This is a genomic window from Streptomyces sp. MAI_2237 (assembly GCF_054189285.1).
Window position 1 is genome coordinate 339767 of sequence record NZ_JAJPGQ010000002.1, and the last position, 55079, is coordinate 394845.

54 protein-coding genes and 1 tRNA gene are annotated in these 55079 nt (G+C 71.5%); 28 read left to right on the plus strand and 27 right to left on the minus strand.

The window, feature by feature from the left end; genetic code table 11:
* The first annotated feature begins 378 nt into the window (after positions 1–378).
* From LN251_RS06375 to LN251_RS06390, 4 genes are all read left to right on the plus strand, one after another.
* A complete protein-coding gene (locus LN251_RS06375; protein WP_058925564.1) occupies positions 379–1023 on the plus strand; it encodes an HNH endonuclease family protein in 645 nt (214 codons plus the stop codon).
* Positions 1024–1120: 97 nt separating this feature from the next.
* Entirely contained in the window at positions 1121–2749 is a 1629-nt protein-coding gene (locus LN251_RS06380; RefSeq protein WP_458243518.1) for an alkaline phosphatase D family protein, read from the plus strand.
* A gap of 267 nt (positions 2750–3016) precedes the next feature.
* Complete coding sequence (locus LN251_RS06385; RefSeq protein ID WP_058925562.1) at positions 3017–3469, plus strand: DoxX family protein; 453 nt, start codon at positions 3017–3019, stop codon at positions 3467–3469.
* A gap of 175 nt (positions 3470–3644) precedes the next feature.
* The gene (locus tag LN251_RS06390; protein ID WP_458243519.1) at positions 3645–4256 is read left to right on the plus strand and encodes a DedA family protein; all 612 of its coding nucleotides are present in this window, start codon (positions 3645–3647) and stop codon (positions 4254–4256) included.
* Positions 4257–4277: 21 nt separating this feature from the next.
* Here the strand turns inward: LN251_RS06390 and LN251_RS06395 are convergent, their stop codons facing one another.
* Positions 4278–4502 (minus strand): DUF2277 domain-containing protein, encoded by a 225-nt coding sequence (locus LN251_RS06395; protein ID WP_458243520.1) that lies wholly within the window; start codon positions 4500–4502, stop codon positions 4278–4280.
* Positions 4503–4596: 94 nt separating this feature from the next.
* Between LN251_RS06395 and LN251_RS06400 the strand changes: the two genes are divergently transcribed.
* On the plus strand, positions 4597–5499 hold the full coding sequence (locus LN251_RS06400) for a ketopantoate reductase family protein (protein WP_458243521.1): 903 nt from the start codon (positions 4597–4599) through the stop codon (positions 5497–5499).
* Between the two features lie 10 nt (positions 5500–5509).
* Here the strand turns inward: LN251_RS06400 and LN251_RS06405 are convergent, their stop codons facing one another.
* A complete protein-coding gene (locus tag LN251_RS06405; protein ID WP_458243522.1) occupies positions 5510–5983 on the minus strand; it encodes a carboxymuconolactone decarboxylase family protein in 474 nt (157 codons plus the stop codon).
* A gap of 87 nt (positions 5984–6070) precedes the next feature.
* The gene (locus tag LN251_RS06410) at positions 6071–6985 is read right to left on the minus strand and encodes a phosphotransferase (protein ID WP_458243523.1); all 915 of its coding nucleotides are present in this window, start codon (positions 6983–6985) and stop codon (positions 6071–6073) included.
* Between the two features lie 125 nt (positions 6986–7110).
* Here LN251_RS06410 and LN251_RS06415 point away from each other — a divergent pair, with 125 nt between their 5' ends.
* A complete protein-coding gene (locus LN251_RS06415; protein ID WP_458243524.1) occupies positions 7111–7437 on the plus strand; it encodes a hypothetical protein in 327 nt (108 codons plus the stop codon).
* Between the two features lie 42 nt (positions 7438–7479).
* Here the strand turns inward: LN251_RS06415 and LN251_RS06420 are convergent.
* A tRNA-Val gene (locus tag LN251_RS06420) sits at positions 7480–7551 on the minus strand.
* A gap of 69 nt (positions 7552–7620) precedes the next feature.
* Entirely contained in the window at positions 7621–9213 is a 1593-nt protein-coding gene (locus LN251_RS06425) for an IS200/IS605 family accessory protein TnpB-related protein (protein WP_458243525.1), read from the minus strand.
* Positions 9214–9473: 260 nt separating this feature from the next.
* Here LN251_RS06425 and LN251_RS06430 point away from each other — a divergent pair, with 260 nt between their 5' ends.
* Complete coding sequence (locus tag LN251_RS06430; RefSeq protein WP_458243526.1) at positions 9474–10244, plus strand: DUF4097 family beta strand repeat-containing protein; 771 nt, start codon at positions 9474–9476, stop codon at positions 10242–10244.
* Between the two features lie 81 nt (positions 10245–10325).
* Positions 10326–11705 carry a hypothetical protein gene (locus LN251_RS06435; RefSeq protein WP_458243527.1) on the plus strand — a complete coding sequence of 460 codons (1380 nt, stop codon included), beginning with the start codon at positions 10326–10328 and terminating at the stop codon, positions 11703–11705.
* 42 nt (positions 11706–11747) lie between these two features.
* Here the strand turns inward: LN251_RS06435 and LN251_RS06440 are convergent, their stop codons facing one another.
* Both LN251_RS06440 and LN251_RS06445 read right to left on the minus strand, forming a co-directional pair.
* Positions 11748–13040, minus strand: coding sequence for a hypothetical protein (locus LN251_RS06440; protein WP_458243528.1), 1293 nt, complete (start codon positions 13038–13040; stop codon positions 11748–11750).
* Positions 13041–13087: 47 nt separating this feature from the next.
* Positions 13088–15139 (minus strand): transglycosylase domain-containing protein, encoded by a 2052-nt coding sequence (locus tag LN251_RS06445; protein WP_458243529.1) that lies wholly within the window; start codon positions 15137–15139, stop codon positions 13088–13090.
* Positions 15140–15279: 140 nt separating this feature from the next.
* Here LN251_RS06445 and LN251_RS06450 point away from each other — a divergent pair, with 140 nt between their 5' ends.
* Complete coding sequence (locus LN251_RS06450) at positions 15280–15495, plus strand: FmdB family zinc ribbon protein (protein ID WP_058925552.1); 216 nt, start codon at positions 15280–15282, stop codon at positions 15493–15495.
* A 25-nt stretch (positions 15496–15520) separates the two neighbouring features.
* On the opposite strand, the gene LN251_RS06455 is transcribed toward LN251_RS06450, so the two are convergent.
* The 3 genes from LN251_RS06455 to LN251_RS06465 are packed head-to-tail and all read right to left on the minus strand — an operon-like array spanning position 15521 to position 20132.
* Positions 15521–16336: an HAD family hydrolase gene (locus LN251_RS06455; RefSeq protein WP_458243530.1), complete on the minus strand. Its 816-nt coding sequence runs from the start codon at positions 16334–16336 to the stop codon at positions 15521–15523.
* Positions 16336–18939: a phosphoribosyltransferase domain-containing protein gene (locus LN251_RS06460; protein ID WP_458243531.1), complete on the minus strand. Its 2604-nt coding sequence runs from the start codon at positions 18937–18939 to the stop codon at positions 16336–16338. Before LN251_RS06460 ends, LN251_RS06455 begins: the two co-directional genes overlap by 1 nt.
* Positions 18940–18959: 20 nt before the next feature.
* Positions 18960–20132 carry an HpcH/HpaI aldolase/citrate lyase family protein gene (locus LN251_RS06465; protein ID WP_458243532.1) on the minus strand — a complete coding sequence of 391 codons (1173 nt, stop codon included), beginning with the start codon at positions 20130–20132 and terminating at the stop codon, positions 18960–18962.
* Between the two features lie 210 nt (positions 20133–20342).
* Between LN251_RS06465 and LN251_RS06470 the strand changes: the two genes are divergently transcribed.
* Positions 20343–21149 (plus strand): TerD family protein, encoded by an 807-nt coding sequence (locus LN251_RS06470; protein WP_458243533.1) that lies wholly within the window; start codon positions 20343–20345, stop codon positions 21147–21149.
* Between the two features lie 21 nt (positions 21150–21170).
* Here LN251_RS06470 and LN251_RS06475 read toward each other — a convergent pair whose 3' ends face one another.
* From LN251_RS06475 to LN251_RS06500, 6 genes are all read right to left on the minus strand, one after another.
* The gene (locus LN251_RS06475; protein ID WP_142151698.1) at positions 21171–21908 is read right to left on the minus strand and encodes a TerD family protein; all 738 of its coding nucleotides are present in this window, start codon (positions 21906–21908) and stop codon (positions 21171–21173) included.
* 115 nt (positions 21909–22023) lie between these two features.
* A complete protein-coding gene (locus tag LN251_RS06480; protein ID WP_458243534.1) occupies positions 22024–23166 on the minus strand; it encodes a DUF475 domain-containing protein in 1143 nt (380 codons plus the stop codon).
* A gap of 127 nt (positions 23167–23293) precedes the next feature.
* Entirely contained in the window at positions 23294–23869 is a 576-nt protein-coding gene (locus tag LN251_RS06485; protein ID WP_058925545.1) for a TerD family protein, read from the minus strand.
* A 119-nt stretch (positions 23870–23988) separates the two neighbouring features.
* A complete protein-coding gene (locus LN251_RS06490) occupies positions 23989–24564 on the minus strand; it encodes a TerD family protein (RefSeq protein WP_383678931.1) in 576 nt (191 codons plus the stop codon).
* A gap of 113 nt (positions 24565–24677) precedes the next feature.
* Positions 24678–25136, minus strand: coding sequence for a peroxiredoxin (locus tag LN251_RS06495; protein ID WP_458243535.1), 459 nt, complete (start codon positions 25134–25136; stop codon positions 24678–24680).
* A 117-nt stretch (positions 25137–25253) separates the two neighbouring features.
* Positions 25254–25685, minus strand: coding sequence for a DUF3052 domain-containing protein (locus LN251_RS06500; RefSeq protein ID WP_058925542.1), 432 nt, complete (start codon positions 25683–25685; stop codon positions 25254–25256).
* 370 nt (positions 25686–26055) lie between these two features.
* On the opposite strand from LN251_RS06500, the gene aceE reads away from it, so the two are divergent.
* Positions 26056–28803, plus strand: coding sequence for a pyruvate dehydrogenase (acetyl-transferring), homodimeric type (aceE, locus tag LN251_RS06505; protein ID WP_458243536.1), 2748 nt, complete (start codon positions 26056–26058; stop codon positions 28801–28803).
* A 76-nt stretch (positions 28804–28879) separates the two neighbouring features.
* A complete protein-coding gene (locus LN251_RS06510) occupies positions 28880–29617 on the plus strand; it encodes an ion channel (RefSeq protein WP_458243537.1) in 738 nt (245 codons plus the stop codon).
* Between the two features lie 65 nt (positions 29618–29682).
* Here LN251_RS06510 and LN251_RS06515 read toward each other — a convergent pair whose 3' ends face one another.
* Complete coding sequence (locus LN251_RS06515; protein WP_458244142.1) at positions 29683–29991, minus strand: small hydrophobic protein; 309 nt, start codon at positions 29989–29991, stop codon at positions 29683–29685.
* Positions 29992–30210: 219 nt separating this feature from the next.
* On the minus strand, positions 30211–31830 hold the full coding sequence (locus tag LN251_RS06520) for an MFS transporter (RefSeq protein ID WP_458243538.1): 1620 nt from the start codon (positions 31828–31830) through the stop codon (positions 30211–30213).
* A gap of 66 nt (positions 31831–31896) precedes the next feature.
* Between LN251_RS06520 and LN251_RS06525 the strand changes: the two genes are divergently transcribed.
* The 3 genes from LN251_RS06525 (at position 31897) to LN251_RS06535 (ending at position 34748) form a co-directional block, all read left to right on the plus strand.
* On the plus strand, positions 31897–32523 hold the full coding sequence (locus LN251_RS06525; RefSeq protein WP_058925537.1) for a TetR family transcriptional regulator: 627 nt from the start codon (positions 31897–31899) through the stop codon (positions 32521–32523).
* Between the two features lie 92 nt (positions 32524–32615).
* Positions 32616–33833 carry an alpha/beta hydrolase gene (locus LN251_RS06530; protein WP_458243539.1) on the plus strand — a complete coding sequence of 406 codons (1218 nt, stop codon included), beginning with the start codon at positions 32616–32618 and terminating at the stop codon, positions 33831–33833.
* A gap of 57 nt (positions 33834–33890) precedes the next feature.
* On the plus strand, positions 33891–34748 hold the full coding sequence (locus LN251_RS06535) for a DUF4429 domain-containing protein (RefSeq protein ID WP_458243540.1): 858 nt from the start codon (positions 33891–33893) through the stop codon (positions 34746–34748).
* Between the two features lie 48 nt (positions 34749–34796).
* On the opposite strand, the gene LN251_RS06540 is transcribed toward LN251_RS06535, so the two are convergent.
* The gene (locus tag LN251_RS06540; RefSeq protein WP_458243541.1) at positions 34797–35267 is read right to left on the minus strand and encodes a MerR family transcriptional regulator; all 471 of its coding nucleotides are present in this window, start codon (positions 35265–35267) and stop codon (positions 34797–34799) included.
* Between the two features lie 96 nt (positions 35268–35363).
* Here LN251_RS06540 and LN251_RS06545 point away from each other — a divergent pair, with 96 nt between their 5' ends.
* Both LN251_RS06545 and LN251_RS06550 read left to right on the plus strand, forming a co-directional pair.
* A complete protein-coding gene (locus LN251_RS06545) occupies positions 35364–35834 on the plus strand; it encodes a GNAT family N-acetyltransferase (protein ID WP_458243542.1) in 471 nt (156 codons plus the stop codon).
* Positions 35835–35853: 19 nt separating this feature from the next.
* Positions 35854–36681 (plus strand): serine hydrolase domain-containing protein, encoded by an 828-nt coding sequence (locus LN251_RS06550; RefSeq protein ID WP_458243543.1) that lies wholly within the window; start codon positions 35854–35856, stop codon positions 36679–36681.
* Here the strand turns inward: LN251_RS06550 and LN251_RS06555 are convergent.
* Complete coding sequence (locus LN251_RS06555; RefSeq protein ID WP_458244143.1) at positions 36678–37334, minus strand: pirin family protein; 657 nt, start codon at positions 37332–37334, stop codon at positions 36678–36680. The two genes, LN251_RS06550 and LN251_RS06555, sit on opposite strands and share 4 nt — an antisense overlap.
* Positions 37335–37430: 96 nt before the next feature.
* Between LN251_RS06555 and fasR the strand changes: the two genes are divergently transcribed.
* The 5 genes from fasR (at position 37431) to fabF (ending at position 42375) form a co-directional block, all read left to right on the plus strand.
* On the plus strand, positions 37431–38636 hold the full coding sequence (gene fasR / locus LN251_RS06560; protein ID WP_458243544.1) for a fatty acid biosynthesis transcriptional regulator FasR: 1206 nt from the start codon (positions 37431–37433) through the stop codon (positions 38634–38636).
* A gap of 89 nt (positions 38637–38725) precedes the next feature.
* Positions 38726–39643, plus strand: a complete 918-nt coding sequence (locus LN251_RS06565) for an ACP S-malonyltransferase (RefSeq protein WP_458243545.1) — start codon at positions 38726–38728, stop codon at positions 39641–39643.
* 22 nt (positions 39644–39665) lie between these two features.
* Entirely contained in the window at positions 39666–40667 is a 1002-nt protein-coding gene (locus tag LN251_RS06570; protein ID WP_458243546.1) for a beta-ketoacyl-ACP synthase 3, read from the plus strand.
* Between the two features lie 104 nt (positions 40668–40771).
* Positions 40772–41020: an acyl carrier protein gene (locus LN251_RS06575; protein WP_015660680.1), complete on the plus strand. Its 249-nt coding sequence runs from the start codon at positions 40772–40774 to the stop codon at positions 41018–41020.
* A gap of 83 nt (positions 41021–41103) precedes the next feature.
* On the plus strand, positions 41104–42375 hold the full coding sequence (gene fabF / locus LN251_RS06580; RefSeq protein ID WP_458243547.1) for a beta-ketoacyl-ACP synthase II: 1272 nt from the start codon (positions 41104–41106) through the stop codon (positions 42373–42375).
* Between the two features lie 144 nt (positions 42376–42519).
* Here fabF and LN251_RS06585 read toward each other — a convergent pair whose 3' ends face one another.
* Positions 42520–43014 (minus strand): DUF3145 domain-containing protein, encoded by a 495-nt coding sequence (locus LN251_RS06585; protein WP_058925526.1) that lies wholly within the window; start codon positions 43012–43014, stop codon positions 42520–42522.
* Between the two features lie 260 nt (positions 43015–43274).
* Here LN251_RS06585 and LN251_RS06590 point away from each other — a divergent pair, with 260 nt between their 5' ends.
* A complete protein-coding gene (locus LN251_RS06590) occupies positions 43275–44150 on the plus strand; it encodes an SGNH/GDSL hydrolase family protein (RefSeq protein WP_458243548.1) in 876 nt (291 codons plus the stop codon).
* Between the two features lie 26 nt (positions 44151–44176).
* On the plus strand, positions 44177–45148 hold the full coding sequence (locus tag LN251_RS06595; protein WP_458243549.1) for an aldose epimerase family protein: 972 nt from the start codon (positions 44177–44179) through the stop codon (positions 45146–45148).
* Between the two features lie 78 nt (positions 45149–45226).
* Here the strand turns inward: LN251_RS06595 and LN251_RS06600 are convergent, their stop codons facing one another.
* On the minus strand, positions 45227–47668 hold the full coding sequence (locus LN251_RS06600; RefSeq protein ID WP_458243550.1) for a beta-glucosidase: 2442 nt from the start codon (positions 47666–47668) through the stop codon (positions 45227–45229).
* Between the two features lie 105 nt (positions 47669–47773).
* Between LN251_RS06600 and LN251_RS06605 the strand changes: the two genes are divergently transcribed.
* Positions 47774–48352, plus strand: coding sequence for a TetR/AcrR family transcriptional regulator (locus LN251_RS06605; protein WP_458243551.1), 579 nt, complete (start codon positions 47774–47776; stop codon positions 48350–48352).
* 9 nt (positions 48353–48361) lie between these two features.
* On the opposite strand, the gene LN251_RS06610 is transcribed toward LN251_RS06605, so the two are convergent.
* Complete coding sequence (locus tag LN251_RS06610) at positions 48362–48694, minus strand: YrdB family protein (protein WP_458243552.1); 333 nt, start codon at positions 48692–48694, stop codon at positions 48362–48364.
* Positions 48695–48705: 11 nt separating this feature from the next.
* Positions 48706–49095 (minus strand): RidA family protein, encoded by a 390-nt coding sequence (locus tag LN251_RS06615; RefSeq protein WP_458243553.1) that lies wholly within the window; start codon positions 49093–49095, stop codon positions 48706–48708.
* 50 nt (positions 49096–49145) lie between these two features.
* On the opposite strand from LN251_RS06615, the gene LN251_RS06620 reads away from it, so the two are divergent.
* A complete protein-coding gene (locus tag LN251_RS06620) occupies positions 49146–50090 on the plus strand; it encodes a LysR family transcriptional regulator (RefSeq protein ID WP_458243554.1) in 945 nt (314 codons plus the stop codon).
* 95 nt (positions 50091–50185) lie between these two features.
* The gene (locus tag LN251_RS06625) at positions 50186–51427 is read left to right on the plus strand and encodes a pyroglutamyl peptidase (RefSeq protein ID WP_458243555.1); all 1242 of its coding nucleotides are present in this window, start codon (positions 50186–50188) and stop codon (positions 51425–51427) included.
* On the opposite strand, the gene LN251_RS06630 is transcribed toward LN251_RS06625, so the two are convergent.
* Both LN251_RS06630 and LN251_RS06635 read right to left on the minus strand, forming a co-directional pair.
* A complete protein-coding gene (locus tag LN251_RS06630; protein ID WP_458243556.1) occupies positions 51417–52214 on the minus strand; it encodes an EI24 domain-containing protein in 798 nt (265 codons plus the stop codon). The genes LN251_RS06625 and LN251_RS06630 overlap by 11 nt on opposite strands.
* 64 nt (positions 52215–52278) lie before the next feature.
* Positions 52279–53142: a hypothetical protein gene (locus tag LN251_RS06635; protein WP_458243557.1), complete on the minus strand. Its 864-nt coding sequence runs from the start codon at positions 53140–53142 to the stop codon at positions 52279–52281.
* Between the two features lie 216 nt (positions 53143–53358).
* Between LN251_RS06635 and LN251_RS06640 the strand changes: the two genes are divergently transcribed.
* The gene (locus tag LN251_RS06640) at positions 53359–54510 is read left to right on the plus strand and encodes a serine hydrolase domain-containing protein (protein WP_458243558.1); all 1152 of its coding nucleotides are present in this window, start codon (positions 53359–53361) and stop codon (positions 54508–54510) included.
* 83 nt (positions 54511–54593) lie between these two features.
* On the opposite strand, the gene LN251_RS06645 is transcribed toward LN251_RS06640, so the two are convergent.
* Positions 54594–55013 carry an organic hydroperoxide resistance protein gene (locus LN251_RS06645; protein WP_458243559.1) on the minus strand — a complete coding sequence of 140 codons (420 nt, stop codon included), beginning with the start codon at positions 55011–55013 and terminating at the stop codon, positions 54594–54596.
* Positions 55014–55079 lie beyond the last annotated feature (66 nt).

The following is a 55079-nucleotide window of genomic DNA, read 5'->3' on the forward strand; positions in this document are numbered from 1 at the left end:
GTCGGGGCCACCCCACCGAGAGTGCTGAGCCTTCACGCACGACACCTCGGCACGGCAGCGCACACATGGCGCCCGTGCCGTGCGGCACGGGCGTGCACTGCTTTGCCGAAGGTCTCGCTGGCGGAGGTCCACGAGGGACCCGCCTCCGGGCGCCGGCTCAGACGAGCTGAGCAGTATGTCGACGGTCCGGCGAAGAGCTACTCCCCTTCTGCGCCGTCCATGGTACGCGACGAGCCGGTGGGTGAAAGTTCAGCCGTACACCTTGTCGTGTCATGTACGCGTCACTAGCTTCTTACCGAACGCACACCCGGACGCAACACGGCGCCGGGAGCATTCCCCTGCTCGCACCCAAAGCCCCCACACCCCAAGGGAGTTCGCATGCCGAAGTTCTACGCGCGTCGACGGCTCAGCATACTCGCGGCTCTTACCGGACTCATAGCCTCCGTCGGGCTCCTGAACGGCCCGAGCGCCTCCGCCGCCCTCCCGACCCCGGTCAGCGCGTCCACCGCGCGCAGCTACCTCGCCTCGCTCACCGTGGCGACCGAGAACCGCACCGGGTACAGCCGCGACCTCTTCCCGACCTGGATCACGATCAGCGGCACCTGCAACACCCGCGAGTACATCCTCAAGCGGGACGGCACGAACGTCGTCACCGACTCCGCGTGCGCCGCGACCAGCGGCAGCTGGTACTCCCCCTACGACGGCGCGACCTGGACCGCCGCCTCCGACCTGGACATCGACCACCTCGTGCCGCTCGCCGAGGCCTGGGACTCCGGCGCGAGCAAGTGGACCACCGCCCAGCGCCAGGCCTTCGCCAACGACATCACCCGCCCGCAGCTGCTGGCCGTCACCGACAACGTGAACCAGTCCAAGGGCGACCAGGACCCCGCCACCTGGGTGCCGTCCCGGTCCGCGTACGTGTGCACCTACGTCCGCGCCTGGGTCCAGGTGAAGTACTACTACGACCTCTCGGTCGACTCCGCCGAGAAGTCGGCGCTCACGAGCTACCTCTCCGGCTGCTGATCCGGCGATCGATCCGAGGACTGATCGTTACGCGCCGAACCTCCCCCCTCACCTCCGTCGTTCCGTACCGTACGGGGCGACGGAGGAGCGTGAGTACGTGGCCGAACTGCGCCTGGGTCCACTGCTGAGGTATGCCGACGGATCGTCCGCGACCGTGTGGGTCGAGACGAGCCGCCCCTGCACCGCCGAGGTGCGCTGCGCCGACGGCTCCGGCGGCGAGGCCCCCACCTTCCAGATCGCCGGCCACCACTACGCCCTGGTACCGGTCACCGGCCTCACCGCGGGCACGACGACGTCGTACGACGTCCACCTCGACGGCGCGCTCGTGTGGCCGCCGCCCGACTCCCGGTTCCCGCCCTCCGTGATCCGCGCCCCGCGCGAGGACGACGAGGTCAAGGTGGGCTTCGGCTCCTGCCGCTGGGCCGCCCCGCCCGCCGACGAGCCGGACCCCGTGGGCCCGGACGCCCTCGACACGCTCGCCCTGCGGATGGCGGCCGACCCCGAGGGCGAGCGCCCGGACGTGCTCCTGCTGCTGGGCGACCAGGTCTACGCCGACGAGACCTCCCCGGCGACGCAGCGCTGGCTCGCCGCCCGCCGCGACCTCGGCGACCCGCCCGGCAGCCAGGTCGCGGACTACGAGGAGTACACCCGCCTCTACTACGAGTCCTGGCTCGACCCCGAGGTGCGCTGGCTGCTGTCCACCGTGCCCACCTGCATGATCTTCGACGACCACGACGTCATCGACGACTGGAACACCTCCGCGGCCTGGGTGGAGGACATGCGGGCCACCCCGTGGTGGCGGGAGCGGCTGCTGAGCGGCCTGATGTCGTACTGGGTCCACCAGCACCTGGGCAACCTCTCGCCGGCCGAACTCGCCGCCGACCCGCTCTACGCGGCCGTACGCGAACTGCCCGACGGGACGGACGAGTTGCGCGCCTTCGCCTCCCGTGCCGACGTCGATCCCGCCTCGGTGCGCTGGAGCTACCGGCGCGACTTCGGCCGGGTCCGGCTGGTCATGGTGGACTCGCGGGCGGCCCGCGTCCTCGACGAGGAGCACCGGGCGATGCTCGATCCGGGCGAGGAACGGTGGCTGCGCGAGCAGGTGCTGGACCCCGGGGCGTACGACCACCTCCTGATCGGGACCTCGCTGCCCTGGCTGCTGCCGCACCTCGTGCACGACGCCGAGGCGTGGAGCGCCGCCCTGTGCCGGGGGGACCGGGGGGCGCGCTGGGCGCGGTTCGGGGAGAAGCTGCGGCGGGGGGCGGACCTGGAGCACTGGGCGGCCTTCCCGGCCTCCTTCGCCGGGCTGGCCGAGCTGATCGCGCAGGCCGGTTCGGGGGCGGGGGCGCCCTCGACGGTGCTCGTCCTGTCGGGCGACGTGCACCACGCGTACGTGGCGGAGGCCTCGTGGCCGGCGGGCGGTGGGCCGGACGCCCGGGTGCTGCAGCTGACCTGCTCACCCGTGCACAACGCGGTGCCGCGGGCGATCCGCGTCGCCTTCCGGTTCGGCTGGAGCGCGGCGGCGCGGGTGCTGGGCCGGCGGTTCCTGCGGCACGGCCGGTGTGCGCCGGTGCCCGTCAAGTGGCGCAAGACCGGCGGGCCCTGGTTCGGCAACCAGCTCATGACGCTGACGATGGAGGGCCGTTCGGCGCGGCTCCGGCTCGAACAGGCGCGGGAGAAAGGGGTGCTGGCGACGGTGGAGGAGTCCCGGCTCAGCCCCTCCTGACCGACGGGGCCCGAGCGTCCCGTCGGTGGTGGCGGGCCCGGAGGGAGCGGATTCGGACACACTTTCGGGGGTGCGCAATCAGGTGGGAGCGCTCCCACGTGCGTCGACGCCATGGACGGCGCGGGGAGCTGCGCGGAGTCGTTGGCCAATGTTGAACTTCCAACATCATCGGGGCTGACCTACCGTAAAAAGCTCGTTCGGTACCGCCGTCCCTCTGCCTGTCATGTCCCCGACAGGTCGCGACCACACCGAAGGAGCACCCCCCACATGTCCGCTCGTCTCGACGCAGCCCAGCCCTACGCCCTCGGCCTGTTCCGCATGGTCGTCGGACTGCTCTTCGCCTGCCACGGCGCCGCCTCGCTCTTCGGCGTCCTCGGCGGCGCGTTCGGAACCGGCGCCACCGTCCGGGCCGGCGCCTGGCCGTCCTGGTACGCGGCCGTCATCGAACTCGTCGGCGGCATCCTCGTCCTGCTCGGGCTCGCCACGCGCGCCGCGGCCTTCATCGCCTCCGGCTCGATGGCGTACGCCTACTTCAAGGTGCACCAGCCGCACGCCCTGTGGCCCATCGAGAACGGCGGCGAGCCCGCGGCGTTCTTCTGCTGGGCCTTCCTGCTGCTGGTCTTCACCGGCTCCGGCGCGTTCGGCCTGGACCGGCTGCTGGCCAGGCGCTCGACCGCGCAGCACGAACGGGCCGCGGAGCAGACGCCGGTGACCGCCTGACACACCGACGCGGGGCGGCAGCCGGGTGAACGTCCGGTGCCGATCCCACGTGCCCCCGATGAATCTCCCGTCGCACCACGGGCGTACGCTGTATGGCTGTTGATGGCCGCCCTGCCGCTCCCCTGCGTCGTCGCGGCACGGTGTGGTCCACGGGGGAGTTCACGGGGAGTCTGCGGTGCTGGAGAGTGTGGGGTCGTTGACCGGGACCCCTTGGATCTACGCCATGGTGGCGCTGTCGGTGCTGCTGGACGTGTTCCTGCCGGTACTGCCCAGCGGGGTGCTGGTCATCACGGCCGCCACCGCGGCGGCCGCGGGCTCGGCCACCGGCCGGGTACCGCACGAAGTCCCGGACATCCTCGCCCTGACCCTGTGCGCCGCCCTCGCCTCGCTCCTGGGTGACCTGGTCGCCTACCGGCTGGCCTGGCGGGGCGGCGAACGCCTGGACCGCGCCATCGCCCGCTCCCGCCGGCTGACCGCCGCGCAGGAACGTCTCGGCGTCGCGCTCGCCCGAGGCGGCGGCGCCCTGGTCATCCTCGCCCGCTTCGCCCCGGCCGGCCGCTCGGTCGTCTCCCTCGGCGCCGGCGCCGCCCACCGCCGCGCCCGCGACTTCCTGCCCTGGTCGGCCCTGGCGGGCCTGACCTGGGCCGCCTACAGCGTGGCCCTCGGCTACTACGGCGGTCAGTGGCTCGGCGCGACCTGGCTGGGAACGGGCGTCTCGGTCCTGGCGCTCTTCGCGGCGGGCTCGGGGGCGGCGTACGTCATGCGGCGGCCGGTGAAGGCGTCGTAGACCGGCCGCCCCCGCCGTCCCTCAGGCGCTCGCCCGCTGACCCCGCACTTCGAGGCCCTCCAGCAGCTCCGCCGTGGCCTGTGCGATCACGTCGACGGCGTGGTCGAACACCTCCCTGTTGTGTGCGGCGGGCGCCCGGAAGCCGGACACCTTCCGTACGAACTGCAGGGCCGCGGCCCTGATCTCCTCCTCCGTCGCCTCTTCGGGCAACGCGGGCGGACGAAGTGTCTTGATGCTCCGGCACATGGAAACAGTCTCGCCCAACCCCCGGGCTCCTGCGATGATCCGTTCCGAGGCGGCCACCGTCGTGGGGCCGACCGGCGAAGGGAACACAAGCATCATGGCGAACGACGCACTCACCGTGGCGGTGCTCGGCCCCGGCGGCATCGGCGGCCTGGTCGCCGGGCTGCTGGCACGCGCCGGCCACCCCGTGATCTGCCTGGCCGGCGAGGAGACGGTCCAGGTGCTGCGCAGAGATGGCATACGGGTGCGCAGCGGGAGGTTCGGCGACTTCACGGCCCGCGTCGAGGCCGACACCGTCCTGCGCGAGCCGGTCGACGCGTGCCTGGTCGCCGTCAAGCACACCGCCCTGGAGGCGGCCCTCGACCGGGTCCCGCCGCAGGCCCTCGGCGACGGCCTCCTCGTACCGTTCCTGAACGGCGTCGAACACCCCGCCGCCCTGCGCGCCCGGTACGGGCCCGGCCCGGTCGCCCCCGCCGTCATCCGCGTCGAGTCGACCCGGGTCGCGCCCGGCGTGATCGAACACGGCAGCCCCTTCGCCGAGATCGACCTGACCGGCGAGGGCGTGGACCGCGAGCGGCTCGGAGCCCTGGCCCTGGCCCTGGAGGCCGCCGGGCCGGTCACGCGCGTGCTGGACGACGAGACGGCCGCGCTGTGGGCGAAGATGTCGTTCCTGGCACCGTTCGCCCTGCTGACCACCCTGCACGCCGTCCCGCTGGGCGACGTACGCACCCGGCACCGGGACGAACTGACCGCCCTGGTGGAGGAGACGGCGGCCGTGAGCCGGGCCTGCGGCGGTCCGACGGACCCCGCGCAGGCGATGGCCCGCTACGACGCCTTCCCGCCGCAGACCAGGTCGTCGATGCAGCGCGACGCCGAGGCGGGCCGGCCCCTCGAACTCGACGCCATCGGCGGCGCGTTGCTGCGGGCGGCCGACCGGCACGGGGTGAGCGTGCCGGTGGCGGCGCGGGTGGTACGGGAGTTGACGCGGGCACACGCCTGACGGGAGGCGCTCAGCGGTACCGGCCGACCTGGTGGTCGCCCGCGGGCTGCCGCGTCATCACATTGCCGCGGTTGAAGGCGTTGATGAGGGCGATCTGCGCGACCAGGGCGCCCAGTTGCTCCTCGTCGTAGTGCTTGGCGGCGTTCTCCCACACCTCGTCCGGGACGCCGCCGGCCGCGTCCGCGATCCGGGTGCCCTGCTCGGTCAGCTCCAGCGCGGCGCGCTCGGCCTCGCTGAAGACGGTGGCCTCCCGCCAGACCGCGACCAGGTTGACGCGCACGGCGCTCTCCCCCGCATGCGCGAGCTCCTTGGTGTGCATGTCGACGCACCCGGCACAGCCGTTGATCTGGCTGGCCCGCAGATTGACGAACTCCCGCGTCGCGAACGGCAGTCCCGACTCCCCCAGCGCATGGCTCGCGGCGACGATCTGCTTGAACGCCTTGGCCGCGACCGGGCTCGCCATCAGATTCAACCGAGCTTCCACGATGCACTCCTCGTGTCGTCCTGTCCTTGACACCCCTGGGACGAGAAGCTCCCGGCCCCTGTGACACGACCGGGGATGAGGTGGGTCTCAGGCGGCCGTCTCGACGAGTCGTCGCAGCGCGGCCCGGGCGGGCGGGCCCCAGGTCGGCTTGCCGCCCGGGCGGCCGTGGACCCCGGCCTCCCCGATGAGGGCGCAGGAGAGAGCCTTGAGCACCGCCCAGCCGCGGGCGCGGCGGCGGGACGCCGCGTCGGCGGCCGACCGGCAGCCGGCGTGGAAGCGGTCGACGGCGCCGTCCGGCAGCAGCAGCCACGCGGCCGCGAGATCGCAGGCCGGGTCGCCCGCGCAGAGGTCCCCGAAGTCGATCACACCGCGGAGGGTGCCGTCGCCGGTGAGGACGTTGGCCGGATGAAGATCGGCGTGAAGCCAGGACGCCGGGCCCTGCCACCCCGGCGCGGCGACGGCGTCCTCCCAGACCGCGCGGACGGCGTCCGGCTCCGGGAGCAGCCCCAGCCCGGTGGCCGACGCGAGCATCCCCGCGAAACCCTCGGTGCTCCCCGACAGCGGGCCGCCGCGGTCGCGGCCGGCCGGCGCGCCGTCCGGGGCGGGCCGGTGCAGAGCGTTCAGGAAGGCGGCCAAGGCGTCTGCGGCCTCCGCGCCCCGCGTGACGGGGGCGCGGTCGGCGGGCGTTCCCGGCACCCAGGTGGTGACGAGCCAGGGCCGCGGGAAGCACTCGGAGGGCTCGCCGATGCGCTGCGGGACGGGGACCGGCAGGGGCAGCCGCGGAGCGAGCGCGGGCAGCCAGGCGTGCTCCTTGCGCAGCAGCGCGTCGGCGGACCCCGTCGCCCACGGCAGCCGCACGGCGAGGTCGTCGCCGAGCCGCCACAGCTGGTTGTCCCAGCCCCGGGCACCGAACCGCACCGGCAGACCCGCCAGGTCCGGATGCTGATCGGACAGCAGATCCCGGACCAGTTCCGCGGTGATCTCGATCTCGGTATGCGTCATGCGGGCCCACGGTAGCCGGACCACGACGCGCCGTTCGCACCGCAACTGCCGCGCGCGGTCCCCCGTTCGCATGAACCACCCGAACGCACTCGCATCCCAAAATCGAACAGGCGTAGCATTGCGTCGTGGCAACGACCTATGACTTTCCGAGTGACCTCCTCGCCGGTCAGGAGGAGCTGCATCAGGTCCGGGCCGAGCTGTCGGCCCTGCTCAAGCGCCTTCCCTGGTCGGTCGAGCCCCTGGACGCATTCAGTGACACCGGCGGCTGGCGCAAGGTGGAGCGCCCCGCCTCCCCCGGCTGGACACCCGACGAACAGGCCGAGGTCGAAAAGCTCCGCCGCCGCGAACACGAACTCGCCGTCTTCGTCACGACCCACCGCTTCTGGACGGAGGTCACGGCCGGCGACCGCGTGGACGCCCGCACGACCCTGAAGCACGCCCACGAGCACTGAACGAGAAAGACCCCGGCCGCGACGGCCGGGGTCCTCACACGGTGGGCGCGGACGGTTTCGAACCGCCGACATCCTGCTTGTAAGGCAGGCGCTCTACCACTGAGCTACGCACCCGGGACAAGTCGACAGACTACATTGCCCGGGGCGCTGTCCTGCAATCCGGTTACGGGCCGGGACAGGACGTCAGCCGTATTCCTGGGGACCGAGCGGTAATGCGTCCTGCCACCAGGACGCATGCTCAGCCGCGTGCCCCGAGTAGTGCTGGACACGCTGGTCGCCCGCTTTCGCTCCGCGGTCCGGCGACACGGATCGGGTCCGTGGTCCGGAGGAACGGGGGCGGGGTCCCTCACGCTCCCGGTCCTCCGGTCCGGCCTGGACGGTCCGATGCCCCGCACGATCTCTCCGGTCGTGCGGGGGCGGTGCCGTCCGTCGCCGGATCGGATGTCCGAGGGCGCGCCGTCCGATCGCCACGGCGGCCGCGTCGTGGCGGGTGGTGGTGCGGGCCGGTGTCGCCAGAGGCCGCTGCCAGTGCTGGGCGCCCCAGCGCGAGGTGTAGGCCGGATCCACCGCGACGACCGCGACGCCCTGCTCGGTGGCCATCGACACCAGCCGGGCCCTGAGCCGGGCCGTGGGAAAGCGGGAGACGATCCGGCGCAGGGAGGTGTTGCCGCCGAACTTCTCGCGCGTCCTGCTGTCGGTGAAGTCGAGGTCCTCGATCGCCACCGCGCGGACGCCCGTACGGCGTGCGTGGTGGAGCAGCCGGGTCAGTGCGTGCCGGATCTGCGCGTCCCGATGCCGCACGCTGCCCGAGAGGTCGTAGGAGAACCGCTGCGGCTCACCGACGGGATTGCCGTGCGGGTCCAGGCGCCAGGCCGCGAGGTGGTCGTCGTTCATGTCCACGGCGACCACCCCGCGAGCCATCGCCGCCGACAGCGGGTGAAGGGGGACGGCGGGGCGTTGCCAGGAGGCGGTCAGGTACCAGCGGCCGCGACGGGGGTCGAAGTGAATGCGGTAGGCCACCGCCCGGTCGGCGGCGACCCGGTCCCGCCACTCCTCGTGCCGGTGCGCGAAGGTCACCGTCGCGTCGAGCACGTACCGGCCGTGCGGGGCGTTCGAGAGGTGCGACAGGGCGGCCGGGAGCCTGACGGAGAGCTGCCCGGTGTCGCTCACGCGGATCGTCTCGTTGCCGTACCGCTTGCCGGTCTCACCGTCGGCCGACAGGAACATCCGGGCGGCCTGCCAGCGCTCTCGCCATGCCTCCCGGCCCAGCGCCGCCTCGCTCAGGTGGTGCCGCCGGCGGGCGAGCCGCTTGCCGCCGCGCACCACATGAACGCGTCCCGTGATCCAGTCCCCTTCAAGCGCCGCCAACCGGGCCTCGAGGGCGTGCAGGCGCCGCGCTTTGGCATGCCACTCCGAGCGGGTGGCGCAGCCGCGCACCGACCCGTGCCGCCGATCGGCCTTCGCACCCACCGGCCGGGCCAGTCTGGCCTCTATCCGCGTGATCTCGCCGCGCAACCACGTCAGTTCCGTCGCTTGAGCACGTCTCGCCAGCGCCCACTGGTCGTTCGTCGCCTTCGTGATGCTGCCCGCCCAGCGCGCCGACGAGGCCCCTGACAGGTCCCGTTTGCGGGCGGCCCAGGAGGCGGCATCGGACCCCGGCCCCTGCCTGCACCGCACCGACAGATCCCGAGAAGCCAGGGACCCCAGCAGCGCACCTACCTCCGCCAGCACCGCCGCGTCGGACGAGGACAGCCGCAGCCGGGTCCGGACGGTCATCCCGGTGGGACCGGCGACCGCATACGGGGGTGTCAATGTCCGCAGTCCGCGCATGGGCCCCCGATCGCCTGAAGACGCCTTCTGCCCGTCCAACGACCCACCCCGCAAAGGGTCACCCGTTCGGAGCAGGAACCTACGTCCGGCACGTCGACACGGGGGTTAACCCCACCCCGCATCCGCCGGTGGGCCGGATTTCGGGTGGGGGCTCGGTTGTCTAGCGTCGAGGGGTCTTCGTGGGGTCGGTTCAGGGGGAGTTCTCGATGGTCAGCCGTAGTCATGTCGCCCGGGTGGCGCTCGCCGCCGTCGCCGTCGTGCTCGTAGGAGGGACCAGTGCCTGTGGCGCGTCCGCGGGGGACGACAGGCATCCCGATCACCGGACGTTCGCGCTGGGCGGGCGGACGCTGACCGTGGACTCCGACGACTCGGCGCTGGAGATCGTCGCCGCGGACGGGAACGCGGCCGGGAAGGTGGAGGTGACCCGGTGGTTCCAGGGGAAGGTCGCCTTCGGCGGGGACCCGAAGGTGACGTGGTCGATGCGGGGCGACCGGCTGGTGCTGCGGGTGAAGTGCTCGGGCGTCGTCGCGGACTGTTCGGCCAGGCACCGGATCGAGGTGCCGCGCGGGGTGGCGGTGAAGGTCGTGGACGGGGACGGGAGCGTGCGTGCGCGGGGTTTCCGGGACGCGCTGAGCATCCACACCGGTGACGGCTCCGTGCGGGTCGGCGACTCCACCGGTCCGCTGGAGCTGCGCACCGGTGACGGGTCGGTGCGTGCGGAGGTCGACTCGCGCACGGTGCGGGCGGAGTCCGGTGACGGGTCGGTGCACCTGGAGTTCGGCGTCGTACCGGACCTGGTGGACTCGCGCAGCGGCGACGGGTCGGTCACGGTCGCGGTGCCGAAGGCGGCGTACCGGGTGAAGGCGCGGACGGGCGACGGGGCGGTGGAGGTGTCGGTGCCCCGTGACGACTCCAGTGCGCATGTCGTCGCGGCCCGTTCCGACGACGGGAAAGTGACCGTGCGCACGGCGAACTGACCGGCCCGTGTGTTCGTCCTCTACGGGTGGGAGAATGAGATCGGGCACCCGCCAGGACGGATGACAGCACGGGAGAGGGATGTGACGGCGACACCTTCGCAGCCGTACTCGCCGTCGGTGCCGCGCGCACACCGCCACCGCCACGCTTTCGCGGACACCCTCGCCCTGCTCGCCCTGCCGCTCGTGGCCGCGCTCGCGCTGCCCGCGGCGTTCGCCGGCGGTGGCACCCGGCGCTGGTTCGGCGGGCGGGCGGAGTCGCAGCGGGCGGAGGCACAGGCGGCCAAGGACGCCGCGGCGGCCGCGTTCTACGAGCTGGACACCGCCCAGCGGGATCTGCGGATCTCGATCGAGACGATCACGGCGGTGGACTCCACCCCGGCCGCGCGCCGGGCCGTGTCCGACTTCGAGGCGCTGGGCCGCCGTATCGACGAGGCGAGTCAGCGGTACATCAGCGCGGTCGACGCCCATGATCTGGACCGTGACGACCTGGAGGCGTCGGTCGCGGCGCAGGCGCGTACCGAGCTGACGCGGGCCAAGGACGAGCTGGCGAACGTCAAGCGGGAGCTTGACCGTTTCACCGAGGGTCTGGGGCCGTTGCTGGGCAAGGCGGAGACGCAGCTCGCGCGGTTGGCCCCGGCGGTGGAGCGGGCCCGTCAGGGTCTGCTCGCAGCGTCCAACGCCCTTGACGCGGTGCGGGGTTCGGGGCTGAAGGCGGACGATCTCGCCGCCCGGCTGGCGGCCCTCGCGCCGGAGCTGACCAAGCTGAACCAGGGTGCGGGGCAGCACGGTGTGCCGCAGACACTGGAGCGGGCCGAGCGGGTGGCGCGGGAGGCCGAGGCGGTCCGGGTGGAGGCCGAGCGGCTGCCGGAGAAGGCGGCCGAGATCGACCACCGGCTGGTCTCCCTGCGTACCCGCGCGGAGGCGCTGACGACCCGTGCCGGCCAGGTGGAGCCGGTGCTGAGCGAGCTGCGGCGGCGTTTCTCGGCGGCCTGCTGGCAGGATCTGCAGCAGGTGCCCGAGCACGCGGTGGAGAACGTCCGGCAGGCGGAGACGAAGCTGAAGGAGGCGCAGGCGGCCCGTGACGCCCAGCGCTGGCCGGACGCGACGGCACTGCTGTCGACGGTGCGGGCGCTGCTGAACACGACGGACGAGTCGGTGTCGGCGGCCCGGGACCGGCTGCAGCGGCTGAACGCGGTGCAGAAGGATCCTCAGCAGGAGGTGGAGCGGACGCGGTTCGCGATCCGGGACGCGCAGCGGCTGGCGATGTCGGGGCGGTCGACGCCCGATCCGCGGCACGCGCGGCCGCTGGACGACGCGGTGGCGCGTCTGGACCGGGCGATCGCCTCGCTGCAGGGCCGGCATCCCGACTACTGGCACTTCCTCACGGAGACGGAGGCGGTGCGCCGTACGGCGGCGAGGGTGGTCGCGCAGATCCGCGAGGAACGCGGCACCGCGTCCTAGCGGAGGGCTGCGCGCCGGGCGCCCGGCTTGCCGGTGTTCCGGCTACTTCACGACCGTCGTCCAGTCCGGGGACTGTGCGGGGTCCAGTGCGCGCAGGGCGGCGAGGGTTTCCGGCTTCTGCACGTCGAGCCAGTCGGCCAGTTCCTTGAAGGAGACGCACTTGACGCCCTTCTTCTTGCAGACGTTCTTGATGACCTGGTCGACGGCCTTCATGTATATGCCGCCGTTCCAGTCCTCGAAGTGGTTGCCGATGAACAGCGGGGCGCGGCTGCCGTAGTAGACGCGGTTGAAGCCGTCCATGTAGGAGGCGACGGTCTGCTGTTCCCAGGTGGGGTAGTCGGCGGGGTTGCCGTCGGTCTCGCCGCCCGACTGGTTGTAGAGGAAGTTGAAGTCCATGGACAGGCCCTGGTAGTCGGCACCCTGGTACGGCAGCAGCTGGAGGGGAAAGTCCCAGATGCCGTTGTTCTTGGTGGGCCATATCTGGAAGCCGCCGGGCGAGGAGGCGTCGTAGCGGTAGCCGTACTTCTTGATGACCTTCAGGAGGTTCTTCTGGCCTTCCAGGCAGGGGGCGCGGCCGCCGACGACCTCCTTCCTGAAGTCGAAGGGCAGGGCGGGGATGTCCTTGAAGCCGGTGTTGGTCTTCCACTTCTCCACGAGCGAGTAGAACTGGTCGATCTCCTGCTTCCACTCGTCGGTGGTCCAGTACTTGCCGCTGGTCTTGCTGTCGCAGAAGTGGCCGTTGAAGTGGGTGCCGATCTCGTTGCCCTCGTTGTAGGCGAGGCGGAGCTGCTCCAGGGTGGTGCGGACGTGTTCGTCGGTGGGGTAGTCGATGGCCGCGGCTCCGGCCTTGTGCAGCGGCGGCTCGTAGAGGTTCTTCTTCTCCTTGGGCAGCAGGTAGATGCCGGTGAGGAAGAAGGTCATGTGGGCGTCGTACTGCTCGGCCAGCTCGCGGTAGTGGGAGAAGAGGTGGTCGCTGCCCTCCAGGGCGCCGTCCCAGGAGAAGACGACGAACTGGGGCGGCTTCTCCCCGGGCTTGAGCGGGACGGGCTTGAGCTGGCCGCTCTGCGGGCCGGTGTAGGAGGTGGAGCCGTCGCCGAGGACCTTGGTCTTGCCGTCCCAGGAGGGTTCGGCCTTCGGCCTGGCCTTCGCGGAGCGTTGTGAGGAGGCGGCGGGCTGCGGGTGGTCCTGACGGGTGAGGGCGAGGGCGCCCGCGACCAGGGAGGCCACCACGAGGAAGGCGGCGAGGGTGAGGACCTCGGGGCGGGCGGGGCGGCGCGGGGCGCGCTCTTTGCGTCGGCGGCCCTTGGCTTTTGCTCCTGGCACGGTGCGGCTCATGCGGTGCTCATTCTGCTGGGGAGTGGCGGTGGTACGGGCTTCGGTGATCAGTCGAAGCCCATCGCACCCGACCACACGGCGAAGGGGACGCTGCCGGTGGGTCTGCCGGCGATGCCCTTGAGCGGGAGCGGCTCCAGGGACTTGGTGAGGTCCATGCGGTAGACGACGACGGCGGTGGACAGGGTGTCGGTGTTGCCTGTGTACCAGGCCGCCTTGTCATCGGAGGCGATTCCGGCCATGCCGCCCGCCCCGACCGCGGGGACGGTGGGGTGGGTGCGCAGCAGGGAGGTGGTCAGCGCGGCGGAGACGTCCTTGGCGACTTCGGCGCCGATCGCGCGGTGGGCGGTGGGCGTGGCGAGGGGGACCCTGGAGCCGTTCTTGGTGATGCGGCGGACGGAGTACGGCTCGGTGTGCATGCCGGCGGCGGCGAAGGTGGCGTATCCGCTGGCCATGCGGATGGCGCTGGGCGTGGAGCTGCCCGTGGCCAGCGCGGGCACCTGGGCGCCGAGGCTGGAGGAGAGCAGTCCGGCGGCGACGGCGGTCTGGCGCACCTTGTCCAGGCCGGTGTCCATGCCGAGTTGGGTGAACGGCGCGTTCACGCCCTGGGCGAGTGCGCTGCCGAGGGAGATCTGCCCGTAGGACTTGCCGTCGTCGTTGTGGGCGAGGACCCGTTTGCCGCTGCGGTCCCAGTACGGCCCCTCGGGCGTGGTGATGACGGCGCCGTCGTCGCCGTCGTAGACGGTCTCGGGGGTGACGGTCGTGGTCGGTCCGGTGCGGGTCTTGCGGATGCCGTGTTCCAGGCCGGCGGCGTAGACGAAGGGCACGAACGCCGAACCGGCGGGGACGGTGGTGGCGTTGGACTCGTTGTAGCCCTGCGTACGGTGGTCGGGGCCGCCGTAGACGGCGAGGATCCGTCCGTCGGTGGCGACGGAGGCGGCGCCGTAGTGGACGGTCTTGGCGGCCTTGGGGTCTTGCTTCTTCGCCTGCTTGCGGGCCTTGGTGACGGCGTCGGTGAGCCGGGTCTCCCGTTTGCGGTCGAAGGTGGTGTAGATCTGGTAGCCGCCGAGGTCGAACTGCTTGTCCGAGATGTTCGCGGACTTCTTGGCGTACTGCTGGGCGAGTTCGACGAGGTAGTCGCTCTGCTTGCCGGTGTCGTAGACGCGGGCGGTCTTGAGGGGTTCGGGGAACGTCTTGTACTTGGCGCGTTCGGCCGGGGAGAGCTTGCCGATCTTGACCATGCGGTCGAGGATCCACGACCAGCGCTCCACGGCCCGCTTGTGGTTGGCCGGGGAGAGGGTGGGGTCGTAGAGGCCGGCGCCCTTGAGCAGTGAGGCGAGGAAGGCGCCCTGGCTGGCGTTGAGGTGGGAGACGTCGGTGCCGTAGTACGCCTGGGCAGCGCGCTGGATGCCGTAGGTGCCGCGGCCGAACCAGCTGGTGTTGAGGTAGCCCTCGAGGATCTGGTCCTTGCTCATGCGGTTGTCGAGCTTGAGGGCGATCATCGCCTCGGTGAACTTGCGGCTGACGGTCTGGTTCTGCGTCAGGTACACGTTCTTGACGTACTGCTGGGTGATGGTGGAGCCGCCCTCGGTGTCGCCCTTGCCGATGGTGCGGTAGAGGGCGCGGGTGATGCCCTTGAGGGAGATGCCGGGGTCGGAGTAGAAGCTCTCGTTCTCCGCGGCGAGCACGGACCAGCGGACGTCCTCGGGTATGTCCTTCAGCGGCATCGCCTGCCGTCGCACCCAGCCGGTGCGGGCCATGGGGGTGCCGTCGGACCAGTAGAAGACGTTGTCCTGCTGGGTGGCGTAGGAGTTGAGGTTCTTGGGTATGTCCGTGGCGGCGTAGGCGATGACCAGGAAGAGGCTGGTCAGGCCGACGGCTCCGAGGAAGCCGCCAAGCCACTGGCGCCAGGAGGGCAGCCAGCGCTGCCAGCCCATGCGGCCGGGGCGGGGGTAGGCGGGGCGCAGCCGGCGCAGAAACGGCAGGGCGGGCTGGAGGCGTTCGCCCAGTTCGGTCCAGGGGGTGCTTTTGGGCGCGGCTCGGCGGCGGCGCGGCCGACGGTGGTCACCCGGCCGGCCACTCTGCTGCGCTGTCCCGGTCACGGGCGAAAAATATCAATGATCTTCGCATCTTCTCCACATGCGATTGTGTTAATAACGAGCACATATCGACCACAGGGGTACATGGTGGACTTGAGAGTTGAGTCACACCCGGGATAGGGAACCACCGCTAACCTTTCGGCATGCCCCGCTATGACTACCGCTGCCGCACCTGCGGCGACACCTTCGAAGTCAGCCGGCCGATGGCCCGCTCCTCCGACCCCGCCGCCTGTCCCGCGGGCCACGACGACACGGTGAAGCTGCTGTCGACCGTGGCCGTGGGCGGGACGGCGTCGGCACCGGCGTCCAAGGGCGCCGGCGGTGGAGGCGGATGCTGCGGCGGAGGGTGCTGCGGCTAGCCGTCCCCGGGGCGCGGTGCACGGCTCAGGACGCCGCACCGCGCGTCGCCCTCAGGAACTCCCGCAGGATGCGCTCCCCCGCCAGGACGCCGCGTTCCGGCAGCGCCGCGATCTGCGGGGCCGTCCACGCCGCCTCCGCCAGTTCGCCGTGGCCCGGGCGCCAGCCCCGGTCCGCCGCCAGCAGCAGGTCGGCGTCCAGCAGTGAGTCGCCCGCGGCCAGCGTCAGCTCCGCGCCGGTGCGCCGGGCGACCTCGCGCATCGCCGCGCTCTTCGTCAGCGGCTTGGGGACGGCGTAGATCTTCCGCCCCTGCAGCGACACCGTCCAGCCGCGGTTCTCCGCCCAGACCGCAAGGTCCTTGACCCACTCCTCCGGCAGCAGCTCGCGCTCGACGACCAGGTAGGCGAAGAGGTCCTCGGCGACGCGGTGCTTGCGCACCCAGAGCGGGTCGGCGCTGACCAGCAGGTGCTCGCGCACCTCGTCCAGCGGCGCGCACTCGTCCGCGAGCCGGGCCGTGACGCGGGCGTGCCAGTCCAGGTCGGACACGCCGTCCACCATCAGGTGGCCGCCGTTGGCGCAGATCGCGTACTTCGGCGCCGGGCCCGGCAGGTTGATGCGCAGGTACTGCTTGCGGGTCCGGGTCGTCGTCGGCACGAACACCGCCGCGTCCCCGAGGTCGGTCAGCAGCCCGGCCGCCGTCTCCGTCATGAACGACAGCGGTCTGCTCTCGTGCACCTCCACGCACAGCAGCCGGGGCGCCCGCGCGTCCGGCATGGTCAGCGCGAGGGCCGCCGGGGAGTAGATCAGCGTACGGTCGAGGTCGCTCGCCACCAGCACCGGCATCAGACGTTCACCGCCCTGCCGTCGGCGCCCGTCGCACCGCGGGTGAAGCGGGGATGGATCAACCCCACGCAGGTGTACGGCAGTTCGCCGACCTCCTCGACGGGAACCCCCCGCTGCTCGGCCAGCAGCCGTACGTGGTCCAGGTCGGCGCCCGCCCCGGCCCGCGCCAGGATCTTCCACGGCACCCGGCGCAGCAGCACCCGCGTGGTCTCGCCGACGCCGGGCTTGACGAGGTTCACGTCGTGGATGCCGTACTCCTCGCTGATCCGCTCCACGGCCGCCCAGCCCTCCCAGGTGGGCGCGCGGTCGGCGGACAGCAGCTCCTTCGCCTGGGCGTCGACGGCCTCCGTGACCTCGGGGAAGCAGGCGGAGACGGCGTCGAGGAAGTGCACGGAGACGTCCGCCCCGGCGAGTTCGCGGTAGAACTTGGCGCCGTGGAAGTCGTGCGGGCCCACCAGGTCGGCACGCAGGACCGTGCGGGAGATCAGGCCGGAGACGGTCGAGTTGAGGCAGGCGGAGGGGATCAGGAAGTCCTCCCTGGTGCCGTACGTCCGCACGCACGAGCCCGGGTCGGCGAGCACCGCGATCTCCGGGTCGAAGCCGGTGATGCCGTCGGAGGCCTCGAACTCCTCGATGGCGTCGGCGAGTTCGCGGGTGATGGCGCCCTTGCCGGTCCAGCCGTCGACGAACACGACGTCGGCGGGGTCGTGGTGGGCGGCCAGCCAGCGCAGGGCGTTGGCGTCGATGCCGCGGCCGCGGACGATCGACACCGCGTAGTGCGGCAGGTCCAGGCCGTGCCGGAACTGCGCCCAGCGGCGCATCAGCACGCCGACGGGCGTGCCGGCGCGGGCGAGCGAGACGAGGACCGGGCGGGGCGACCGTTCGGCGAGCACGAGCTCGGTGACGGCGCCGACGGCCTGCGAGATCCGGGTGGCGGCCGACTCCAGCGCCGCGTGGAACAGCTCCTGGTACTGCTCGCTGGGCTGGTACTCGACCGGCAGCGACTCCGCGTAGTGCGCGCCGCCGCTCTGGATGGCCTCCTCCCGCTCCTCGGTCGGCGCCTCCAGCGTCACGTCCGAGAGGTCCTGCAGCAGCCAGCCGACCTCCTCGGGCGCGTACGAGGAGAAGGCGGGGCCGCGGAGGGGCTCGGGCAGCATGGAGGGCCTTTCGGGGACGTACGAGGGCACGACCGCGAGCAGTACGTGCGGGGTGTGGGCGGCGAGCTGGGCCAGCAGACCGTCGGGGGCGTGCAGCGCGGGGGTGTCCGCGGCCGAGTCGACCACGGCGACGACCGCGTCGAAGCCGGCGCCGGCGACGTTGTAGGCGTAGCGCTCCCCGGGGCCGTCGGCCGGGGCGTCGTGGGCGGGGAAGGTGATCCGGCTGCGTATCGCGTAACCGGGGTCGTCGACGGCGAGGACGGGCGAGCGGGTGGTGGTGGAGTAGCGGACCTCGACGCCCTGGGCGACCTGCTCCAGCTCGCGGGCCAGGCGCAGGGGGGCGTACATCAGCTCCTCGAACCCGAGGACGTGCACGCGCCGGGCGCCCTGTGGGAGCGCGTCGGCGAGGCGGGCGACCATGGCGGGGAGGGCGGCGTCGAGGCGGGCTCGGTGGGCCGGGGTGAACCCGTGCCGACCCCCGTCGGGAAGGTCGCGGGGCCACAGCAGGTCTATGCGCCTGGCGGCCGGGTGCGGGTGGGTGGGGGCTGGTCGCGCAGTTCCCCGCGCCCCTGGGGGGTTGGCGTGGGCGTCGGTCGTACGGGCCCGTGCGTCGGAGTGGGGCGCCTCGTCGGACGCGGCCTCGGCAACGCCCTCAAGGGGCGCGGGGAACTGCGCGACCGGCCCCGACGCTCCCGCAGTCGACGTGGCACCCCCCGCGGCACCCTCCGCCTCGTACCGGGCGACCAGTGCCTGTCCCTTCTCCAGCACCCCCTCAGGGAGCCGTACCGTCCCCGAGGCAGCCGCCACCAGATCGACCCTGGCACCTATCTCCCGCGCGAACTCCTCCAGCCGCCCCGCGTCCGCCGCCGAGCGCATGTCGACCAGGGCGACCACGACGTACCGGCGCCGCGGGTACCGGGCATGCAGATCCCGCACGGTGTTGAGCACCGTGTTGCCGGTGGAGAACTCGTCGTCGACCAGGACCAGGGCGCCGTCCCCCGCCAGCAGCGTGGGGTCCTCCGGCAGGAGGAGGTGCGAGGTGGCGTGGGAGTGGGACTCCTCGAAGCCGCCCGCCGCCGCCACACCCGCCACCGGGCGGCGGGTGGAGTGCAGGTAGGGGGCGGAGCCGATGCCGTCCGCCACGGAGTGGCCCAGCCCCGTCGCCGTCTCCGCGTAGCCGAGGACCACCGCCTCGCCCGCCTCCTCGGCGCCCAGCAGCTCCCGCACCCGGCGCCCGAGGGCGAACCCGTAGCCGTACACCACCGAGGGCGACTGGGGTACGTGCTTGCCGAGGACGTTGGAGACGAGCAGATGGGCCCGCTTGGGGTTGCGGCGCAGCGCCAGCCCCAGCAGCCCGGTGAGCTCGTCGTCGCCCATGAGTTCGACCCCGAGTCGCTCGGCGACCCAGGTCCCGGACCACTGCCCGTCGTTCACTGCGTTGATCATGATTCCCTGGTCGGTGAGGTTCAGCCGGGTATGCCGGCGGCGAGCAGATCCACGAAGCTGACGTCCTCGCGCGCGACGCCGAAGACCTCGGCCCGCAGCATGGTCCGCTCGGCCCAGGCGCGGTGCGGCTTCACCTCGTTCATCTTGTTCGTGTACGACGACCTGAGCACTCCCCCGCCGCCCCGCTCGGGCCGCAGGATGTCCGCGGCGTCGCTGAACTCCTCGTGGCTGACCACGGACAGCGCGTGCACGGGCAGGACATGGGTGGGGTGGATGCAGGTCTTGCCCAGCAGGCCGTTGGCCTGGTCGAGCGAGATCTCCCGCAGCAGACCGTCCATGGCGTGCTCGATCAGTTTCTCGCGCAGTTCGACGGCCTGCCCCTCGAGGAAGGGGCTGGTGCGCAGCAGCGGCTTGAACATGCGCTCCGGGACGCGGAAGTACTCCCACACCGGCCCGGTCACGGTGAACCCGGTGCCGTCGGCCCGGCCGAGCATGTTGACCACGTCGGCGATCACGGAGGCGATGATCTGGACGTCGTAGGCGGTCATGTCCGGGGCCCGGCGCAGGCCGTAGGAGGAGCAGAAGTCGGTCACGCCCAGGCGCAGCGCGAGCACGCGGTCGCGGTACTTCTCCACGGAGCGGGCGATGCCCTCCAGGGCGTCCACGCGCGTCTCGCGGTACATCAGCTCCGGCGTCTCCAGCACCGGCATGCCGAACAGCCGCCGCCCGCTCGCGGCCTCGGCGCCGGCGAGGGCCTCCAGGAAGGGGATGCCGCGCTCCTCGGTGAACTTCGGGAAGACGAACCCGGACAGCAGCCGGACCGTCGCACCGAGTCGCCGCACCAGGTCGGCGATCTGCTCCGGCGTGCGCACCCGGATGAACAGCAGCGGCAGGCCGGCGCCCGCGGCGGCCCGCGCGTCCAGCTCGGCGAACTGGCGTACGAGGTTCTCCTCGCCCGCCACCACGTCCGCGTCGTCGATGGAGTCCTCCAGGCACAGCACCATGGAGATCACGCCGAGGCCCGCCTGCTTGACGATGTCGTCGGCGAGCCGCGGCCGGGTGGCCGGGCTGTACAGCGTGGCGCCGAGGGCCGCGGAGAGCATGCGGGCCGGGGAGTCCGTGTCGAACTCGCAGGGCTCCTGGTGGAAGAGGCGACCGCGCACCTCCGGGGCGATGTGCCCGAAATGACGCATGGAACTCCCCCGTGACGCCGGACAAGGATGTGGATTGGGTAAACAGGTGGCCGGTAATAGTACGTACAAACCCGTGTCAGGGGTTCCCGTGGAGCATGAACTTCTGGTAACTCGGCCATGTCGACGGCGATTTTGCACATGACCGGCACGCCCCGCGCGGACCCGCACCCCGCGTTGTCGTGACCAGGACCGAGAGGGCAGGATGACCGCATGACGCACGCGATGCTGAAGGGGTCGAACGTCCCGCTCGAGACCACCACGGTGCGAGCGGTGCTGCGCTGGACACCCGGGCAGGGGGTCCCGGACGTCGACGCCTCGGCGCTGCTCCTCGGTCCCGACGGTCGTGTGCGCTCCGACGAGGACTTCGTCTTCTACAACCAGCCCCGGCACCCCTCCGGGAAGATCTGGTGGCTCGGCAAGAAGCGGCTCGCCGACGGCCCCACCGACACGATCCAGACAGATCTCGCCGGAGTCGAGAGCGATGTCAGCCGGATTCTTCTGGTCGCATCGGCGGAGGACGTCCCCTTCGGCCGCGTCCCGGGGCTGCGCATCCTGCTGTATGACGCCCGGACCGCGGACGGCGAGCCGCTGATCTCCTTCGACATCAAGCCCGAGACGGGCGGTGAGACGGCCCTGATCTGCGGCGAGCTCTACCGCCGCGACGACACGTGGAAGTTCCGCGCCCTCGGTGAGGGCTACGCGGACGGCCTGAAGGGCCTGGCCACGGACTACGGCATCTCGGTCGACGAGTCGGAGCCGGAGCCCGCGCAGCCCCAGCAGGCGGCCACCTCCCCGGCCCAGCCGCTGCCTCCGGAGCAGCCCACGGCGGTCCCGTCCCAGCCGGCCTACGGCTATCCGCAGCCGGCCCCCGCGACCCAGCCGGCGTACGGCTACCCGCAGCCCGCGCCGGCGACGGCGGGCGCCCAGACCGGCTACGGCTATCCGCCCCAGGTCACCACGCTGCCGAACCCGGACTTCCGGCTCCCGCCGCAGGGCCCGCAGTTCATCGGGCGGTAGGCGGAACGCCACCGGGGGCGCTCAGCGCTCGGCCTTCGCCTTGTAGCCGCGCCCCCACTGCAGGCCCCACCCGTACAGGCGGTCCAGCTCGGCCTGGAACCCGTAGACGAACTTCACCTCGCGCCGGACGACGAGCTCGCCCTTGACGTTCTCGATCATCACCACCGCGCACGAGCGGGCCTGCGGGTGGCGCTCGTCGAGGTGGATCTCGATACGGGGCCCGTTGCTCGGGTAGAGCGTCACGATCGCGTGCGTGCGGTCGAACGCCGGGGTCTGGTCGTAGATGTACACGAACACCAGCAGCCGCTTGATGGCGTCCCGGTGGTCGAGGTTGATGTACATGTCCTCGCCGGAGCCGGACCCGAACCGGTCGTCGCCGCTGAGCTTGACGTACGGCGGCGCGTTGACGTCCCCGAGGTAGCCGCCGAGGGGCTGGACGACCCCCTTGGTGCCGTCGGTCAGCTCGTACAGGCAGCCCAGGTCGAGGTCGACGTTGACCATGCTCTGACTGTGGCCCATGACCTCCGGCGGCCTCAGCGCCTTGAAGGGGTGCCGCAGCAGGGACTCCCGCTGCGAGCCGCCTATGTCGGACGTCCGCATCCGCCAGCTCAGGTTGACCCGCAGGTGTCCGGTCGCCGCTCCCTGCTTGGTGAGGGAGACCTGGTGGTGGCGTTTGGTCAGCTCGATGGAGTTCGTGGCCGCGCTGCCGGAGTCGAAGTCCGCCGTACGCGATCCCAGCAGGCCGTCGAAGAATCCCATTCCCGCCCCCACGTCTCCCCTGGAACGACCGGCCGCGCACAGGCCGGCCGGCATGACCGACGGGGCGGCCGGCAACCGGCCGCCCCGCTGAAAGCGTTCCTCGCCCGAGGGCGCGTCACACTCCGGACGCGACCTCAGTCTTGTCCGCCTCGGCTTTTCCCTCCGCTTCCGCGAGTGCGCGATTGCGGCGGACGGAGGACCAGAAGGACCAGGCGATCAGGACGACGCCGACCAGGCCGGTGATGACCTCGTTGATCTGGTACTGGATGGTGACCATGAGGATCACGGCCAGGGCGCCGATCGCGTAGTGGGCGCCGTGCTCCAGGTAGACGTAGTCGTCGAGGGTGCCCTGGCGGACCAGGTACACGGTCAGGGACCGGACGTACATGGCGCCGATGCCCAGGCCGAGCGCCATGAGGACGATGTCGTTGGTGATGGCGAACGCGCCGATGACGCCGTCGAAGGAGAAGGAGGCGTCCAGGACCTCCAGGTAGAGGAACATGAAGAACGCGGCCTGGCCGGCGAGCACCACCGCCGACTTGGGCTTGCCCTCGCGCTCGGCGCGCTCCTCCTCCTCGTGCTCGCGCTCCTCCTCTTCCTCCAGCTTGTCCTCGAAGTACCCGGAGAGGCCGCCGACGATCATGTAGGTGATCAGGCCGGCGATGCCGGAGATCAGCACCGTCTGCGCCTTGTCGACGTGCGCGCCGCCGTGCTGGTGGGCGTGGGTGGCGAAGGTGAAGGAGGTGATCAGCAGGACGATCAGGGCGATGCAGACCGACAGCATGTCGACCTTGCCGAGCTTGGCCAGCGGGCGCTCGATCCAGCGCAGCCACTGGATGTCGCGGTCCTCGAAGATGAAGTCCAGGAAGATCATCAGCAGGAACATGCCACCGAAGGCGGCGATCGCCGGGTGGGCGTCGGTGACCAGCTGCTGGTACTGGTCCTTGTCGGTCAGGGCCAGGTTGACGGCGTCGATCGGGTTCTTCTTGGCGGTGACCGCCACGATGACGACCGGGAAGACCAGCCGCATGCCGAACACCGCGATGAGGACGCCGACCGTGAGGAAGATCTTCTGCCAGAAGGCGCTCATCTTCTTCAGGATCCCGGCGTTGACCACCGCGTTGTCGAACGACAGCGAGATCTCGAGGACGGAGAGGATCGCCACGATGCCGAAGGCCTCCCACCCCCCGTAGAAGACCGCAGCGACCAGGCCGAGCGCGGTGACCGCGAACGACCAGCCGAAGGTTTTCAGAAGCACTGGCTACCCAATCCGTACGTGTACGGGTTTCCCCCGTGCCGCACTCGGCTTTACGAAACTTTGAAGCCGAAGTCTAGTCGGCACCCCTTCCTCGCCCACCCTGCCCCGGTCTTTTGCTCATATCGCGTTATGAGACGTTGACCCCGAAGTCCAGGGCGATGCCCCGCAGACCGGACGCGTAGCCCTGGCCGACCGCGCGGAACTTCCACTCGCTCTGGTAGCGGTAGACCTCGCCGAAGATCATCGCGGTTTCGGTGGAGGCGTCCTCGCTGAGGTCGTAGCGGGCGAGCTCCTGCCCGTCGGCCTGGTTGACGACGCGAATGAAGGCGTTGCTGACCTGGCCGAACGTCTGGCCCCGCTCGTCGGCCATATGGATGGAGACCGGGAAGACGATCTTGTCGCACTGGGCGGGCACCTTGGAGAGGTCGATCAGGATCGACTCGTCGTCGCCCTCGCCCTCACCGGTGAGGTTGTCGCCGGTGTGCTCCACCGAGCCGTCGGGGCTCTTGAGCTGGTTGTAGAAGATGAACCACTCGTCGCCCATCACCCGGCCGCCGGTGCACAGCAGCGCGCTGGCGTCGAGGTCGAAGTCGGCTCCGGTGGTGGAGCGAGCGTCCCAGCCGAGCCCGATCATCACCTGCGTGAGATTGGGTGCGGCCTTGGACAGGGAGACGTTGCCCCCCTTGGCGAGCGTGACGCCCATGATGCTGGTCCTCCCCGAGATGGTGCGTGTTTGGTTGTCCTGCGCTCCCCCCGGAGGGGGCACCCGCCGGCGCCGCAGGTCGGTGCGGCGCCGGCGGGTGAGAGCCGTCGAGGCGTCGCTCAGACGTTGACGCCGAAGTCCTGCGCGATGCCGCGCAGGCCCGAGGCGTAGCCCTGGCCGATGGCGCGGAACTTCCACTCCGCGCCGTTGCGGTACAGCTCGCCGAAGACCATGGCGGTCTCCGTGGAGGCGTCCTCACTGAGGTCGTACCGGGCGATCTCGGCGCCGCCGGCCTGGTTGACGACGCGGATGAACGCGTTGCGGACCTGGCCGAAGGACTGCTGGCGGTTCTCGGCGTCGTAGATCGAGACCGGGAAGACGATCTTGTCGACGTCCGCGGGGACGCCCGCGAGGTTGACCTTGATCTGCTCGTCGTCGCCCTCGCCCTCACCGGTGAGGTTGTCGCCGGTGTGCTCCACCGAGCCGTCGGGGCTCTTGAGGTTGTTGAAGAAGACGAAGTTCTGGTCGTTGCCGACCTTGCCGGAGTTGTTCAGCAGCAGTGCGCTGGCGTCGAGGTCGAAGTCCGTGCCGGTCGTGGTGCGGACGTCCCACCCCAGACCTACGATGACCGCGGTCAGGCCGGGGGCCTCCTTGGTCAGCGATACGTTGCCGCCCTTGCTGAGGCTGACTCCCACGAGTCCTCCATTGGTGTCCAGGGGCGGGGAGCCCCGCCGTGCGTATGACATCGGATCAACGAATCGATCCTAGTGACGGGTTCCCGTCCCCCGCAGGCCCTGAGACCTGAGAATCACAGGGTGTCGAGCGCCTTGACGTACTCGCCGAGGTCCCGGGCGTCCGGCAGGGCGTTGACGACGGTCCAGCGCACGAGGCCCTCCTTGTCGATGACGAAGGTGCCGCGCACCGCGCAGCCCTTGTCCTCGGCGAAGACGCCGTAGGCGCGGGAGACCTCGCCGTGCGGCCAGAAGTCGCTCAGCAGCGGGTACTCCAGGCCCTCCTGCTCGGCGAAGACGCGCAGGGTGTGGATGGAGTCGTTGGAGACGGCGAGCACCTGCGTGTCGCGGTCCTCGAACTTCGGCAGGTTGTCGCGCAGCTCGCACAGCTCCCCGGTGCACACGCCGGTGAAGGCGAAGGGGTAGAAGAGCAGGACGACGTTCTTCTCGCCGCGGAAGTCGGAGAGCTTCACCGCGCGGCCGTGGTTGTCCTTGAGCTCGAAGTCGGGGGCCTTGTCGCCGACCTGGATCGCCATCGAAGTACGTCCCTTTCCGTGGGGCTGTTCGGGTGGCTCCCACCCTACGCAGCGCCCACGAAGGGGCGACGGACGGGCCGAGGAGTCCCGGCCCGTCCGTCATGGAGCTACTTGGGGCTACTTCTTGGACTTGGCCGCCTTGGGCGTCACCAGCCGGCTGCCGCTCCAGTCCTTGCCCACGCTGACGCTCTTGGAGGCCGACAGCCCCGCCGTCGTCGCGGCTTCGGAGATGTCGCTGGGCTCCACATAGCCGTCACGGCCGGTCTTCGGCGTGAGGAGCAGGATCGAGCCGCCTTCTTCGATGTACGTGGTGGCATCCACCAGCGCATCCGTCAGGTCGCCGTCCTCGTCGCGGAACCAGAGCACCACGGCATCGGCGACGTCGTCGTAGTCCTCGTCCACCAGGTCGCTGCCGATGACTTCCTCGATGGACTCGCGGAGTTCCTGGTCTACGTCGTCGTCGTAGCCGATCTCCTGGACCACCTGCTCGGGCTGGAACCCCAGCCTTACGGCAGGGCTCGTCTCCGCGTGGTCCGCGGTCGCGCTCACGGGTTGCCTCCTGATCATGTCTTGGAACGGGGGTCCCCCCTCGGGGGGAGTTCAGCCACGCGCGTGCGCGAAGCGTTGGCCGTAGTCCACACGGGCGGGACGGATCGCGCAAGTACCCGGCCGTTCAGACCGCCGAAACGGTGACGTTCCCGGCCGTGTCACCCCAACTCCGCGTACGACACTCACGCCCCGCGTGACCTACACCACACCTTTGTGCCCCCTTTGCGGCATTGGGAACCCGGCCGACTCGGCGGGTGCCCCGGTTACCCCACAGTAGAGATGACGTTTGCTTTCCCGAGGTCCACGATGGGGAACGGTGCAGGCATACCGAAAAGCAGCTCAAACAGCCCTCTGACAGGTAAGGACCAGCGTGGCTTCCGGATCCGATCGCAACCCGATCATCATTGGCGGCCTTCCGAGTCAGGTTCCTGACTTCGACCCCGAGGAAACCCAGGAGTGGCTCGACTCCCTCGACGCCGCCGTCGACGAGCGGGGCCGGGAGCGGGCCCGCTACCTGATGCTGCGGCTGATCGAGCGGGCCCGCGAGAAGCGTGTGGCCGTGCCCGAGATGCGCAGCACGGACTATGTGAACACCATCCCCACCAGGGCCGAACCGTTCTTCCCGGGCAACGAGGAGATCGAGCGCAAGGTCCTGAACGCCACCCGCTGGAACGCCGCGGTGATGGTCTCCCGCGCCCAGCGCCCCGGCATCGGGGTCGGCGGCCACATCGCCACCTTCGCCTCCTCGGCGTCCCTCTACGACGTCGGCTTCAACCACTTCTTCCGTGGCAAGGACGACGGTCTCGGCGGCGACCAGGTCTTCTTCCAGGGGCACGCCTCACCCGGCATCTACGCGCGCGCGTACCTGCTCGACCGGCTGACCGAGGAGCAGCTGGACGGCTTCCGCCAGGAGAAGTCGAAGTATCCCAACGGGCTGTCCAGCTACCCGCACCCGCGTTCCATGCCGGACTTCTGGGAGTTCCCGACCGTCTCGATGGGCCTCGGCCCGATCGGCGCGATCTACCAGGCGCGGATGAACCGCTACATGCACGCGCGCGGGATCGCCGACACCTCGAAGTCGCATGTGTGGGCGTTCCTCGGCGACGGCGAGATGGACGAGCCGGAGTCGCTCGGCCAGCTGTCCATCGCCGCTCGTGAGGGCCTGGACAACCTGACCTTCGTCGTGAACTGCAACCTGCAGCGCCTCGACGGCCCCGTCCGCGGCAACGGCAAGATCATCCAGGAGCTGGAGTCGGTCTTCCGCGGCGCCGGCTGGAACGTGATCAAGCTGATCTGGGACCGTTCCTGGGACCCGCTGCTCGCCCAGGACCGGGACGGCGTGCTGGTCAACAAGATGAACACCACGCCGGACGGCCAGTTCCAGACGTACGCCACCGAGACCGGTGCGTACATCCGGGACCACTTCTTCGGTGACGACCAGCGGCTGCGCGCGATGGTCGAGAACATGACCGACCACCAGATCCTGATGCTGGGCCGCGGCGGTCACGACCACCGCAAGATCTACGCGGCGTTCAAGGCGGCCAAGGAGCACAAGGGCCAGCCGACGGTCATCCTGGCCAAGACGGTCAAGGGCTGGACGCTGGGCCCGAACTTCGAGGGCCGCAACGCCACGCACCAGATGAAGAAGCTGACGGTCGACGACCTCAAGCGCTTCCGCGACCGGCTGCACCTGCCGATCTCCGACAAGGAGCTGGAGTCCGGCGCGCCGCCGTACTACCACCCGGGCCGGAACTCGGAGGAGATCCAGTACATGCACGACCAGCGCAAGCAGTGCGGCGGGTACGTCCCGACGCGTGTCGTGCGCTCCAAGGCGTTGCAGCTGCCGGACGACAAGACGTACGCGACCGTGAAGAAGGGCTCCGGGCAGCAGTCGATCGCCACGACCATGGCCTTCGTACGGCTGCTGAAGGACCTCATGCGGGACAAGGAGTTCGGCAAGCGGTTCGTGCTGATCGCGCCGGACGAGTACCGCACGTTCGGAATGGACTCGTTCTTCCCGAGCGCGAAGATCTACAACCCGCTGGGCCAGCAGTACGAGTCCGTGGACCGGGACCTGCTGCTCGCGTACAAGGAGTCGCCGACCGGGCAGATGCTGCACGACGGCATCTCGGAGGCGGGCTGCACGGCGTCGCTGATCGCGGCGGGCTCGGCGTACGCCACGCACGGCGAACCGATGATCCCGGTCTACGTCTTCTACTCGATGTTCGGATTCCAGCGCACCGGCGACCAGTTCTGGCAGATGGCCGACCAGCTGGCGCGCGGTTTCGTCCTGGGTGCGACCGCGGGGCGTACGACGCTGACCGGTGAGGGTCTGCAGCACGCCGACGGCCACTCGCAGCTGCTGGCCTCGACGAACCCGGGCTGTGTCGCCTACGACCCGGCGTACTCGTACGAGATCGCGTACATCGTGCAGGACGGTCTGCGGCGGATGTACGGCGGCTCCGAGGAGCACCCGCACGGCGAGGACGTCTTCTACTACCTGACCGTCTACAACGAGCCCATCCAGCACCCGGCCGAGCCGGCGAACGTGGACGTCGAGGGCATCCTCAAGGGCGTGCACCGGCTCTCCGAGGGCCCCTCGGGGTCCATCCCGGCGCAGATCATGGCGTCCGGTGTGGCGGTGCCGTGGGCGGTGGAGGCGCAGAAGATCCTCGCCGAGGAGTGGAACGTCAAGGCGGACGTCTGGTCGGCGACCTCCTGGAACGAGCTGCGGCGCGAGGCCGTGGCGTGCGAGGAGCACAACCTGCTGCACCCCGAGGAGGAGCAGCGGGTGCCGTACGTGACGCGGAAGCTGTCGGGGGCGCAGGGGCCGTTCGTGGCGGTGTCCGACTGGATGCGGTCGGTGCCGGACCAGATCGCGCGGTGGGTGCCGGGGACGTACCAGTCGCTGGGCGCCGACGGTTTCGGCTTCGCGGACACCCGGGGTGCGGCGCGGCGGTTCTTCCACATCGACGCGCAGTCGATCGTGGTGGCGGTACTGACCGAGCTGGCCAAGGAGGGCAAGGTCGACCGGTCGGTGCTGAAGCAGGCGATCGACCGGTACCAGCTGCTGGACGCGTCCGCGGCGGACCCGGGCGTGGCGGGCGGCGACGCGTAGCTCGCGCCGGTGCCGAGCGGTGAGGGGCGGTGGGCTGTGGTCCCACCGCCCCTCACCGTTTCCCTACGATGCGGGCATGGAGCAACGAACGGCGCAGGCGCGCTGGGAACACCACACGCAGCGGCCACTGCTGGCGCTGACCGTGGTGTTCGCCGTCGCGTACGCCGTGCCGATCGTGGACCACTCGGCGGGCCATGCGCTGACGCAGGCGTGCACCGTGGTCGAGTGGGTGGTGTGGGGGGCCTTCGCAGCGGACTACGTGGTACGGCTGGTGCTCGCGCGGCACCGTAAGGAGTTCATGCGCCGGCACTGGCTGGACCTGTGCGCGGTGGTGCTGCCGATCCTGCAGCCGCTGCGGCTGCTGCGCATGGTCGCGACGCTGCTGCTGGTGGGGCGGCGGGCCCGGATGGCTCACCAGATCAGGCTGACGACGTACGTCGGCGGGGCGGTCGTCGGGCTGCTGATGTTCGGCTCGCTGGCCGTGCTGTCGGTCGAGCGCGACTCGCCGGACGGGAACATCCGCACGCTGGGTGACGCGCTGTGGTGGTCGTTCACGACCATGACGACCGTCGGGTACGGCGACCACGCCCCGACCACCGGACTGGGCCGCATGATCGCCGTCGGCCTGATGCTGTCCGGCATCGCGCTGCTCGGTGTGGTCACCGCGAACATCGCCGCCTGGTTCCTGGCCCGCTTCGAGAAGGACGACGCGGAGGAACAACGCCAGACGCAGGCCATCGAGGCCCTCACACAGGAGGTCCGGGCCCTCAGGGCCGAGGTGGCGGCACTGCGAGAGGTCTCCGACCGCCTGTAGGACCGCCCCCGCATGGGTGGTCCCCCGGCCCATCAACCGGGGGACCCTCCCTCACTCGCCCCCGGTCAGAACAGACCGTTCCCCGGGGTCGCCGCTCCCGCCAGCCACACGACGGCCAGGAGCGTGTCCACGGCGCCCAGCACCAGGGCGACCAGAGCCGGCACCGGACGGCTGCCCGCCCAGCTGCGGCCCATGGCAAGCCAACCGCAGACGACCGCCACAGGGCCGAGGATGATCCCCAGCACGAAGAACCCGGCGACCGCGCAGATGACTCCGATGATTCCGAGCGTCGCGCGATCCGGCCCGGTCCGTGACCACGTCCGGCCACGTGAGCGGGGGTACCTGCGCGTTCCATGTCCGAAGCCCGCCATCATCAACTCCCTGAACCCCGGGGTCTGTTCGGGGTTCAAACAAGCGGGTACCCCCGTTGCGGCGGCTAATCACCGACCGCGTCATGGGTGCTGCGGCGCGCTGTCCCCCTCCGGCAGCGCGCCGCAGCACCGGTCACCCCCTGCGGAGGGCTTGACCCACTGTGACCTGCGGCGTGCGCCGAACGGGAGCGATCTTTAGCCTCTTCACCCTGATAGGGGAAGTCAGATGTGGCCGACGCCCGCGCCCGCCTCGGCGTTCTCGCCGCGCTTGGTGAGCAGGGCGACGAGGACGGCCACGGCCGCGACCCCGCAGGCCACCAGCGAGGCCAGGCTCATGCCCGAGATGAACGTGTCGTGCGCGACGCCCGTGATCTTCGCGACGATCGGCTCCGGGGTGCCCTTGGCGACCGGGGCGACTCCCACCTGGACCGCCTCGGACGCCTGGTCGAGCTGGCCCGGGGTGAGCGGCGGCAGGCCCGCGTCCTTCCAGTTGGCCGCGAGGTCGTTGTCGACCTTGGAGGCCATGACGGCGCCCAGCACCGCCGTACCGAGGCTGCCGCCGATCTGCATCGCCGCCTGCTGCAGGCCGCCGGCGACGCCGGACAGCTCCATGGGGGCGTTGCCGACGATGACCTCGGTGGCGCCGACCATGACCGGCGCGAGACCGAGGCCGAGCAGACCGAACCAGATCGACATCACGGCGCTGCCGGTGTCGACCTCGAGCGTCGACATGCCGTACATGGCGACCGCGGTCGCGATCATGCCGCCGGCCAGCGGGACGCGCGGGCCGAGCTTGGTGATCGCCACACCCGCGAGCGGCGAGGCGACGATCATCATGCCGGTGAGCGGCAGCAGGTGGAGACCGGCGTCGATGGGGCTCATGCCGTGCACGTTCTGCAGATAGAACGTCACGAAGAACAGGCCGCCCATGAAGGCGATGGCCATGAGGACCATGAGGACCACGCCCGCGGACAGCGGGACGGAGCGGAAGAGGCCGAGCGGGATCAGCGGCTCCTTGACCTTCGTCTCCCAGACGGAGAAGAGGGCGAAGCCGAGGACCGACGCGGCGATGAAGGCCCAGGTCTTGCCGTCGCCCCAGCCCCAGGCCGGCGCCTTGATCAGGGCCCAGACCAGGCAGAACATGGCGGCCGACAGCAGGGCGATGCCCAGCAGGTCGAAGGAGCGCGGGGCGTTCTGCGCGCGGTGGTCGAGCAGGATCAGCAGGCCCAGGAGCAGGGCGATCGCACCGACCGGCACGTTGATGAAGAACACCGACTGCCAGTTGACGTGCTCGACGAGGACGCCGCCGAGGATCGGGCCGCCCGCGGTGGAGGCGCCGATGACCATGCCCCAGATGCCGATCGCCATGTTCAGCTTCTCGGCCGGGAAGGTCGCCCGCAGCAGGCCCAGCGCGGCCGGCATCAGCAGGGCGCCGAACAGGCCCTGGAAGACGCGGAAGGTGACGACCGCGGCGATGCTGTGCGACAGGCCGATGGCGCCCGAGGCGGCGGCGAAGCCGGTGACGCCGATCAGGAAGGTCTGGCGGTGGCCGAAGCGGTCGCCTAGCTTGCCCGCGGTGATCAGGGAGACCGCGAGGGCCAGGAAGTAGCCGTTGGTGATCCACTGGACGTCGGCGAAGCTCGCCTTGAGGTCCTTCTGGATGGCCGGGTTGGCGATGGCCACGATGGTGCCGTCCAGGGCCACCATCATGACGCCCACGGCCACGGTGATCAGGGTGAACCAGGGGTGGCCGCGCAGCCCCGAGGGCTGCGGCGACTCCTCCGACGGGACTGCCGGCGCCTTGTCCTCCGGCCCCGTCGTACCGATGGTCTGACTAGTCATGTGTTCGAGGCTAGTGTCAGCCGCTGACAATTGACAAACCAGTTCACAAGTCGGTAACTGACGCGTATGGAAACACTCCGCGAACGCAAGAAGCAGCGCACCAGGGACGCGCTGCTGCGGGCCGCCGTCGAACTGTTCACCACGCGCGGCTACGAGCGGACGACCGTCGACGACATCGCCGACGCAGTCGACGTCTCCCAGCGCACCTTCTTCCGCTACTACGCGGGCAAGGAGGAGGCCGCCCTCGCCCTGCAGGAGCTGGTCGTGACGCGCTTCGTGGCGGCGGTGCGCGAGCGGCCGGCCGAGGAGGCGCCGATGGAGGCGCTCAAGCAGGCGGTCCTGGAAGGCTGGCAGACCCTCAACGAGGTGATCGAGGCCGTCGTACCGGTCGAGCTGTACCTGCGCATGTACCGGGTGATCGAGTCCACCCCGGTGCTGCTCGCCGCCCATCTGCGGCGCAACATGGAGATCGAGGAGGCCATGGCACGGGTGCTGGCCGAGCGCGAGGGACTGGACGTGGAGGCCGACCCGCGGCCGCGGCTGGCGGTGGCGGTGTTCGGCGGGGTCATGCGGGTGACCGAGCGGCAGTGGAGCACCGGCGAGGACTTCAGCCTGGAGGCCATGCGCGCGCTGACGATCTCGTACCTCGAACAGGTGGGACCGGCACTCACCGAGAACTGGCGGACACGCTGAGAGACAGTGAGCCCAACGCCACGTTTATCGAAACGTGATACCCGTCACTCGGCTCACGCGAGACCCGCTCGTTCTCCTAGTGTGTCCTTCCAGTGACTTCCTTCGACACCTCCCCGCAACTGAACGTCTGGCGCGCACTGCTCGCGCTGGCCGTCGTCTTCGTGATGCTGGCGACCACCGGCTGGACCGCCCTGCGCAGCCACGGCGCGAAGACCCCGCTCCAGGCCTCGCTGTCCTCCTGGGAGCACGGCCGGATACACGGCCACGCGCTGCCGGACCCGGACGCCTCTCCCACGCGCCTGGCCCGCTTCTTCTCCTCGCTCACCGCCCAGGAGCGCGCGCTGCTCGCCCGCCGCTACCCGCTCGTGGTCGGCAACATGAACGGCGCCCCCGTCGCCCTGCGCTACCGCGCCAACCGTCTCGCGCTGGACTCCCAGCGCAGGGTCGAGCTGCGGCGCATGCGCGACAACCGCCTCTCGCCGGCCGGGCAGCAGGAGGCGGGCCGCCGTATGCACCGCTACGAGTCGCTGCTGCAGCACGGGCGGCACATCCTCGCCTTCGACCCCGACGGCAACGGGCGGATCGCCGAGGTGTTCGGGAACCTGGAACGGGCCCGGCGGGTCTCGGTGATCGTCCCCGGCGTCGACACCGACCTGCTCACCTTCCAGAAGACCTACCGCCCCTACTCGGCGCCCGTCGGCATGGCCAAGTCGCTGTACGCCGCCGAGCGGGACGCGAGCCCGACGACGCGGACGGCCGTGATCGCCTGGGCCGACTACACGGCACCGGCCGGACTCGGCATCGACTCGGCGACGGGCACGCGCGCGCGGGACGGCTCGGTACGGCTGAACGCCCTCCTCGGGGCGCTGCCCGGCAGGGCGCCGGTCTCGCTGTTCTGCCACAGCTACGGCTCGGTCGTCTGCGGGGTCGCCGCGCACGCGCTGCCGCGCCGGGTGTCCGACATCGTCGCGGCCGCCAGCCCCGGCATGCGCGTCGAGAGGGCGGCGAACCTGCACACCTCCGCGACGGTGTGGGCGATGCGGGACGCCACGGACTGGATCCAGGACGTGCCCTACCTGCAGCTCGGCGGGCTCGGGCACGGCGCCGACCCGGTGTCGGCGGCCTTCGGGGCGCGGGTGCTGTCGGCGCAGGGCGCCAAGGGCCACGCCGGGTACTTCGAGCCGGGTACGGCGAGCCTGCTGAACTTCGCGGAGATCGGGGTTGGCGCGTACCGGTCGGTGGTCTGCGCACGCGAAGACGGCGTGTGCAGCGCGGGTTTGTCCGGTACGGAGACGGCCGGACGCGCGTAGAGGCGCAGAAACTGCGGTCTGCGCGAGGTGGCGACGAAGGAGCGGACCACGCATACGATGAGCCGCATGGGTGACGTACTGGCCGGATTTCATGCCGCCTGGGAGTTCGAGTCCGACTCCGTGCTCATCCGTTACGAACGGGGGATTCGGACACCCAAGCTGTTCCAGGCGCTCGGGGAGCGCCGTGTGCCGCTCGAGGCGATCGCGGGAGTGACGCTGACGCCGGGGCGGCGCGGGACGGTGGTGGTGCGGGCCGAGCTGCGCGAGGGCGCCGATCCGCTGCTGGACGCGGCGGCCGGGCAGCTGAAGGAGACCTGCGATCCCTACCGGCTGGTGCTGCCCGCCGAGAAGGAGACGCTGGCCGAGCACTACGTCGACGAGCTTCGCCCGCTGCTGGACGGCGGCGGGCCGGTGGACCGTCATCTGGTGGCCGCGCCCGAGGCGCCGCGCCAGTTCAAGGCGTACGACGCCAAGGCGTCCTTCGACGGCAGGACGGTGAGCTTCCGCTGGTTCTGGACCGGGGCGTCGTCGGCGAAGTGGAAGGCCGGGGACCAGGTCTTCGACGTCGACGAGCTGAGCGGGGTGGAGTGGCGCTCACCGGAGGTGTTCGAGGGGCATCTGCGGCTGCTGCGGCGCGACGGGGCGGGTGCGCCCGCTCAGGCCGACCAGGACCCGGCGTCCGTGGTGTTCGGGCTCGGGTACGGGCCCGTCCACGAGTCGCTGCCGTTCGCAGCGGCCGTGCTGGGGGCGATACGGCGGCGCGGGGCCGCCGCGGTCGTTCCCGCGGCGGCCCCGCGCCGCGATCCGGCCGACATCGCCGAGCGCATCCGTCACCTGGGCGAGCTGCATCAGGCCGGGCTGGTGACGGACGAGGAGTTCTCCACGAAGAAGGCGGAGCTGCTCGCGGAGCTGTGAGTCACTCCCGGCCGGCGGACGCGAACGCCATGTCCGCGTACCGGTCGGTCATCGCGCCTTCTCCGCCTCGTACGCGCGGGCGCGGCCCGCGTCGGCGTAGAAGCTGATCTTCCGGTCGAGCACCGCGAGGGTGTCCTGCAGCTCCGCGATCCGGGTGAGCACGTCCCGGCGGGTCGCCTCCAGCAGTTCGAACCGCTCGCCGAAGGTGTGGTCGCCCTCGCGCACCAGCTCCGCGTACCGCACCATGTCGGCGACCGGCATGCCGGTGAGCCGGAGCTTGCCGACGAGGTCGAGCCAGTCGAGGTCGCGGTTGCTGTAGCGGCGCTGGCCGGTGTGGGAGCGGTCGACGTGCGGCATCAGTCCGATCCGCTCGTACCAGCGCAGGGTGTGCGCCGTCAGCCCGGTGAAGGCGACGACCTCGCTGATCGTGTAGCTGTCCTGGCCCTCGGGGCGCCGGTGCGGGTGGGGCGGGGCTCCGCAGGAGTCGGTCCTGGTAGGGGTGGTCTCCATCACCGTCATGCCCTCAAAGCTATGGCCTTCGAGTGCACTCCAAGCAAGCGGAACCGGTAAGAAATCGGCAGACGTCCGCTCGGGACGGCGGCTAGCGTGCCCCGCATGAGTCTCGTACGACGTGCCGGGTCCGCGGACGCCCGGGAGGTGCTGCGGCTGCGTCAGGTGATGATCGACGACCTGCCCGGCGGCGACGGTTCGGCGGAGTGGCACGAGGAGTCGCTGCCGATCCTGGCACAGCGGCTGGGCGAGGCGGACGGGGACTTCGCGGCATTTGTCGTCGACCATCCGGAGCGGCCGGGCGCGCTGGCGGCGCTGGTCGTCGGGACGGTCGACTACCGGATCGGCAAGGCGGGCAATCCGCGCGGCCGCTCCGGCTACGTCTTCAGCGTGGCCACCGATCCGGAGGCGCGGCGCCGCGGCTACGCCCGCGCGTGCATGGAGGAGCTCCTGGAGTGGTTCCGGGAACGGGGCGCCGGGCAGGTCATGCTCACCGCCTCCGCCGAGGCAGAGCCGCTCTACGCCTCCCTGGGCTTCGCCCACAAGCCGGACCCCACGATGATGCTGAGGCTCTGAGCGGCTTAGGCTCGGCGGCATGTCCTTGGAGAGCCTTGCGTTGATCGAGAACTGGCCGGTGTCCACCGCGGCGGCGGGGGTCGTGCGGGCCGACGGTGTGGTCCTGGGGGTCCACGGGCCGGCCGACCGCGCCTTCCCGCTGGCCTCGGTCACCAAGCCGCTCGCGGCGTACGCCGCCCTCGTCGCGTACGAGGAGGGGGCCGTCGAGCTCGACGAGCCGGCCGGGCCGACGGGATCGACGGTGCGGCACCTGCTCGCCCACACCTCCGGGCTGGCCTTCGACGAGCACCGCGTGACGGCCCCGCCCGGTGAGCGCCGCCTGTACTCCAACGCCGGCTTCGAGCAGCTCGGCGACCACATCGCCAAGGCGACGGACATCCCGTTCGGCGAGTATCTGCGGCAGGCGGTGCTGGAGCCGCTGGGCATGACGTCGACGACGCTCGACGGCTCCCCCGCGAAGGACGGCGTCTCCACCGTGGCCGACCTGCTGCGGTTCGCGGCGGAGGTGCAGGCGCCGCGCCTGCTGGACCCGCGCACGGTCGCGCAGGCGATGACCGTCCAGTACCCGGGGACTAAGGGCGTCCTGCCGGGCTACGGCCACCAGAACCCCAACGACTGGGGCCTGGGCTTCGAGATCCGCGACTCCAAGTCCCCGCACTGGACGGGCGCCTCCTCCTCGCCGCGCACCTTCGGCCACTTCGGCCAGTCGGGCACGTTCCTGTGGATCGACCCGGACGCGGGGATCGCGTGCGCCGCTCTGACGGACCGGGCCTTCGGGCCGTGGGCCGTGGAGGCATGGCCGGCGTTCACCGACGCGGTACTGGCGGAGGCCCGCCGGGCCGGCTAGCCCGCCGTCATCTCCCACATCAGCAGCTCGGCGTTCGTCGTCGCGATTGCCTCCAGGTCCTTGGCGTCCGTCAGGCGGGCCGCGTCGCCCTCGCCCAACTCCTCGCCCTCCAGGGCCACTTCGCCGCGCACGACGTGCACGTAGACGAAGGGGCCGTCCGGGACCGCGGTCCGCTCCCCCGCCGACAGGCGGCGTACGTGCAGCATCGCGGCCGCCTCCGGGACCGCGTAGGGAGTGGAGTCGGCGATGCCCCGGACGATCTCGTAGGACGGGGTGCCGCCGGGGTGCAGCGGGGCCAGCCACATCTGGACGAAGGTCAGGGGCTCGGTGGTGTCGTTGCGTTCGACGTGGCGCACGCCCGCCGCCGAGCTGAGGCGCTGGACGTCGCCGGGGCGCACCCGGGTCTGGTGGCCCGCCGAGTCCCGGTGCGTCAGCTCGCCCTCGACCACCCACGTCACGATCTCGGTGTGGCTGTGGGGATGTTCGTCGAAGCCGGCGCCGGGGGCGAGGCGCTCCTCGTTGCAGGCGATGACGGCGCCGAAGCGGAGGTTGTCGGGGTCGTAGTGCGGGCCGAAGGAAAAGGCGTGCCACGACGCGATACCGGCCGCCGCGTCGCCCCCCGGGTAGCGCTCAGCAGCGCGCCGTACGTCCATCACGCGTCCCACGGTAGCGGCGCGGACGGCGCCGCGTGGCGGCCACCGGCAACCCTGCGGCGCACGCCGTCGTCCGGATAAGGCAGTCTTGTCCCCGTGCCCGAACCCGAAGCCACCAGGCCCGAAGCAGCCCATACCGCCGCACATTCGCACGCCGCGACCCTGAAGCGGCTGGAGAAGTCGTCGGGGTCCCTCGCCGCGCAGGCCATCGCGCGCATGGACGAGACGCTGCCCTGGTACCGGGCCATGCCCCCGGAGAACCGTTCCTGGATCGGGTTGGTCGCCCAGGCCGGCATCGCGGCCTTCACCGAGTGGTTCCGGCGTCCCGACGCCCCGCAGGCCATCTCCACCGACGTCTTCGGCACCGCCCCGCGCGAGCTGACCCGGGCCATCACGCTGCGGCAGACCGTGGAGATGGTGCGCACGACCATCGAGGTCATGGAGTCGGCCATCGACGAGGTCGCGGCGCCCGGCGACGAGAGCGTGCTGCGCGAGGCGCTGCTGGTGTACGCCCGAGAGATCGCCTTCGCCACCGCCCAGGTGTACGCCCAGGCCGCCGAGGCACGCGGTGCCTGGGACGCGCGCCTGGAGTCCCTGGTGGTCAACGCGGTGCTCAGCGGGGAGGCCGACGAGGGGGCCGTGAGCAGGGCGGCCGCGCTCGGCTGGAACGCGCCCGAGCATGTGTGCGTGGTGCTGGGCACGGCCCCGGACGGGGACTCCGAGCTGACCGTCGAGGCGATCCGGCGGGCCGCCCGGCACGCCAAGCTGCAGGTGCTGACGGGGGTGCTCGGCGACCGTCTCGTCGTCATCGCCGGCGGCAGCGACAACCCGCTGGCCGTCGCGAAATCGCTGATCGGGCCGTACGCGGCGGGGCCCGTGGTCGCGGGGCCGGTGGTGCCGGACCTGCTGGCCGCGACCCGGTCCGCGCAGGCCGCCGCCGCCGGGCTCAAGGCGTGCTCGGCGTGGCAGGACGCCCCGCGCCCGGTACTGGCGGACGATTTGCTTCCGGAGCGCGCCATCGCCGGGGACCCCGGTGCGCGCGAGCAATTGGTGGAGGAGATCTACAGACCACTGGAGGAGGCGGGGTCGGCTCTCCTGGAGACGCTCGCCGTGTATCTCGAACAGGCGTCCAGCCTCGAAGGTGCGGCCCGGATGCTCTTCGTCCATCCGAACACCGTGCGCTACCGGCTTCGACGTGTGACTGACGTCACCGGCTGGTCGCCCTCTGATGTACGTTCGGCGTTCACGCTGCGGATCGCGCTGATCCTGGGGCGTCTGGCCGATGGAGATCTACCGGCCTAGTCTTTTGTCGGGGCTCCACAAAACCCCCTCGTGTTCTTCGTCCCTGTCCCCACGGGCGGCCGTGCCCGTCCACAAGAGAGAGTGTGAGAGTGCTCGTACTCGTCGCTCCCGGCCAGGGCGCCCAGACGCCCGGCTTCCTGACTCCCTGGCTCGAACTGCCCGGCGCCGCCGACCGCGTCGCCGCCTGGTCGGACGCCATCGGACTGGACCTCGCCCACTACGGCACACAGGCCGACGCCGACGCCATCCGCGACACAGCGGTGGCGCAGCCGCTGCTGGTCGCGGCCGGAATCCTGTCCGGCGCGGCACTGGGTGACATCCTGCCCGGCGCGGTCGCGGGCCACTCCGTCGGCGAGATCACCGCCGCCGCCTTCGCCGGCGTCCTCGACGACACCGCCGCGCTGACCCTCGTACGCAAGCGGGGTCTGGCGATGGCCGATGCCGCCGCGATCACCGAGACCGGCATGTCGGCGCTGCTCGGCGGCGACCCCGAGGTCTCCGCCGCGCACCTGGAGCGGCTGGGGCTGACCGCGGCGAACGTCAACGGCGCGGGCCAGATCGTCGCCGCGGGCACGCTGGAGCAGCTCGCCGCGCTGAACGAGGACAAGCCCGAGGGCGTCCGCAAGGTCGTCCCGCTGAAGGTCGCGGGCGCCTTCCACACGCATCACATGGCCCCGGCCGTGGACGCGCTGGCGAAGGCCGCCGCGGACCTCGCCCCGGCCGACCCGAAGGTCACGTACGTCTCCAACAAGGACGGGCGGACCGTCGCCACCGGCGCCGAGGTCGTCGAGCGGCTGGTCGGCCAGGTCGCCAACCCGGTCCGCTGGGACCTGTGCATGGAGACGTTCAAGGAGCTCGGCGCGACCGCGATCGTCGAGGTGTGCCCCGGCGGCACGCTGGTGGGCCTCGCCAAGCGCGCCCTGCCCGGCGTGCAGACCCTCGCGCTCAAGACACCCGACGACCTCGACGCGGCCCGCGCGCTCCTCGCCGAGCACGCACAGGCCTGACGCCCTAAGGAGCCGTACGAACATGTCGAAGATCAAGCCCAGCAAGGGCGCCCCGTACGCGCGCATCCTCGGCGTGGGCGGCTACCGCCCGACGCGGGTCGTGCCCAACGAGGTGATCCTCGAGACGATCGACTCCTCCGACGAGTGGATCCGTTCGCGCTCCGGCATCCAGACCCGGCACTGGGCCTCCGACGAGGAGACCGTGGCCGCGATGTCGATCGAGGCGTCCGGCAAGGCCATCGCCGACGCCGGGATCTCCGCCGAGCAGATCGGCGGCGTGATCGTCTCCACCGTCTCGCACTTCAAGCAGACGCCGGCCGTGGCGACCGAGATCGCCGACAAGCTGGGCACGAACAAGGCCGCCGCCTTCGACATCTCGGCCGGCTGCGCGGGCTTCGGCTACGGCCTCACCCTCGCCAAGGGCATGATCGTCGAGGGCAGCGCCGAGTACGTCCTCGTCATCGGCGTCGAGCGGCTGTCCGACCTCACCGACCTGCACGACCGCGCCACGGCCTTCCTGTTCGGCGACGGCGCGGGCGCGGTCGTGGTCGGCCCGTCCCAGGAGCCCGCGATCGGCCCGACCGTGTGGGGCTCCGAGGGCGACAAGGCGGAGACCATCAAGCAGACCGTGCCGTGGACGGACTACCGCGAGGGCTCGGTCGAGAAGTTCCCTGCGATCACGCAGGAGGGCCAGGCGGTGTTCCGCTGGGCCGTGTTCGAGATGGCGAAGGTCGCCCAGCAGGCGCTGGACGCGGCCGGGATCAGCACGAACGACCTGGACGTCTTCATTCCCCACCAGGCCAACGAGCGGATCATCGACTCGATGGTGAAGACGCTGAAACTGCCGGAGCACGTCACGGTCGCGCGTGACGTGCGCACCACCGGCAACACCTCGGCCGCCTCGATCCCGCTCGCGATGGAGCGGCTCCTGGCGACCGGTGAGGCGAAGAGCGGCGACACCGCGCTCGTCATCGGCTTCGGGGCGGGTCTCGTCTACGCCGCGACTGTCGTTACCCTCCCCTAGGCACTCCGTGCCGGATCACGAAGGTCCGGCACGAGAGCAGCAACAATCTGCCGCTGTCGCGGCGGGTGCCCAACCCTCTGGATCACAAAGAAGGAGCGCCTGACATGGCCGCCACTCAGGAAGAGATCGTCGCCGGTCTCGCCGACATCGTGAACGAGATCGCCGGCATCCCGGTTGAGGACGTCCAGCTGGACAAGTCCTTCACCGACGACCTGGACGTCGACTCGCTGTCCATGGTCGAGGTCGTCGTCGCCGCCGAAGAGCGCTTCGACGTCAAGATCCCGGACGAGGACGTCAAGAACCTCAAGACCGTCGGCGACGCGACCGACTACATCCTCAAGCACCAGGCCTGAGTTCCTGCTCGGGTCGGACGCTGACCGGCCCCGCCACCCGGCGGTGGCGCCGCTTAATCCTCGTAATTGGAGAAAGAATTCCCGTGAGCCCGACCAATCGCACCGTGGTCGTCACCGGTATCGGCGCAACCACACCGCTGGGTGGCGACGCAGCCTCTACCTGGGAGGGTCTGATCGCCGGCAGGTCCGGTGTGAAGCCCCTGGAGCAGGAGTGGGCCGCCGATCAGGCGGTCCGCATCGCCGCGCCCGTCGCGGTGGAACCCACCGAGGTCATCCCCCGGCCGCAGGCCCGCCGCCTGGACCGCTCGGCGCAGTTCGCGCTGGTCGCCGCCAAGGAGGCGTGGGCGGACGCCGGTTTCGAGGGCAAGGCCGGTGAGGACCCGAAGGTCGACCCGGACCGTCTCGGCGCGGTCATCGCCTCCGGCATCGGCGGCGTGACGACCCTCCTCGACCAGTACGACGTGCTCAAGGAGAAGGGCGTCCGCCGCGTCTCCCCGCACACCGTCCCCATGCTGATGCCGAACGGCCCCTCCGCCAACGTGGGCCTGCTCGTGGGCGCCCGGGCGGGCGTGCACACGCCGGTCTCCGCGTGCGCCTCGGGCGCCGAGGCCATCGGCTACGCCATCGAGATGATTCGCACGGGCCGCGCCGACGTCGTCGTCGCCGGTGGCACCGAGGCGGCCATCCACCCGCTGCCCATCGCCGCGTTCGGCAACATGATGGCGATGTCCAAGAACAACGAGGACCCCGAGGGCGCCTCGCGTCCCTACGACACGGCCCGTGACGGCTTCGTCCTGGGCGAGGGCGCGGGTGTCGTCGTCCTGGAGTCCGCGGAGCACGCCGCCCAGCGCGGTGCCCGCGTGTACGCCGAGGCGGTCGGGCAGGGCATCTCCGCCGACAGCCACGACATCGTGCAGCCCGAGCCGGAGGGCCGCGGCATCTCGCAGGCCCTGGAGCACCTGCTGGAGCGCACCGACCTGGACCCGTCGGAGATCGTGCACGTCAACGCGCACGCCACCTCGACGCCGGCCGGTGACATCGCCGAACTGAAGGCGCTGCGCAAGGTCTTCGGCGACGACGCCGACCACATGGCCGTCTCCGCGACCAAGTCGATGACCGGTCACCTGCTGGGTGGGGCGGGCGGCATCGAGACCGTCGCGACCGTGCTCGCCCTGTACCACCGGGTGGCCCCGCCGACGATCAACATCGACAACCTCGACCCGGAGGCGGAGGCCGCCGCCGACGTCGTCCGCGGCGAGGCCCGCAAGCTGCCCGTGGAGGGCCGTATCGCCGCGCTGAACGACTCGTTCGGCTTCGGCGGGCACAACGTGGTCCTGGCGTTCCGGACGGTCTGAGAGCGCCGTTGAACGGAAATGGCCCGGTCTCCGGTGGGAGATCGGGCCGTTCGCCGTCGTGTCGTCTGTTCACGGCCGGGTGCGGGGGCGTTGTGGCTGGTCGCGCAGTTCCCCGCGCCCCTGGGTTGGCTCCTTGAGGTTGACTCAGACGACCTGGTGGAGCCACCGCACGGGTGCCCCCTCGCCCGCGTAGCGGAAGGGCTCCAGTTCGTCGTCCCACGGCTTGCCCAGCAGCTTGGCGATCTCCGCCTCCAGGTCCGTCTCGTCCCGCTGGGAGCGGACCAGGGCGGCCCGCAGGCGGTCCTCCGGGATCAGGATGTCGCCGTGGATGCCGGTGACGGCGTGGAAGATGCCGAGGTCGGGAGTGCAGCTGTAGCGCTCGCCCTCGGCCGTGGGGCAGGGCTCGGCCGTGACCTCGAAGCGCAGCAAATGCCAGCCGCGCAGCGCGGAGGCGAGCTTGGAGGCGGTGCCCGCCTGGCCCTGCCAGGAGAACTCCGAGCGCCAGGTGCCCGGCGCGGCGGGCTGCCGGATCCAGTCGAGGTTGACGCGCGTGCCGAGCACCCCGGCGACGGCCCACTCGACGTGCGGGCACAGCGCGCGCGGCGCGGAGTGCACGTACAGAACTCCACGAGTCGTCACCGGGACCTCCGGGCAGAGCGGGACATCTTGCGAACTGGCGAACGGCCGTGGCCGGGGGAACCACGTTGATGGCGAGGCTACCGTGCGGCGGCGCAAGGAGTGTGACGTACCGTCGGTCTTGATGCGCCGAAACCCCCGCCATTCACCCGGCAGGACGCTTGTACGGGTGCGAACCGTTGCGCGCTGCCGGGTTCGGGAACTCCCGCGCGTTGTCATGAGGGGAGACCTCCCAGCACGCCGACCGAGGGGAACAGCAGCGGATGCGGAAGCCCAGCCACCGTTCACGGGCCGTTCTCGCCGTCACGGCGGCGGCCGTCCTGGGCGTCGCCGGCTGCGACGCGGTCGGTGGCGACGAGGCGGCGCCCACGCACAGCGCGAGGCGGGCGCCCGCCTGGGATGTCAGCCCGAGCTCCGTCGCTGCCGTCGGCGACTCCATCACCCGCGGCTTCGACGCGTGCACGGTCCTGTCGGACTGCCCGGAGGTGTCGTGGGCGACCGGGTCCAGCACCGAGGTCGACTCGCTCGCCGTCCGGCTCCTGGGGAGGACGAAGGCGGCCGAGCGGAGCTGGAACTACGCGGTGACGGGTGCGCGGATGGCCGATCTCCCGGGGCAGATCACGCGGGCCGTGGCGAGGAAGCCGCAGCTGGTGACGGTGATGGTGGGGGCGAACGACGCCTGCCGGGTCTCGACGGCGGCGATGACCCCCGTGGCCGACTTCCGGGCCGACTTCGAGGACGCGCTCGCCGGCCTGCGCAAGGCGCTGCCGAAGACGCAGGTGTACGTGGCGAGCGTGCCGAACCTGAAGCGGCTGTGGTCGCAGGGCCGGACGAACGCGCTGGGCAAGCAGGTGTGGAAGCTGGGCATCTGCCCCTCCATGCTGGGCGACGCGGACGCGCTGGACTCGGCGGCGACGCTGCGGCGCAACACCGTGCAGAAGCGGGTGGAGGAGTACAACCAGGCGCTGCGCGAGGAGTGCGGCAAGGACCGGCGGTGCCGGTTCGACGGGGGCGCGGTGTACGCGTACCGCTTCGGGACCGCGCAGTTGAGCCACTGGGACTGGTTCCACCCGAGCGTGAACGGTCAGGCACGGCTGGCCGAGATCGCCTACCGGACGGTGACCGCCCGGCACCGTTGACAGGCACGTGACTTAGAGTTCCGCTCATGAGCGAACACTTCGGCACACTTTCCGACGGCACCCCGGTCGAGCGCTGGACCCTGGAGCGGGCCGGCGTGCGGGTGCGGATCCTGTCGTACGGCGGGGTCGTGCAGTCGGTGGAGATCCCGGACCGGGACGGGCGTGCCGGGAACGTGGTGCTGGGGTTCGCCGGTCTGGACGACTACGTCGAGCACCCCGGGCCGTATCTGGGCGCCCTGGTCGGCCGGTACGCCAACCGCATCGCCGGCGCCCGCTTCACGCTGGACGGCGTGACCTACGAGCTGGAGCCCAACAACGCCCCCAACTCCCTGCACGGCGGCCCGCAGGGCTTCGACAAGCGGGTGTGGGAGGTCGTTCCGGTCGAGCACGGGGTGCGGCTCGCCAGGGTCAGCCCGGACGGCGAGGAGGGCTTCCCCGGGCGGCTGGAGGTGACGGCCACCTGCACTCTGGACGCCGACGGCTCGCTGCGGATCGCCTACGAGGCGGTGACGGACGCGCCGACGCCGGTGAACCTGACCAACCACTCGTACTGGAACCTCGCCGGCTCGGGCGACGCGGGCGGTCACGAACTGCGCCTCGCCGCCTCCCGGTACACGCCGGTGGACGCCGATCTGATCCCGACCGGTGTCCTTCAGGAGGTCACGGGCACGCGCTTCGACTTCCGGCAGGGCAGGAAGGTCGGCTCGGGCTTCGACCACAACTTCGCCCTGGACGGCGGTGTCACCGACGCTCCGCGCCAGGTCGCCGAGCTGTACGACCCGGCGTCCGGCCGGGTGCTGACGGTGGCGACCACCGAGCCGGGGCTGCAGCTGTACACGGCGGACCACCTGCCCGAGCCGTTCACACCGGGCGACGGGGTGGCGCTGGAGACCCAGCACTTCCCCGACTCCCCGAACCGGCCGGAGTTCCCGGACACGGTGCTGCGGCCGGGCGAGGTGTTCCGCTCGGAGACGGTCTACGGCTTCGGGGTGCGCTGATCCGCGCTCCGCCGGGCTTGCCCCGGTCCAGGGGTCAGGTCCCGGACCGGGGCTGCTCGTGGGGGAGGTCGTCCCGTATCAGACGTTAATCGTCGCGGTGAGACGACGGTCGGCGATCGAGCGGCTCACCTGGATCTCGTACGAACCCTTCACAAACGACCACGAGCCGACCACGTCGTCCCACACCTCGAAGGCCCGGCGCGGGATCTCGACGACCGCCTCGGCCGTCTCGCCGGGGCCCGCCTCGACGCCCGCGAAACCGGCGAGCAGGCGGGCCGGGCGGTCGGGGCCGGGCTCGGTGGGCGCCAGGTAGACCTGGACGACCTCGCGGCCCGCCCGCTGTCCGATGTTGCGGACGCGGACCCTGGCGGTGGTGCCCTCGACCTCGACGGACTCGTACGCCCAGTCGGTGTAGCCCAGGCCGTGGCCGAAGGGGTACGAGGGGGTCCTGCCCTCCTTCTCCCAGGCGCGGTAGCCGATGAACACGCCCTCGGCGTAAGGGAGTTCGCCGTTCTCGGGGGTGACCCGGGTGACCGGGGCGTCGGCCAGGGAGCCCCAGGTGGTGGGCAGCCGGCCTCCCGGTTCGTGGGCGCCGGTCAGGACGTCCGCGAGGGCGGCGCCGCCCTCCTGGCCGGGGAACCAGCTCAGCAGCACGGCGGCGACCTGGTCGCGCCACGGCAGCTCCACCGGGGAGCCGGAGTTGACGACCACGACGGTGTTCGGGTTGGCGGCGGCGACGGCGCGGACCAGCTCGTCCTGGCGGCCGGGCAGGCAGAGGTCCTTGCGGTCGTAGCCCTCGGACTCGACGCGGTCGGTGGTGGCGACCACCACGACGGCCGTGTCGGCGGCCCGGGCCGCGGCGACGGCCTCGGCGATCAGTTCGTCGGGGTCGCGTGCCGGTTCCTGGTGGGCCAGGGCGAAGGCGACGACCTTGAAGGGGATGTCCTCGGGGAGGGCGTAGACGTGGGTGAGGGAGACCTCGACCGGTTCGCCCGCGGTCAGTTGGGCCTCGGCGCGGGCCACGGGGGCGCCGAAGAACGCCTCGAAGGGGTCGCTGTCGTCGGCGGGGAGCTGGACGTCGTCGAAGTACGTCGTCCCCGCGACGGTGAGGGTGAAGTGGCCGGTGCCCTTGACGCCGAAGGTGTGCGGGCCGGTGTCGCGGGGGGTGAAGGTGCCGGTCAGCTCGACGGTGTGCAGGCCGGCGTGGGTGACGCCCTCGGGGAGGTCGGAACCCATCCACTGGATCTGGCCGTTGGGGGCGGAGCCGGTGCCGATGACGTTCCCGTCGGCGTCGCGGCACACGGCCTTGAGCGCGAAGCCCTTCTCGGCGACGGCGAGTTCGGTGTCGGGGTCGGCGCCGACGGCGTAGGTCAGGGCCCCCTCGGGGAGGGCGGCGGTGAGGCCGTCGAGCGGGGAGACGACATGGGAGGGGAAGACGGTGGCGGAGCCGCCGCCGAGGACCCGGGCGTCGCGGGCGGCGGCGCCGAGGAGCGCGACCGTGCCGGGCCTGAGCGGGAGGGCCCCGCGGTCGTTCTTCACGAGGACGAAGGAGCGGCGGGCGATCTCGCGGGCCAGGGCCTCGCCGTCGACGGCCGCGGGCGGTGCGGTGACGGCCGGCTCGGCGCCGTCCAGGGCGCCGACGCGGGCGGCGAGCCGCAGGACGTTGCGGACGGCCTCGTCGACGACCGCCTCCTCGACGCGGCCGTCGCGCACGGCCTGGGCGAGGGGGGCGCCGTAGACGGTCTGCGGGCCGGGCATGGCGACGTCGAGGCCGCCGTGGACGGCGGCGACCGTGTCGCGGGCCGCCATCCAGTCGGAGACGTTGTAGCCGTCGAACCCCCATTCGCCGCGCAGCACCTCGTTCACGAGGTGGCGGTGCTCGGTCATCGTCGTGCCGTTGACCGTGTTGTAGGCGGTCATGACGCCCCAGGGGCGGGCGCCGGCGACGATCATCTCGAAGGGCGTCAGGTACAGCTCGCGCAGCGCGCGCTCGCCCACCAGGTTGTTCACCGTGAAGCGGTCGGTCTCGGCGTCGTTGGCGACGAAGTGCTTGACGGTGGTGCCGACGCCGCCCTGCTGCACGCCGGTGACGTACCCGGTGCCGATGCGTCCGGTCAGGTACGGGTCCTCGCTGTAGGCCTCGAAGTGGCGGCCGCCGAGCGGGGAGCGGTGGAGGTTGACGGTCGGGGCGAGCAGCACGTGCACGCCCTTGCGCCGGGCCTCCTGGGCGAGCAGGGTGCCGGCGCGGCGGGCGAGTTCGGGGTCCCAGGTGGCAGCGAGGGCGGTCGGGGAGGGCAGGGCGACGGAGGGGTCGTCGGCGGTCCAGCGCACGCCCCGGACGCCGATCGGGCCGTCGGACATGACGAGCGACCTCAGCCCGATCTCCGGCAGGGCGGGCAGGGACCACATGTCCTGGCCGGACAGCAGCCGGGCCTTGGCGTCCAGGTCCAGTTTGCCGAGGGCCGCCTCGACGGCCGCCTCACGGGCCTGGTCGGCCGGGTTTCCCGGGGTTGCCGCCATCGCGGTGCCTCCTCGTCACGTCCTGTCGTCTCGGGGCCCATCGTGCACCCGTTCCCTGTAACGCGGTAGGTTTCGTTATCCTGCCGTGACAATGACCGTACGGCGATGTCGTACGGTGACGCCATGAACGCCAGGGTCAGGAGCGAGGAACGGCGCGCGGAGATCGTCCGGGCGGCGCTGGAGGTGATCGCCGAGCGCGGTTACCGGGGGGCGAGTCTGGCGGCGGTGGCGGAGAAGGTGGGGCTCACCCAGCAGGGGCTGCTGCACCACTTCCCGACCAAGGAGGCGCTGCTGGTGGCGGTGCTGGAGGAGCGGGACCAGTGGGACGCCGTGCCGGCCACGCGGTGGCGGGTCGATCTGCTGGCCTCGCTCGTGGAGTACAACGCCATGCGACCCGGCATCATCCAGACCTTCTCGGCACTGCTGGGGGAGAGCGTGACGGAGGGGCATCCCGCGCGCGGGTACTTCACACAGCGGTACCGGCAGGTGCGCGAGAGCATGGCGACGGTCCTGCGCGCCGAGTACGGCGACCGGCTGCCGAACGGGCTGACGCCGGAACGGACGGCGCCGTTGCTGGTCGCCGTGATGGACGGGCTGCAGTACCAGTGGCTGCTGGACCCGGAGTCGGTGGACATGCCGGCGGCGTTCCGGGACTTCCTCGCGCTGCTGGGCGAGGACGTCTGAACGCGCCCGCTACTGGCGCCAGACCTGGGCGAGGGTCTTGCTCACGACGCACACGACGGCGAAGACGATCGCCCAGACATGGGCCCCGGCCGCGAACCACAGCACCGCGCCGGACCCGAACCACAGCGTCTCGAAGGCGACTCGGGCGGCGCCGTGGACCTTGAACCTGGCGCGCGGGGAGCCGAACAGGCCCCACAGCACCGCGAGGACGACCGCCCCGGCGAGGCCCAGCAGCGGGCCCCAGCCGGAGGCGCTCTTCCAGGCCCAGTACCAGACGCCCGCGAGGACACCCAGTTCCAGCAGGAATATGACACCCAGGTTCACGGCCTTCGCTGTCTTCACGCGCGGCAGTATCACCTGCCGGGTGCCACCGCCGCCACGATTTCGATCTCGACCAGGGCCTCGGGTCGGAACAGCCGGGACACCTCGAACGTCATGCTCGTGGGCGGGGTGCCGGTGAGGAACTCGCGGCGCACGGAGCCGTATTCCTCCAGTGCGGTGATGTCCGTCAGGTACGTGCGGATGTTGATGACGTCCGCGAGGGTCGCGCCGTGGGCCTTCAGCAGGGCGGCGATCGTCTCGAAGGCCCCGCGCGTCTGCTCGGCGAGCGTCGCGCCCTCGGCGATCTGGCCGGAGAGGTACAACAGGGCGCCCCCGTCGGCGTGCTCGACCCGGGCGACCTGGGAGTAGTAGGGGCTCAGCGGCTGGGGTGCCGTGGCCGGGCTGTCCAGGGTGATCTGCATGCCGATGACGCTACGAAAGGGCCACGGGATGCGACAAGCGAATGTCTAGCATGGCTGCCATGCCGAACACGCATCGCGAGCCGGAACTGTCCACCGTGTGGCTGCGGGCGTTCCTGGAGGTGGCCCGGCACGGGTCGTTCACGGTGGCCGCGCGGGCGCTGGGGTGGACGCAGTCCGCGGTGTCCCGGCAGATCGCCTCGCTGGAACAGGCCCTCGGCGGGGCGCCGCTGTTCGACCGGCTGCCGCGCGGGGTGCGGCCGACCGAGGCCGGGCGGGTCCTCGTGCCGTACGCGGAGAGTGTCGCCGAGGCGCTGCGCGGTGCCGCCCTCGACCTCGCGGCGCTGCGGGAAGTGGCGGGCGGGCGGCTGCGGTTCGGGGCGTTCCCCTCGGCCGACGCGGCGCTGGTGCCGCACGCCCTGGCCGCGTTCCGCACCCGTCACCCGGGGGTCCGGGTCACCCGCGAGGAGGGCCTGACGCCCCGCCTGCTGGACCGCCTGGCCGCGGGACATCTGGACCTGGCGGTGGTCTCGACGACGGGCGGCGCCCCGCCGGCGTCGTACGAACTGCGCCACCTCCTCGACGAGTTCCTGTACGTCGCGGTCTCCGCCGGGCATCCCCTGGCCGGCCACCAGGGCCCCGTGCCGCTGGGGCGGTTCGCCGACGACGACTGGATCTCCGGCGGTCCCCGTCCCGAGGGCACCCTTCTCGACGCGGCTCTGCGCGAGGGGTTCAGCCCGCGGGTGGCGCACGTGGTCGCCGAGTGGACGGCCAAGCAGGGGTATGTCGCCGCGGGCCTGGGCGTGGCCCTGGTCCCGGCGCTCGCGGCCGGGTCCGTCCGCCCGGACGTCACGCTGCTGCGGGTCCTGGACGAGGGCGGCCCGGCCCGGGCGGTGTACGCGGCGACACTGCGGGGGCGGACGCCGACACCGGCGGTGGAGGCGTTCGTCGGGGTGCTGCGGGAGGCCGCGGCCCAGGTCCGCCCCGCCGCCTCCTGAGCCTCACCCCATGGCGTGGACCACTTCCGTCACGCGATACTGCGGCCGTCCGCACCACGCTCCCCCACGACGGCGACGGAAGGACCTGAACCCCCTTGAACTCCATACGTGTTCGGATGGTTTTCCTCGGACTGGCACTGACCGCGGGACTCGCCTGCCCTACCACGGCGTCGGCGGCCGGGACCGCGCCCTCCCCCACCGTCGAGGAGCAGCGGTTCGACAAGGCCGTGCCGCGGGAGATCCTCCGCAGGTCGGGATTCGACGACGTGGCACCGCGGCTGGCCGGTGAACTGGGCGCGGCCGGCTCCTACGCGGAGGCCCGGCGGATCGCGGTCCGTGAGGGCTGCGCGTTGTGGCGGCGGGCAGTCGACCGGGTGCAGGGGCGGGGGCCGGCAGGCGGGGACCTCAGCCGGGACGACGACCGGCCGCTGTACTGGGCGCGGCTGGGCATGACCCGCGACGTGCGGACCTGGGAGCCGGAGTTCGGGCTGAGCGACCGGCAGCGGACGCAGCTGCTCGACGTGCTGGAGCGGACCTCGCGCGGGCAGACGCAGGTGCGCTACCCGGACGGCAGGGGGCTCAAGCGGATCCTCGTCACCGGGTTCGACCCGTTCACGCTGGACCGGGACATCCGGATCTCCAATCCCTCCGGTGCCACCGCGCTCGCCCTCGACGGCACGGTGGTCCGGACGGCGGACGGTCCGGCGCGGGTGGAGACGGTCGTCTTCCCGGTCCGCTGGCAGGACTTCACCGAGGGCACGGTGGAGCGGACGCTGCGGCCGTACCTGAGGAAGGTGGATCTGTTCACCACCGTCAGCCAGGGACGGGTCGGGCGGTTCGACGTGGAGCGCACCAACGGCGCCTGGCGGGGCGGTTTCCCGGACAACGACAACGTCGGGCGCACCGAGACCGTCCCGGTGAGCGACCCCGCCACGCGGCCGCAGTGGACCACGACGACCCTGCCGTACCGGGCGATCGTGGCCGCCGACACCGGGCGGTTCCCGGTGTACGACCACACCGAGGTGACCGAGATCCCGGCGGGCGGCACGACGGAGGTGGTGCGGCCGGACGGGCCGACGCAGGGGTCGACGGCCCGGGCGGGCGGCGGCGGGAACTACCTCTCCAACGAGATCGCCTACCGGGCGACGCTGTTGCGCGACCGGCTGGGGCTGCACGACACGCTGCCCGGCGGCCATGTGCACACGCCGGTGCTGCAGTTCGGCAGCGGGAACACGACCGAGATCACGGACGCCGAGTTCGTGCGCAACCGGCTGGACATCGTGGCGCAGGTCCGGGCGATCATCACGGTGGCCGCCGACGCGACGTTCAGGAAGTGACGGCTTCTTCCTCCGGCTCGTCCTCCGGCCCGTCCCCGGCGTTCTCCTCGCCCAGCAGGTCGCGGGCCATGAGGGTGGCGCCCGCCACCGCGCCCGGCATCAGGAACACGGCCACGAACGGCACCAGGAACGCCACCGCCAGCGGGGTGCCGAAGCCCCACACCAGGGTCCTGCGGGAGCGCAGGAGGGTGAGACGGGCGCGGAGTTCGACGCCGCGGCGCTGGAGGGCGACGGCGGTCAGTTCCTCGGTGAGGAAGAACCCGGTGACGAAGAAGCCGATCACCGGGACGGCGGTCTGGCCGACGAAGGGCAGGAAGCCGCACGCGAACAGCAGCACGCCCCACAGGGCGGCGCGGAGCAGGATGCGCAGGCTGTCCCGGGCCGAGATCCACAGCTCGCGCCAGAGCGGGAGCCCGGACTCGGGCGCGGTGCCGTCCGGCGAGACGTCCCGGTCGACCTTCTCGGAGAGGTTCTCGTAGAAGGGCTGGCCGATCAGGAGGGTCACGGCGGTGAAGGTGAGGACGGCGAGGAGAAGGCCGAGCGCGAAGAGCACCGCCGTCAGGAAGCCGCGGAAGAGGCCCTGCCAGGGGACGGACCAGTGGTCGGCGAAGGGCGTCGACCAGGCGACCGCGTCCTCGCCCCACAGGGCGAGGGCGACGAGCGCGGCGACGTAGAGGACCAGGGTCATCAGGCCCGGGAGCAGGCCGAAGCCGTAGTGCCTGCCGTGCCGGGCCATCCAGCGCTGGCCCTTGAGGAGGTAGCTGAAGCCGGCGGCAAGATCACGCATGGGGAGGACTTTACCCGGCGGCGGTTGGGGTGTTGCGGGCGGATACCGGGCCGGGGCGCGGGCTTCACGCCGGTGCGACGGCCACCACGATGCCCCGGTCGCTCGCCGGTGACACGGCCGCGCTCACGCGTACCGCCGTCGCGCGGGCGAGGCCGCCGGCCCGTGCGGCGGCGCCCAGGAGCAGCGGCTGCAGCTGTTCCAGGGCCGACACCAGCAGCTCCTCCCCCGCCACCAGGACCGGACGCGCCGCCTTCGTCGTCGCGGCCGCCGCCTCCGTGAGGTCGGCCAGCGGCGGGAGGGCCGCCCGGACCACGCCCGCGCCCGCCGCCGACGCCCGTTCCGCCAGTGCCACCTGGAGCGGCATCAGCGGGGCCAGGGCGTCGGTCAGGGCCTCGGCGATGCGGCTGAGTTCGGGGGACGACTCGCGCAGCACGTCCGCGGCGGCCCGGAGCACCGGGGTCAGGGCGAGCAGCGCTCCGGCGGCCGCGCCCGCCGCCGCGGGCAGCAGCGGCGAGGACGCCTCCACCAGGTCGCCCAGGGCGTTCGTGAACTCCTCGACGGCGGGCTCGACCGCGTCCAGGACGGGGAGCAGGCTGTCGCCGAGGGCGGTGAGCAGGGCCCGGACGGGCTCGCTCACGGGGTGGACGGCCAGCGGGGCACCGCTGGTGCCGAGGCGGGTGAGGGTGTCGACGATGCGGTAGAACGCCTCCTGTGCCTGCGGGGACGCGCTCGCCTCGGCCAGTTCCGCGGTCGTCTCGCGCAGGACGCGCAGCACCTCCGCGCCGGAGCCGTCCCGTGGGTCGAAGGTGTTGATCGCGATCCTGGTGAGGTTGCCGGCCGTGTCCAGGAGCTGGCCGGTGATGTCGGTCGTGCTGCGTGCCACGCGCAGCACGTCGTCCCTGCTGGGGAGCGAAGGGATCGTTGCCATGGAGACTCCTCGCCTCATGAGCGCCGCCGACGGTCCGACCCCAGGATGCCCTCAGGACGGCACCCGGTATGCGCGGTCCGGGAGTTCCGTGACCACAACTCCTCATTGGTGCGGTTGAGTCGAACAGGCGCACCCGGCCGTACCGATCTCAGGAAGCTCTCCGGAAGAGGTACGCGCGTTCGCAGTGGCAGACATCGGTTCAGGTGAGGAGAACGGATGACGCAGGAGATCCACGGCACCGTCGCCGACGGCTTCGAGGCGGTGCGCGAGGAGTTCGCCGCCTTCGTGGCGGGGGAACAGCCGGACTACGAGGGCCAGTTGTGCGCGTACCTGCACGGCCGCAAGGTCGTCGACCTGTGGGCCGGTGACGGCACGGAGCCCGATTCCCTCTACGCCGTGTACTCGTCCTCCAAGGGCGCCGCCCATCTGGTGACGGCTCTGCTGGTGCAGGACGGAACGCTGGAGCTGGACCGCAAAGTGACCTACTACTGGCCGGAGTTCGCGGCCGAGGGCAAGGGCTCGGTGACCTTGCGCGATCTGATCAGCCATCGTGCGGGGGTGGTGGGCACGGACGGCGGGTTCACGCCCGCGGAACTGGCCGACGACCGCGCCATGGCCGAACGGCTCGCGGACCAGAAGCCGTTCTGGCGTCCGGGCACGGCCTTCGGCTACCACGCGCTGGTGATCGGCGCGCTGACGGGCGAGGTCGTACGCCGGGCCACGGGCCGCACGCTCCAGGACGTCTACGAGGAGCGGATCCGCGCCCCGTACGCCATGGACTTCCATCTGGGGCTGCCCGCCGCCCTCGAACCCCGGTTCCGGCCGGCGCAGCCGATGATGCCGACCCCCGTGCAGCAGGCGGTGCTGGACGAGGCCCCGACGGGCCCGCACACCCTCGCCTCCATCGCCATGAACGCGCACGCGCCGGACGCGGGCACGCTCGTCGACTACGCCAACTCCCGTGCCGTGCGCGCCAGGGGGCCGGCCTCCGCGGGCGGGGTGGCGGCGGCGCGCGGGCTGGCCGGGATGTACGCGGCGGCGATCAGCGAGATGGACGGGAAGGCGCCGCTGCTGAAGCCGGACACGATCGCCGAGGTCGGCCAGATCCACTCGGCCGGCTACGACCTGGTGAGCCGCTCCCACAGAGCGTTCGGCCTCGGTTTCCAGGCGACGGCGGACATGTGGCATCCGGTCCTGGGGGCCGGGGCCTTCGGCCACAGCGGGGCGGGCGGCTCACAGGCCTTCGCCGACCCGCGCAGCGGCCTGGCCTACGGCTACACCCGCCGCCGCCTCGCCTGTCCGGGCGGTGCGGCCCCGGAGAACGACCGCCTGGTCAGGGCGGTCCACACGGCGGCGCTGGCCGGCTGAGCGGGCCCGGCCGACTCCGCGGCACCACGAAGGCCGCACCCCACGTCCAGGGGTGCGGCCTCGCTCGTGCTCGACGACCGGTGTCAGACCAGCGTCACGCTGATGTTCCCGCGGGTCGCCTTGGAGTAGGGGCAGATCTGGTGGGCCCTTTCGACGAGGTCCCTGGCCGTCTCCGCGTCGACGTTCGGGATCCGCGCCGAGATCTCGACGATGATCCCGAAGCCGTCGTCGTTCCTGCCGATGCCCACCTTGGCGGTCACCGTCGAACCGGCGATGTCGGCCTTCGCCTCGCGGGCGACGACACCGAGGGCGCCCTGGAAGCAGGCGCTGTAGCCGGCCGCGAAGAGCTGCTCGGGGTTGGTGCCCGTGCCGTTGCCGCCCATCTCCTTGGGCGGGTTGACGACCACGTCGAGCCTGCCGTCGTCGGTGGCGACCCGGCCGTCGCGGCCGTTCTCGGCCGTGGCGACGGCGCTGTACAGGACGTCGGACTGCTGAATGGGCATGCGGTTGTCTTCCTCCTCGGTCCGCCGCGACTCGCGCCCACGATCGACGACGGAATTCGGAAAGAA

What these genes read in the sequence shown, in the direction of transcription:
- LN251_RS06375 (WP_058925564.1), top strand. Translation starts at nt 379, where the DNA reads ATGCCGAAGTTCTACGCGCGTCGACGGCTCAGCATACTCGCGGCTCTT.
- LN251_RS06385 (WP_058925562.1), top strand. Translation starts at nt 3,017, where the DNA reads ATGTCCGCTCGTCTCGACGCAGCCCAGCCCTACGCCCTCGGCCTGTTC.
- LN251_RS06395 (WP_458243520.1), bottom strand. Translation starts at nt 4,502, where the DNA reads ATGTGCCGGAGCATCAAGACACTTCGTCCGCCCGCGTTGCCCGAAGAG.
- LN251_RS06400 (WP_458243521.1), top strand. Translation starts at nt 4,597, where the DNA reads ATGGCGAACGACGCACTCACCGTGGCGGTGCTCGGCCCCGGCGGCATC.
- LN251_RS06410 (WP_458243523.1), bottom strand. Translation starts at nt 6,985, where the DNA reads ATGACGCATACCGAGATCGAGATCACCGCGGAACTGGTCCGGGATCTG.
- LN251_RS06425 (WP_458243525.1), bottom strand. Translation starts at nt 9,213, where the DNA reads ATGACCGTCCGGACCCGGCTGCGGCTGTCCTCGTCCGACGCGGCGGTG.
- LN251_RS06430 (WP_458243526.1), top strand. Translation starts at nt 9,474, where the DNA reads ATGGTCAGCCGTAGTCATGTCGCCCGGGTGGCGCTCGCCGCCGTCGCC.
- LN251_RS06440 (WP_458243528.1), bottom strand. Translation starts at nt 13,040, where the DNA reads ATGAGCCGCACCGTGCCAGGAGCAAAAGCCAAGGGCCGCCGACGCAAA.
- LN251_RS06450 (WP_058925552.1), top strand. Translation starts at nt 15,280, where the DNA reads ATGCCCCGCTATGACTACCGCTGCCGCACCTGCGGCGACACCTTCGAA.
- LN251_RS06455 (WP_458243530.1), bottom strand. Translation starts at nt 16,336, where the DNA reads ATGCCGGTGCTGGTGGCGAGCGACCTCGACCGTACGCTGATCTACTCC.
- LN251_RS06460 (WP_458243531.1), bottom strand. Translation starts at nt 18,939, where the DNA reads ATGATCAACGCAGTGAACGACGGGCAGTGGTCCGGGACCTGGGTCGCC.
- LN251_RS06465 (WP_458243532.1), bottom strand. Translation starts at nt 20,132, where the DNA reads ATGCGTCATTTCGGGCACATCGCCCCGGAGGTGCGCGGTCGCCTCTTC.
- LN251_RS06470 (WP_458243533.1), top strand. Translation starts at nt 20,343, where the DNA reads ATGACGCACGCGATGCTGAAGGGGTCGAACGTCCCGCTCGAGACCACC.
- LN251_RS06475 (WP_142151698.1), bottom strand. Translation starts at nt 21,908, where the DNA reads ATGGGATTCTTCGACGGCCTGCTGGGATCGCGTACGGCGGACTTCGAC.
- LN251_RS06485 (WP_058925545.1), bottom strand. Translation starts at nt 23,869, where the DNA reads ATGGGCGTCACGCTCGCCAAGGGGGGCAACGTCTCCCTGTCCAAGGCC.
- LN251_RS06495 (WP_458243535.1), bottom strand. Translation starts at nt 25,136, where the DNA reads ATGGCGATCCAGGTCGGCGACAAGGCCCCCGACTTCGAGCTCAAGGAC.
- LN251_RS06510 (WP_458243537.1), top strand. Translation starts at nt 28,880, where the DNA reads ATGGAGCAACGAACGGCGCAGGCGCGCTGGGAACACCACACGCAGCGG.
- LN251_RS06515 (WP_458244142.1), bottom strand. Translation starts at nt 29,991, where the DNA reads ATGATGGCGGGCTTCGGACATGGAACGCGCAGGTACCCCCGCTCACGT.
- LN251_RS06520 (WP_458243538.1), bottom strand. Translation starts at nt 31,830, where the DNA reads ATGACTAGTCAGACCATCGGTACGACGGGGCCGGAGGACAAGGCGCCG.
- LN251_RS06525 (WP_058925537.1), top strand. Translation starts at nt 31,897, where the DNA reads ATGGAAACACTCCGCGAACGCAAGAAGCAGCGCACCAGGGACGCGCTG.
- LN251_RS06535 (WP_458243540.1), top strand. Translation starts at nt 33,891, where the DNA reads ATGAGCCGCATGGGTGACGTACTGGCCGGATTTCATGCCGCCTGGGAG.
- LN251_RS06540 (WP_458243541.1), bottom strand. Translation starts at nt 35,267, where the DNA reads ATGACGGTGATGGAGACCACCCCTACCAGGACCGACTCCTGCGGAGCC.
- LN251_RS06545 (WP_458243542.1), top strand. Translation starts at nt 35,364, where the DNA reads ATGAGTCTCGTACGACGTGCCGGGTCCGCGGACGCCCGGGAGGTGCTG.
- LN251_RS06550 (WP_458243543.1), top strand. Translation starts at nt 35,854, where the DNA reads ATGTCCTTGGAGAGCCTTGCGTTGATCGAGAACTGGCCGGTGTCCACC.
- LN251_RS06555 (WP_458244143.1), bottom strand. Translation starts at nt 37,334, where the DNA reads ATGGACGTACGGCGCGCTGCTGAGCGCTACCCGGGGGGCGACGCGGCG.
- LN251_RS06570 (WP_458243546.1), top strand. Translation starts at nt 39,666, where the DNA reads ATGTCGAAGATCAAGCCCAGCAAGGGCGCCCCGTACGCGCGCATCCTC.
- LN251_RS06575 (WP_015660680.1), top strand. Translation starts at nt 40,772, where the DNA reads ATGGCCGCCACTCAGGAAGAGATCGTCGCCGGTCTCGCCGACATCGTG.
- LN251_RS06590 (WP_458243548.1), top strand. Translation starts at nt 43,275, where the DNA reads ATGCGGAAGCCCAGCCACCGTTCACGGGCCGTTCTCGCCGTCACGGCG.
- LN251_RS06595 (WP_458243549.1), top strand. Translation starts at nt 44,177, where the DNA reads ATGAGCGAACACTTCGGCACACTTTCCGACGGCACCCCGGTCGAGCGC.
- LN251_RS06600 (WP_458243550.1), bottom strand. Translation starts at nt 47,668, where the DNA reads ATGGCGGCAACCCCGGGAAACCCGGCCGACCAGGCCCGTGAGGCGGCC.
- LN251_RS06605 (WP_458243551.1), top strand. Translation starts at nt 47,774, where the DNA reads ATGTCGTACGGTGACGCCATGAACGCCAGGGTCAGGAGCGAGGAACGG.
- LN251_RS06615 (WP_458243553.1), bottom strand. Translation starts at nt 49,095, where the DNA reads ATGCAGATCACCCTGGACAGCCCGGCCACGGCACCCCAGCCGCTGAGC.
- LN251_RS06620 (WP_458243554.1), top strand. Translation starts at nt 49,146, where the DNA reads ATGGCTGCCATGCCGAACACGCATCGCGAGCCGGAACTGTCCACCGTG.
- LN251_RS06630 (WP_458243556.1), bottom strand. Translation starts at nt 52,214, where the DNA reads ATGCGTGATCTTGCCGCCGGCTTCAGCTACCTCCTCAAGGGCCAGCGC.
- LN251_RS06635 (WP_458243557.1), bottom strand. Translation starts at nt 53,142, where the DNA reads ATGGCAACGATCCCTTCGCTCCCCAGCAGGGACGACGTGCTGCGCGTG.
- LN251_RS06640 (WP_458243558.1), top strand. Translation starts at nt 53,359, where the DNA reads ATGACGCAGGAGATCCACGGCACCGTCGCCGACGGCTTCGAGGCGGTG.
- LN251_RS06645 (WP_458243559.1), bottom strand. Translation starts at nt 55,013, where the DNA reads ATGCCCATTCAGCAGTCCGACGTCCTGTACAGCGCCGTCGCCACGGCC.